The 42370-nt window shown below is 38.6% G+C and carries 31 protein-coding genes and 2 tRNA genes (2 of these 33 cut by a window edge); 20 read left to right on the forward strand and 13 right to left on the reverse strand.

What is annotated here, in order from left to right:
- The 3 genes from IPZ59_RS08350 to IPZ59_RS08360 form a co-directional block, all read right to left on the reverse strand.
- Window positions 1-842, reverse strand: the 5' portion of a protein-coding gene (locus IPZ59_RS08350; protein ID WP_236139411.1) for a DUF3472 domain-containing protein. The gene continues 925 nt to the left of window position 1, outside the view; the window shows 842 of its 1767 coding nt (coding positions 1-842); the start codon lies at window positions 840-842; the stop codon falls past the left edge of the window.
- Window positions 843-903: 61 nt separating this feature from the next.
- Window positions 904-2541, reverse strand: a complete 1638-nt coding sequence (locus IPZ59_RS08355; protein ID WP_236139412.1) for a RagB/SusD family nutrient uptake outer membrane protein — start codon at window positions 2539-2541, stop codon at window positions 904-906.
- 12 nt (window positions 2542-2553) lie between these two features.
- Window positions 2554-5478 carry a SusC/RagA family TonB-linked outer membrane protein gene (locus tag IPZ59_RS08360; RefSeq protein WP_236139413.1) on the reverse strand — a complete coding sequence of 975 codons (2925 nt, stop codon included), beginning with the start codon at window positions 5476-5478 and terminating at the stop codon, window positions 2554-2556.
- Window positions 5479-5994: 516 nt separating this feature from the next.
- Between IPZ59_RS08360 and agaR the strand changes: the two genes are divergently transcribed.
- Complete coding sequence (gene agaR, locus IPZ59_RS08365) at window positions 5995-6756, forward strand: transcriptional repressor AgaR (RefSeq protein ID WP_236139414.1); 762 nt, start codon at window positions 5995-5997, stop codon at window positions 6754-6756.
- Window positions 6757-6786: 30 nt separating this feature from the next.
- On the opposite strand, the gene IPZ59_RS08370 is transcribed toward agaR, so the two are convergent.
- Window positions 6787-7659 carry a hypothetical protein gene (locus tag IPZ59_RS08370; protein ID WP_236139415.1) on the reverse strand — a complete coding sequence of 291 codons (873 nt, stop codon included), beginning with the start codon at window positions 7657-7659 and terminating at the stop codon, window positions 6787-6789.
- A gap of 527 nt (window positions 7660-8186) precedes the next feature.
- Between IPZ59_RS08370 and IPZ59_RS08375 the strand changes: the two genes are divergently transcribed.
- Entirely contained in the window at window positions 8187-8762 is a 576-nt protein-coding gene (locus IPZ59_RS08375) for a zeta toxin family protein (RefSeq protein WP_236139416.1), read from the forward strand.
- Window positions 8752-8943, forward strand: coding sequence for a hypothetical protein (locus IPZ59_RS08380; protein WP_236139417.1), 192 nt, complete (start codon window positions 8752-8754; stop codon window positions 8941-8943). The genes IPZ59_RS08375 and IPZ59_RS08380 overlap by 11 nt, the downstream gene beginning before the upstream one ends.
- Before the next feature lie 152 nt (window positions 8944-9095).
- On the opposite strand, the gene IPZ59_RS08385 is transcribed toward IPZ59_RS08380, so the two are convergent.
- From IPZ59_RS08385 to IPZ59_RS08400, 5 genes are all read right to left on the reverse strand, one after another.
- Window positions 9096-9404: a GIY-YIG nuclease family protein gene (locus tag IPZ59_RS08385; protein ID WP_236139418.1), complete on the reverse strand. Its 309-nt coding sequence runs from the start codon at window positions 9402-9404 to the stop codon at window positions 9096-9098.
- 46 nt (window positions 9405-9450) lie between these two features.
- A tRNA-OTHER gene (locus IPZ59_RS08390) sits at window positions 9451-9527 on the reverse strand.
- Window positions 9483-9791, reverse strand: a complete 309-nt coding sequence (locus IPZ59_RS20315; RefSeq protein WP_394800740.1) for a GIY-YIG nuclease family protein — start codon at window positions 9789-9791, stop codon at window positions 9483-9485. The genes IPZ59_RS08390 and IPZ59_RS20315 overlap by 45 nt, the downstream gene beginning before the upstream one ends.
- A 43-nt stretch (window positions 9792-9834) precedes the next feature.
- Window positions 9835-9908, reverse strand: a tRNA-Asn gene (locus tag IPZ59_RS08395).
- A gap of 117 nt (window positions 9909-10025) precedes the next feature.
- On the reverse strand, window positions 10026-10877 hold the full coding sequence (locus tag IPZ59_RS08400; protein ID WP_236139419.1) for a hypothetical protein: 852 nt from the start codon (window positions 10875-10877) through the stop codon (window positions 10026-10028).
- Between the two features lie 169 nt (window positions 10878-11046).
- Here IPZ59_RS08400 and IPZ59_RS08405 point away from each other — a divergent pair, with 169 nt between their 5' ends.
- Together IPZ59_RS08405 and IPZ59_RS08410 are read left to right on the forward strand one after the other, a co-directional pair.
- Window positions 11047-14178 (forward strand): AsmA family protein, encoded by a 3132-nt coding sequence (locus IPZ59_RS08405; protein ID WP_236139420.1) that lies wholly within the window; start codon window positions 11047-11049, stop codon window positions 14176-14178.
- A gap of 60 nt (window positions 14179-14238) precedes the next feature.
- The gene (locus IPZ59_RS08410) at window positions 14239-17391 is read left to right on the forward strand and encodes an AsmA-like C-terminal region-containing protein (RefSeq protein ID WP_236139421.1); all 3153 of its coding nucleotides are present in this window, start codon (window positions 14239-14241) and stop codon (window positions 17389-17391) included.
- Window positions 17392-17616: 225 nt separating this feature from the next.
- On the opposite strand, the gene IPZ59_RS08415 is transcribed toward IPZ59_RS08410, so the two are convergent.
- The 3 genes from IPZ59_RS08415 to IPZ59_RS08425 form a co-directional block, all read right to left on the reverse strand.
- Window positions 17617-18081: a hypothetical protein gene (locus IPZ59_RS08415; RefSeq protein WP_236139422.1), complete on the reverse strand. Its 465-nt coding sequence runs from the start codon at window positions 18079-18081 to the stop codon at window positions 17617-17619.
- A gap of 63 nt (window positions 18082-18144) precedes the next feature.
- Complete coding sequence (locus IPZ59_RS08420; protein ID WP_236139423.1) at window positions 18145-22947, reverse strand: carbohydrate binding domain-containing protein; 4803 nt, start codon at window positions 22945-22947, stop codon at window positions 18145-18147.
- Between the two features lie 348 nt (window positions 22948-23295).
- On the reverse strand, window positions 23296-24342 hold the full coding sequence (locus IPZ59_RS08425; protein WP_236139424.1) for a proline iminopeptidase-family hydrolase: 1047 nt from the start codon (window positions 24340-24342) through the stop codon (window positions 23296-23298).
- Window positions 24343-24624: 282 nt separating this feature from the next.
- Between IPZ59_RS08425 and IPZ59_RS08430 the strand changes: the two genes are divergently transcribed.
- The 11 genes from IPZ59_RS08430 to IPZ59_RS08480 all read left to right on the forward strand — a co-directional run bounded on the left by IPZ59_RS08430 (window position 24625) and on the right by IPZ59_RS08480 (window position 38262).
- On the forward strand, window positions 24625-25239 hold the full coding sequence (locus IPZ59_RS08430; protein ID WP_236139425.1) for a DUF4230 domain-containing protein: 615 nt from the start codon (window positions 24625-24627) through the stop codon (window positions 25237-25239).
- 7 nt (window positions 25240-25246) lie between these two features.
- Window positions 25247-25780, forward strand: coding sequence for a helix-turn-helix domain-containing protein (locus IPZ59_RS08435; RefSeq protein WP_236139426.1), 534 nt, complete (start codon window positions 25247-25249; stop codon window positions 25778-25780).
- A 307-nt stretch (window positions 25781-26087) separates the two neighbouring features.
- The gene (gene rimO, locus IPZ59_RS08440) at window positions 26088-27398 is read left to right on the forward strand and encodes a 30S ribosomal protein S12 methylthiotransferase RimO (protein ID WP_236139427.1); all 1311 of its coding nucleotides are present in this window, start codon (window positions 26088-26090) and stop codon (window positions 27396-27398) included.
- Window positions 27399-27535: 137 nt separating this feature from the next.
- On the forward strand, window positions 27536-28933 hold the full coding sequence (locus tag IPZ59_RS08445) for a toxin-antitoxin system YwqK family antitoxin (protein ID WP_236139428.1): 1398 nt from the start codon (window positions 27536-27538) through the stop codon (window positions 28931-28933).
- Between the two features lie 66 nt (window positions 28934-28999).
- Complete coding sequence (locus IPZ59_RS08450; RefSeq protein ID WP_236139429.1) at window positions 29000-29875, forward strand: glycerophosphodiester phosphodiesterase; 876 nt, start codon at window positions 29000-29002, stop codon at window positions 29873-29875.
- 119 nt (window positions 29876-29994) lie between these two features.
- Window positions 29995-31095, forward strand: coding sequence for a DUF4221 family protein (locus IPZ59_RS08455; RefSeq protein WP_236139430.1), 1101 nt, complete (start codon window positions 29995-29997; stop codon window positions 31093-31095).
- Between the two features lie 193 nt (window positions 31096-31288).
- A complete protein-coding gene (locus tag IPZ59_RS08460) occupies window positions 31289-32455 on the forward strand; it encodes a hypothetical protein (protein WP_236139431.1) in 1167 nt (388 codons plus the stop codon).
- 41 nt (window positions 32456-32496) lie between these two features.
- A complete protein-coding gene (locus tag IPZ59_RS08465) occupies window positions 32497-33492 on the forward strand; it encodes an adenosine kinase (protein ID WP_236139432.1) in 996 nt (331 codons plus the stop codon).
- Between the two features lie 579 nt (window positions 33493-34071).
- Entirely contained in the window at window positions 34072-35400 is a 1329-nt protein-coding gene (locus IPZ59_RS08470) for a M16 family metallopeptidase (RefSeq protein WP_236139433.1), read from the forward strand.
- A gap of 30 nt (window positions 35401-35430) precedes the next feature.
- Window positions 35431-37473, forward strand: coding sequence for an insulinase family protein (locus tag IPZ59_RS08475; RefSeq protein ID WP_236139434.1), 2043 nt, complete (start codon window positions 35431-35433; stop codon window positions 37471-37473).
- A 66-nt stretch (window positions 37474-37539) separates the two neighbouring features.
- Window positions 37540-38262 carry a LolA-like protein gene (locus IPZ59_RS08480; protein ID WP_236139435.1) on the forward strand — a complete coding sequence of 241 codons (723 nt, stop codon included), beginning with the start codon at window positions 37540-37542 and terminating at the stop codon, window positions 38260-38262.
- 48 nt (window positions 38263-38310) lie between these two features.
- Here the strand turns inward: IPZ59_RS08480 and IPZ59_RS08485 are convergent, their stop codons facing one another.
- Window positions 38311-39960 carry a M61 family metallopeptidase gene (locus IPZ59_RS08485; protein ID WP_236139436.1) on the reverse strand — a complete coding sequence of 550 codons (1650 nt, stop codon included), beginning with the start codon at window positions 39958-39960 and terminating at the stop codon, window positions 38311-38313.
- Between the two features lie 137 nt (window positions 39961-40097).
- On the opposite strand from IPZ59_RS08485, the gene rpmH reads away from it, so the two are divergent.
- The 4 genes in view from rpmH to tsaB are tightly spaced (at most 45 nt apart) and all read left to right on the forward strand, a layout consistent with a single transcriptional unit that may run on beyond the window.
- Complete coding sequence (rpmH, locus tag IPZ59_RS08490; RefSeq protein ID WP_189586598.1) at window positions 40098-40256, forward strand: 50S ribosomal protein L34; 159 nt, start codon at window positions 40098-40100, stop codon at window positions 40254-40256.
- Window positions 40257-40301: 45 nt separating this feature from the next.
- Complete coding sequence (rnpA, locus tag IPZ59_RS08495) at window positions 40302-40706, forward strand: ribonuclease P protein component (protein ID WP_236139437.1); 405 nt, start codon at window positions 40302-40304, stop codon at window positions 40704-40706.
- Window positions 40660-42348 carry a S41 family peptidase gene (locus tag IPZ59_RS08500; protein ID WP_394800735.1) on the forward strand — a complete coding sequence of 563 codons (1689 nt, stop codon included), beginning with the start codon at window positions 40660-40662 and terminating at the stop codon, window positions 42346-42348. The genes rnpA and IPZ59_RS08500 overlap by 47 nt, the downstream gene beginning before the upstream one ends.
- A gap of 2 nt (window positions 42349-42350) precedes the next feature.
- Window positions 42351-42370, forward strand: partial view of a tRNA (adenosine(37)-N6)-threonylcarbamoyltransferase complex dimerization subunit type 1 TsaB gene (tsaB, locus tag IPZ59_RS08505; protein ID WP_236139438.1) — the 5' portion only. Its footprint extends 673 nt past the window's final position; 20 of the gene's 693 nt are visible here — the first part of the coding sequence; its start codon is at window positions 42351-42353; the stop codon falls past the right edge of the window.

Genomic DNA, 42370 nt, shown 5'->3' on the forward strand with positions numbered 1-42370 from the left:
ACTAGGTAGCTTTGTCCTCCTGAGCCTTCATTTCCAAATTCGCCAGTGTAGACTTCAGCTCCTTTTTTAAGGACAAGGATGCGCTCATCTTCTGGGATTTCATTGGGGTTGTCTGTAACATAAGGACTCCATACGGAAAAGAGAACTCTCCGCTCAGTTGCTGAGTTGACTTGAATTCCAAAGTAGCCTTCTGCAAAGCCATTGGCCATAAAGTATGACCCAATAGGATCTTCTCCTGCTGGTATGGTCATTTCATTATAGAACCATTTAATGTTCTGATTGTCTGGAGTGGTATATCCTAAATGTACAGAAGGGCCTCTACGTCCCCAATAGAAGTTATTGTCTTCGTTGTCTTTTACATAGTGAGCATTGATCTCTCCATTATGCTCAATGTTTATGCTTCTGATCTTCGCAAAATTTGCTCCGGTTTTAGTTAGTGCATTGAGTTCTATAGCCGTATATCCTACAGGTATTTTGAAATTCCCCACTTTTACAAGTCCTGATACCCCATTGCTTAATTGTACTTTTTGCTTTTGGTCTCCTATACTAACTTCGATTTCTGAGTTTCCCTCTTGAGTCTCTATGATAAGGTTGAGATCTACATTCTCTGTACCAGAAGATTTGAAAAAAACACCCAAGACTGTTTGGTCAGAAGTCCAGCTAGATATGCCATTTTGGTCTAATCCTACCATTTCTTGCCCAGCAATCTGATAGGTGTTTCCTCCTAGAGGAATTGAAAATGAATTGGAGTAGGAAATCTCATTGGCTTTTGGTTGCTCTGGCTCGGAGCAGCTCATCAGAGAAATCAATAGTGTCAAGAAAATAATATTCATGTATTTCATCAATAGTGTGGTTAAGGTAAAAAAACAATGCCTGATTTTTCAGGCATTGTTTGGTTAAAGATTATCCTGGATTCTGTGTCAACCCTTCATGCACGAGGAGTTGGGCTTCCGGTATAAACTCAATAATTCTATTTTCATTTGCTTGGATCAAAGGTAATGGGTTATTACCTGCAAGATGGGTTCCAGGATATCTCCTGTCCAAGGTTTTTCCGTTTCGGAATACATCCATCTTTCTATGGCCTTCCCATGATAGTTCTAATTGTCTTTCTTCTATGACTACATCCAAGACCGATTTACCACCAAGGTTAGCCATGGTGTAAAGACCATTAGAAGGAATTCCTGCTCTAGTTCTGACGATGTTCACCAAGTCAAGAGCTTCAGTAGTTTGACCAAGTTTTGCTAAGGCTTCCGCTTTGTTGAGATACATTTCAGCAAGTCTTGAGACTACGGGCGACCAAAGATGTGCTTGATCATCTTGTCCAGAGCATTTTAGGATAAAGTATTTCGGGAAGTTGTTTCTTAAGTCAAGTTGCTTGTCTATCAGGATTCGTTTTTTTCCCTCATCTGTATCCAAGTGATAACTTACTCCTCCTCGCTCGTTAAATACTTTTTCTACTGTTTTTGTCATGCCAGCATGCTGGTATTCGAAGCCATCACCTGCTGGGGTTAATGGCGTCCAGCCAAATGTCAAGTTATCTCTTACATAAATTCCCCAAGTCACATTTTGATTGACGACTACTGGCTGAATAAATTTGTTTCTTTGATCTTCTGGGAATTCTCTTACGAGCTCAATATATGGTCTAGATGCATACATTTCTCCCCAACCGGCACCTTGAATATTGGCATAAAGCGATCCGATGGTAAACCACCCATTCGATTCATAATCTACATCTTTGACAAATTTTACTGCAAAAATTGTCTCAGGGTTACTTTCTGGAGTGATTTTAGGATAATCTCCAAGACGATTAGTAGGTAATAAGGAAAATCTACCTGAATTTATTACCAGATCGGAATACTCTGCTGCCTTTGCGTTATCTTCTTTGTATAAATAAAGTCTAGATAGTAGCGCCTGTGCTGCTTCTTTAGAAGCGTATACATTGGTTTTATTTTCAGAAAATAAAGCAACAGCTTTAAGTAAATCTGCTTCTACCTGATTGTACACTTCCCCTACAGAAGACCTGATAGGATGGTTGAGAGGCTCAGCATCCAATTTCAAGGGTACACCAGGGTTATTGGCTCCTTGATTATAAGGTCTACCGAATATGTTGACTAAGGAAAAATGCATCAATGCTCGGATATAATAATTTTCTGCTAGTATTTGATCATTACTGGCAGAACTTCCCTCCGTTACATTACCAATTACTTGATTGGTAGCTACTACGATTTGGTAACTACTTCTCCAAAACCCGGCCGTTCTACTAGAGTTTGGGATTCTGTTGAAGTTATAGGAAAAGAATAAAGGGTCAGAGGTCGTACCACTAAGCGAAACATTATCTCCAGGGTATTCAAATAATCTGTGCCAGTTTTCGGTCCAAGCACGCATTCTGCTGTACGTACCTAACGTTACGTTTTGAGCACTTGTTTCTGAATTGGCTAGGTCATCTGCTGTGATAGAGTCAAATGGAGACCTGTCTATGTCGCAAGAGTAAAATGTAAAAACTCCTAAGGACAGAATAAATATGAATGATAATTTTTTCATGGTGTTTTCAGATTAGAAGTTCAAGTTTAGACCGAAGTTGATTCTTCTAGGAAGTGGATACTGTGAACCAGTATCACCAAATATCGCTGCTTCGGGATCAAGTCCAGAGAAGGACGTTAAGGTGACCAAGTTATCCGCAGATACAAATACATCTATGCCGGATACTTTGAAACGTTGAGTAATAGAAGCTGGTATCCTGTATCCAGCAGTAACGTTTCTTAGTCTCACAAAACTTACATCCTCCAAGAATCTTGATGAAGGTCTGTGTGCTTCATTATTCCCACCAAAGATTGGCTGTGGATGGGTAGCATTAGGATTAGTTGGGCTCCATCTTGACCATTCTGGTCTTAGCCTCATGTAGTTATAGGTAGGATATGCACCATCACTATCAAAAGTTTCTCTAGCACTGTGATATACTTGAGCTCCTTTAGAGAATGCAATATTTGCATTCAAATAGAATCCTTTAAAGTCAAATGAAGAAGTAAGACCTCCAAAGAATAAAGGTGTAGAAGTTCCTACTTTTTGCAGTGTTGCTTGGGCATAACTACCGGTAGTGGTTATTTCCCCTGTATTAGGATCTACTCTTTCCCATAGTGGAGTACCGTTTTCTGGATTTACTCCAGCCCATCTACGCATAAACCAAGTATCAATATCCTCACCTACCTCTATAATCCTGAAACCTGAAATCTGCCTTCTGTTTTCATAAAGTTCAGTGATTTCATTTCTGTTCAAACCGATGTTGAAGTCTAGTCTCCAATTTAGGTCCTTAGCTTTCAGCACATCTGCTCCCAAAGTCAGTTCCACCCCTTTGTTGAGGACGCTCCCGATATTATCAAAATATCCATCAAATCCAGAAATATTTGGTAAAGGCACAAAGTGAAGTAAGTCAGTGGTGTTTTTGATGTAATATTCTGCCACAATGTCTAATCTATTAAACAATCCAATTTCCAACCCAAAGTTTGAGGCTGCAGTTTTTTCCCAAGTCAAGTTAGGGTTCCCTAAAGAAGTAGCAACCGCAGCTGGGTTGCCATCATACTGCGCATTCAAAGAGAATAGCTCTAAGTGAGGATATAAGCTTGATGGTGTATTACCCACTTGTCCATAAGCCACCTTTGTTCTTAAGTAATTGATAGCTGATACGTTGAAGAATGCCTCATTGTGAATATTCCATGCGCCACTGATAGAGAAGAAGTTACCATATCTATTGTTGGCTCCAAATCTTGAAGATCCGTCTCTTCTAAATGACCCTTGTGCACTATACCTATTGTCGTATGAATAGTTGACATTGAACAGGTATGATTGAAATGCGTAATCATTTTTAGTCCCACCCACTGCTTGTGGTTCAGAAGCGTTGTCGACTACTTGAGCACCAGCTGGGATACCTTTCCCTTGAGCAAATACATTACTGAATACATAATCATTAAATTCATAACCCAATAAGGCATTTACAAAGTGTTTGTCAAATGTTCTTGTATAAGACAACATTTGGTTTGTAAATCTTGTAATACGTTTATTTTGACCCGCAGAGATCCTACCGTTATCAGCAAGGCCAGAATTGGATCGTGGGTCCGTATAATTAAAGCTTGTTCCTGTGTAAAAAGTTAAGCTGTTAGTAGAGGTAAATGTTAAGTGTTCATTGATTTCATATGAAAAATCCATGTTACTCAATACATTAAAAATTTGTGAATTACCAAAATTCCACTGTAAGTCATACAAGTAGTTTCTGTTATCTCTACCGAGCCAGTTTGCTCCTGGAGCTAAAGTGTTGATAGGAGATCCATCCTCTCTGAAAGGGTTGTCCCAAGGCAGGTTTCTATACATGTCATAAATACTATGTCTAGCATTGTCATTCGTGGTATAGGTAGCAGCAAGTTTAGGTTTGAAGGTCAGTCTTGAGTTTACATCGTAATCATAATTGATACGAGCCGAAAGTCTGTCAAACTTATCTCCTTTGACCGTTCCTGTTTCGTTAAAGTAGTTGAAAGCTGTAAAAAGTCTAGCTCTTTCTGAAGTACCAGTATAGGATAAGTTGTAATCTCTAACCTGTCCAACTTGTGTCCCTACATCTAGCCAATCGGTGTCTCTTTGTCTTAGCGATTCATCAAACCACCCTGGAATGCTATTCGTATTTGGGAATTGTGTCCATAGGTCATACAGCTCGCCAGAATTCATGACCTGGAAGTCATTTCTATTAAAAATACTTACACCCGATCTTACATTTAGGGACATTTTATTGACTCCTGCTTTTGCCCCTTTGGTAGTTACAACAACGACACCATTGGCACCTCTGGATCCGTAGAGAGCCGCTGCGGCAGCATCTTTCAATACAGAGATTGATTCTACATCGTTAGGGTTTAGGATAGGAGTGTCATGCCAAATTACTCCATCTACTACCCATATCGGAGTCACAGAAGATCGGATAGAGCTTCTACCTCGGATTCGGATCGTTGGTTGTGCCCCTGGAGCACCTGTGGAAGCAATTACATCCACCCCAGCTACTTTACCTTGAAGCATGTTTCCGATATTCGGGGATGTGATGTCTACAAGCTTTTCAGCACTCACAGTTGCAATCGAACCTGTCAGATTTTCTCTTTTTTGAGTCCCGTATCCTGTAACGATTACTTCTTGGAGGTCCTTTAAGTCTGAGCTTAACTTGACTTCTAGAGACTGTTGACCTGTATAGGTGATTTCTTGATTTCCGTATCCTATAAATGTGAAAATCACAACAGCACCTGGGGCTAAGTCTAGCGAAAATTTCCCATCAAAATCTGTAACTGTACCTCTATTGGTACCTTTTACAATCACGTTGGCTCCGGGGATAGACTCATTGGTCTTTGAATCAAGTACCCTGCCGTTTACAGTAGTTGATTGAGCATAAGACTCCCAAGGGATCGAGGAAAGCACAAATGCCAACAAACACAATAGACATTTTTTCATAGATAGATTGTTTTGTTTATGGATTGATCAAAAACTTTCATTTCAATTTGGTTTTTATCAAAACGAAATGAAATAAAATTTTTTAAATCTATAAAAACATATTAATAAGTAAAAGAAAATTTAAAAATAATTTAACAGGCCATTTTTACCCTATTTACTTTTGAATTCGAAAGTTAATTTCTTTTATTTTGTTTTTTTGAGTCCAAAAACAAAAATTATTTATTGTTTAAGTTCCGTTTTTATGCACATATTTTATAACGAAAAAATTAAATAATGAGAATTTATTGTTAAAATTCATATTCATTTCAACAGATTTGAAAGTATCGAAAATATTTTTTTTCATTATCTTTCCGATATTCAAAAAAATATACAAATTCGAACTGCTTCTAAAATGCATATTTTTAATTATCTCAAGATCGATAGTAGGACTATTGCTCTGTCTGATGGAAGTGGCAAGTAGGAGAAGTTGATGAAGTTAAAAATCAACGTTGATAGAATTAATTAATCAAACTAATCATGAAAAAAACAGCTTATCGCAGATCTCAGATTCTTGAATTTCTTGATAGTAATGGACTTGTAAATGTGAATGAACTAAGCCAGATTTTTAATGTAAGTGAAGTGACGATAAGGAATGATCTTGCTAATCTTGAAAAAAACAGGTTGTTGGTAAGAGCTCATGGAGGGGCATTTAAAACTAGCACAGTTGCATTACCTGTGGAAGAAAAGAAGAAAATAAACTTGGATTGGAAAAAGGCAATTGGAAGTGTTGCTGCGCAACTAATTCAGGAAAATGACTCTATTATTCTGGATTCGGGTACTACAACATTTGAAATTGCCAATAATTTAGGGGAATTTAAAAAGTTGACGGTGATAAGTAATGCCTTAGATATTATAAATAACCTTTCAAAATTCGAAAATTTGGATGTACTGGTGCCTGGAGGGTTTTTAAAGGAGTTTTCTATGTCTTTGGTAGGTCCTCTTGCGGAAAAAAACTTCAAGCAGCTTCACTGTAATAAACTTTTCTTGGGTGTTGATGGGTTTAAGGCAGATATAGGAGTTTATACCTATCATTTAGAAGAGGCGTATCTAAATCAGCTGATGATCGAAATTGCAGACGAGGTAATTGTGGTGGCTGATTCTTCCAAATTTGAAAAAATGGGTTTTGCCTTTATCGCAGGGTTTAATAAAATTAACAAAGTGATTACTGATAAGAACATTAATTCTGAGCACCTAAAAATGCTCGAAAGAAATAACGTGGAGGTAATTGTGGCTTCTTAATAAAAAAGTTGTTGCAATAGTATGATGATTTTAGTCAGTGTAATAATCTATCGATCTCTTAACTATCTTTCGTAGTATTTTATCGACGTATTCTCCCTTCTCTATCCAGTTTCCCATATCGTCGTACAGGTATGAGTAGGTTGTTGTCTTTGAATCTCCTGTATGAAATGCGGTAATTTTCTCGCTGATAACGTTTCCCTGTTCATCTAACTCATTCTCATAAAGGCTTACTTGGTTACCTTTACCATAAGATTGTAAGCTTTTTGCAGGGGTAAGAAACTGCTGCTCATGATAGGTGTTTAGAGTCAAGCTTCGAATTCTCGTGCCATTGGAGTAATCTTCTTTCCTAGTAACCCTATTCCTGTCATCAATTTCAGAAAAAGTCTTTTGTATAAATGAACTATCAGCGTTCACACTCGTGAATTCTTCAGTGCTTTTACTCAAGTTGTAATGATAGGTTGAGGAGGGGACACCATTTCGCTTTTCAAATATGCTTGTGGAGGAATCATTCAGATAGGTATAGCTAAAGCTAGCGGTATCTATCGTACTCAAACTCTCATATAGATACACTTCTTCTACTACTCTGTCTTTTTCATCATAGGTATAGTTCCAAATCCCCCGCTGCTTTAGCTCATTGTCTTGCAATTTATAATCGATTCTTTCTGTTAAGAGTCCTCTATTATCAAATTTCAGTCGATAATTATGAAAACCGAAAAAGTCATAAGGTATCCATGTAGTACTGTCGCCTCCAATTTGCATAGGTTCAAAAGTCGTATGTAATACTTCTTTCACTGGCCCTTTCAAATTCTGTTTTTCTTTTTGGGTTGTCGCTAAAGTGCCCGATTGGGAAAATACTGTAAATGGAAAAGCGAAAGCGAAAAGTAAAGCGGTTAATTTTATCATGGTTAGTTAATTAGCTCAAGCCTTCTCTCAAATCCCGTTTATGAAGTTTCGGATTGTGTCTTTGAGTCGTTTGCTTTGCCCCCTGAATGATAACTATTTCGTTTGCTAAGGTAAGGTTTTTGAGTGGGAATCGTAGAAAGAATAGTCCATAAGTTGTCGTGAGAAATGGAGAAATCGTGGAGATTGACTCAAATGATGTACCATCAACTATTTCGTATAAGCGTGGTCAAGGTTGATTCATTGGCTTAAATTTTACTTTTTAAAAACTTATAATCGTAAAAAACCTCATCAAATTTAAAGGAAGGGGTATAAAACAAAAAAAGCCCTGCATTCCTGCAAGGCTTTTGCTCCCCCTATCAACGATAGTTGCAACCGGAGTAGGGTATTTTTGGTTTTAAAAGAAGTAATGAAGGAGTTGACTAAGTAATACTTTCACTCAGCGAGATTGTAAAAAGTAATCGCACCAATATTGTCTTCATGGATTGGGAAAAATGATGATTAAACAGTAAAGTGTATATTTGTATCGAATGAAGAAACTTTACATCATAGCAGGTTGTAATGGAGCAGGTAAAACTACTGCTTCGTATACCATCTTGCCTGAAATCCTGGACTGTAAAGAATTTGTGAATGCGGATGAAATTGCAAAAGGAATTTCTCCTTTCCAACCAGAAAAAGCTGGTATTGAAGCGGGAAGGTTCATGTTGAAAAGAATCAAAAAGTTATTAGAGTCAGGGGAAAATTTTGCTTTTGAAACCACGCTTTCTACAAGGAGTTATGTGCAATTTGTTGAAAGAGCAAAGGAATTAAATTATCAGGTAACCTGTTTGTTTTTTTGGTTAGATTCCGATGACTTGGCTGTTTCAAGGGTAGCAAGGCGAGTAAAAGAGGGTGGACATCATATACCTGAAGATGTTATCAGGAGAAGATATAAAAGCGGTCTTGAGAATTTTTTCAGATTATTTCTGCCCAAAGTGGATAACTGGTTATTTGTAAATAATTCTGGAGACACTTATGAAATAATGGCAGAAGGAGGGGTTAATGACGTCACAATTAATAACAAAGAATTGTGGGAAGGTTTAAAACAAAAATATTATGGAGACTAAAGAGCAACTAAAAGAGGAAAGAGACAAAATAGTTAAAGGGCTTGAAGAAGCTTATCGCAAGCTAGTGGAATTCAAAAAAGCGAAAAATAGTCCATTAGTTGTCGTGAGAAATGGTGAAATCGTGGAGATTGACCCAAATGATGTACCATCAACTATTTTATACAAACGTGGCCAAGACTAATTCCTTAAATTATATTTCACGTTTTTAAAAAACTTGCAATCATAAAAAACATCCTCAAATTAAAATAAGGGAAATAAAACAAAAAAGAGGTCGTCTCTGACCTCTTTTTCTCACTAGCTCCCCCTCTAGGGCTTGAACCTAGGACCCCATGATTAATCCCGCACGTGCGGGACTCTAACCAACTGAGCTAGTGATTTCTCGGGAACAAAATCAGGGTCTATTAATTTTTCTATGAGTGTTCTTGATTTTTGTTTTTTGATCAGCTTTTCAATTTTCATTGCAGATCCTCTGTCTTCTCCAACTTTAAAAACAGCTGCAAGTCTCCAAGGTCTGAAAGGAGAAGTAAACTTGTGATGTATTCCGGAATTATGTTGTTCAACTCTTCTCCAAGGATTTCCGGAGTGACCTATATAGAATTTATCAAAAGCAGCAGAATGTAAAATATAGATATAAAAGTCCATACCTTAAAAATGCAAAAAGCCCTGCATTTCTGCAAGGCTTTCGCTCCCCCTCTAGGGCTTGAACCTAGGACCCCATGATTAATCCCGCACGTGCGGGACTCTAACCAACTGAGCTAAGGAGTTCTCGGGAACAAAATCAGGGTCTATTAATTTTTCTATGAGTGTTCTTGATTTTTGTTTTTTGATCAGCTTTTCAATTTTCATTGCAGATCCTCTGTCTTCTCCAACTTTAAAAACAGCTGCAAGTCTCCAAGGTCTGAAAGGAGAAGTAAACTTGTGATGTATTCCGGAATTATGTTGTTCAACTCTTCTCCAAGGATTTTCGGAGTGACCTATATAGAATTTATCAAAAGCAGCAGAATGTAAAATATAGATATAAAAGTCCATACCTTAAAAATGCAAAAAGCCTTGCATTTCTGCAAGGCTTTCGCTCCCCCTCTAGGGCTTGAACCTAGGACCCCATGATTAACAGTCATGTGCTCTAACCAACTGAGCTAAGGAGGAGTATGGATGTGTTACCGATTAAGGTGATGCAAAAGTAATAGGCTGTAGCATTCTATGCAAGTATAAACCCTAAAAAAATGCGAATTTTAAAGGCTTTTCTTTTTTTTGAATTCACAATCAGTCACTTATTTTTTGTTTAGACAGCAGTTTATTGTAAATATAGGTCACCCCCAGCACCATCAACCCTGCGATTACTGCCAACAATACATTATAAAATGGCGGAGCAGACAAAGTCAAACGTAGAAATATGGTCGCCAATGCAAAGGAAGAATATCGAAAGAGGTTGTAATATTTGGTCGTATACCGTAAGGAAAAAAGCAAAATAAATACGTCGGTAAATATCAGTAAGGTATAAAACAATTTGATACTGTAGATAAATTGATGTGTCTGATACGCGGATACGACATCATATACACCCAATAAAATAAATGTGATGGTCAAATAAATAGAAATTAATTTTTTAATGGAAACAAAACCTACTTGTTCCTCATAGTTTTGCGTAATGCGGATATGTCGTTGTGCCCTGTAAAACAAACCAGTGATTAGAAAAATTAAGATCGCGCCAAAAGCATCGGAAATGATTGGAAGCAATTCCATGGCGAAACCTAACTCCCAATTCATTTCTCCCAAATAATGACCAAACTCTTTGAAAGCGTCACGTAATAGCAACAAGGAAATGATTTCAAACTGTTTTCCAACTGCATCGGCTACTGATTTTGGAAATAAGAAAATTAGACCTAGCACCTCAAATATCAGAAGTACATTAAATGCCAGTTCAATGGCAAAAAAAGGTGATAACTGAATAAAAGAAGGGAAAAGTTTAAGATACGAAAGTAAACCTGCGATCAAACCTGCTAAGAAAAATGCAACGACAATGTTGCTGATAATTTTGGTGACTCGGTCTGACTCCCAGTGCTCATCTAAGAGATCAAAGGCCCGAATCTGCCAGTCAAAAAACGTTCGAATCATGACTTATATACGTTGATGTTTTTAGTGTAAGCTACCAAGGAAGCAATTGTTTAAGAATTATTATCTGACTTTTCTCACATATCTATTTATTTCCTGTTAAAAATCTCAAAACCCATTCAAAATTGCATTAATTTTGAATGAAGGCTTGATTGCCAAATATAAGTAGTCCATGAAAAAACCAGTAAAAATCTTTTTAATCCTTCTTTCTATTCCTGTGGTGGTGTTGGCAATTGGGATCGCAGTAATCTCTTGGAAGCAAGAAGCCCTGACCCAACAGGCTATTCAGCAAATCAATCAATCGTTGAACGGGGAATTGGTACTTGCTCAATCCAGAATTTCTCCTTTCTCCAATTTCCCATATATCTCCATCGATCTTCAAGGACTTAAATTCTATGGTGAAAAAGATTCAAAAGAAAAACCCATGTATGAAGTGCAGGACCTGTATGTGGGATTTTCAGTATTGGATATTTTGACTGGAAACTATCAGGTGAAAAGTATTAAACTTAAAGGGGGTTTTTTACACCTCGTTAAAAATGAGCATGGAGAAATAAACTTGCTTACGGCAAAAAATATATCCAGCAGTGATGCTAGTGATGAAGAGGGGTTGGACTTTTCCTTACAATCCATCAAGTTAGACTCTTTTGATTTATCGTTTCTGGATGAACAAAATGGTCTCATGTATACAACTCATATCAAAGACATCCAAACAAATGTTCGTTCGGTCGATGGATTGTTGGATTTGAACTTGGTGGGAGAGTTGAGTTTTGATTTAGAAAACAAGGGAACCCCCACTTTTTTCGTGGATAAAGCCGTTCGGCTCAATCTTGATTTAGCCTATGATTCAGAGCGTGGCTATTTAGACCTGAGTCCATCGAGTGTTTGGTTAGAAGAGTCTCTTTTCTCCGCTTCAGGTTATGTGAGTGAAATTTTGGAGTCTCCACAGCTGGATTTAAAAATAGAAGGACAGAAACCTGACTTTAACTTGTTTGCCGCATTTTTACCCAAAGAAGTTGCAGCAGCGTTGAATGATTACCAAAATCAGGGAGAAATTTTCTTCATTGGAACGATTAGAGGGGGCATTACCGAAGGCGAAGCACCAGCTATTGCAATTGAATTTGGCTGTGATAATGCCTATTTCTTGCGAGCAGACAATCAACGGAGAGTGGAGGATTTACGATTTGTTGGTTTTTATACCAATGGATCGGAGCGTTCCTTGAAAACCTCTGAATTCCGTTTGCAGAATTTTAATGCAAAGCCTGATAAAGGATTTTTTCAAGCCGATTTATTGATTCGTGATTTTTTAGATCCCTATATCAAAGTAAAAATCAATGCTGATTTAGACCTAAAATTTGTCGGTGATTTTTTTGAGTTGGAAGATTTTGAAGGCTTAAGTGGACAAGTGTCATTGACTATGGATTTTGATGAGTTGGTAGATTTGGAGGGCTCAGCTACTGATTTTTCCCAAATGCAAAAAAGTTTGCAGTCAGAGCTTCGCTTGCAGGACCTTAAATTTGCAATCAAAGGCTATCCATATCCTGTAGAAAATGTCCAAGCACACGCCATTATGTCGGATGGCAGAGTTCAGCTAAATCAGTTAAAATTCAATATCAAAGATTCAGACTTCAGCTTCAAAGGTGCTTTGTCGGACTTTCCGGCCTTGCTGCATCAGCAGAATAAGGGAATTGAAGTTTCACTCGAAGCTCAATCTAAGGCCATTTTGTTAGGTCAATTATTGGAACAAGAGGAAAGCGAAAATCTAAGAGATGTACAGCTTAAGTTCTCTTTCTTGGCGCAGGCCAATGATTTGCTCAACTTTGACTATCTGCCGAATGGAATATTTAAAATCGAGGATTTCTATGCCAAATTAGATAATTTCCCACATACCTTTCATGATTTTGATGCCGAGGTTGAAATAGCAAAGGATGTTCTCCTCGTAAGTAAATTCAAGGGCGAAATTGATCAGACTGATTTTCTGCTATCTGGCCAAGTAGACAATTATTCCAAGTGGATGAAAGATTCCTTGGACGGGCAGTCCGTGATACAGCTTAATCTTAGCTCCAAAAGACTGAATTTGAATGATTTATTAACTTATAATGGAGTAAATTATCTGCCTGAAAGTTGGAAGGACGAGACTGTCCGGAATTTGTTGGTTGCCGGGAAAATTGTGTTAGACTTTCAAAATAATTCCTTTCAGTCCGCAGATTTTTTCTTGGATAACCTAACAGGATTGACTACCCTCCATCCATTGAAAATGGAAAATTTCAAGGGACGAGCACATTTTGAAAATGATTACTTGCTTTTGGAGGATTTTGGCGGAAAAATGGGTATTTCTTCATTTGCCGTAAACATGGGTTATAATTTGAAAGAAAATAGTAATCCTAAAAAGGACTACTTTCACCTGAGAGCACAAGCGTTGGATTTGGATGCATTGATGGGATTTCAGGGATTTGAAGAGGATACCAATCACCAAGAAGCATTCAATATTTTCCAACTACCCTTCCGCAACATGGAGTTTAAGGCAGATATTGAGCAACTCAATTACCATACATTTTGGTTGAAGGATGTAAAAGCCTCTCTTCGAAGTCAGGTAGATCATTTTTTGTATTTGGACACCTTGAGTTTAAGGTTGGCTGAGGGTTCTCTGGCAGTAAATGGTTACTTTAATGGTTCTGATCCAGAACAAATTTACTTTTTTAGTGAAATGAAGGCAGACAAACTTGATTTGGATAAGCTGTTGTTCAAGTTCGAAAACTTTGGTCAGGACTACTTGATCAACGAAAACCTTCATGGCCTCGTCAGTGGAACCATCAAAAGTAAATTTTTGGTTTATCCTGACTTGACACCGATTGTAGATAAGTCAGAAGCGACAATGGATTTGACCGTATATCAAGGGAGTTTGGTAAATTTCACACCTTTGTCAGCTTTATCGTCTTATTTTGGAGATCGTAATTTAAATCGAGTGCGATTTGATACACTTGCCAATACTTTTGAATTGAAAGGGGGTATTTTGCACATTCCTCGCATGAATATCAATTCTAGTATTGGTTTTATCGAACTTTCGGGGAGACAGAGTTTAGATTTAAACATGGATTATTTTATCCGTGTTCCGTTGGCAATGGTCACCCAAGTTGGCTTCCGCTCACTTTTCGGCGGTAAAAACCGTAATGAAATAGATCCGGATCAAGAAGACGCAATTGTTTTTCGTGACGCGAATAAACGAACCCGCTTTGTCAATATCAATATGACAGGAACTCCCGATGATTATAAAGTTGCTCTTCGCCGGGATCAAAGTCCGCAGTAACGATTAGTACCAAAACCTCTTTTCGATTTCTTGCGTTTTTTGGCTTATAAAAAGTCAACTATGCGTAAGCGGATATTAAAAGCCTTCTTCATCCTACCATTATTGATTCTGACCATTTTTGTGGTGGGGATTGCTTTGGTGTACACCAAGCAAGATATTCTTGTGCAACGAGCTATTACGTTGATGAATGAGCAGTTTGAAGGAAAGTTGGTGCTAGAGGACTCACATATTTCGGTCTTTACTAATTTTCCATATATCTCTATTGATTTAAAAGGGCTTAAATTTTATGGAGATCGAGAAAAGTCAGCTTTACCCATTTATGAGTTTGAAGACCTTTATGTAGGCTTTAGTGTTTCAGATATTCTTAGTGGAAATTACAAAGTCAAGGCAATAAAAGTCTTATCCGGACATATCCGGCTAGTAGAAGATGCGGAAGGTAGGCTCAATTTATTACAGGCCAAAAATTTGCCATCCTCCGATACTGAATCAAGTGACGCGATTGATTTTGAATTGAAGAAATTATGGATTGAAAATTTACAGGTTTCATTTTACAAAACAGGGAAAGATGAATTGATTTCCGTGGAACTCATGGAAGTAAAAACTGCGTTAAAATCCAAGAAGGAGGTTTTAGATGTCTTGTTGGAGGCTTCTTTACATCTTGCGATGGAAAAGGATGGAAAAGAGGCCTTTTTTTCAGATAAAAACCTGACATTGAATCTAGATTTTATTCTTAATCAATCATCCAAACAAATTACCTTTAAACCCTCCAAACTCAAACTTCAAGAGTCTCTTCTCAGAGTAGGTGGAGTTGCGGCTTTTCTTGAAGAAGGTTTGCATTTAGATCTGGAGTTAGAAGGTGAAAAACCTGATTTTAATCTCATTGCAGCATTTTTACCTAAGGAAACAGCAGAAGCTTTTAAGCGCTATCAAAATCAAGGAGAGGTGTTTTTTAGAGGTTCGATTCGCGGATTGGTCGCTCAAGGGAATAGTCCAGCTGTGGCTTTTGAGTTTGGTTGTGACAATGCTTTCTTTGAAAATACAGCTTTGGAAAGAAGGGTGGAAGACTTGAGGTTTCTGGCATTCTTTACAAATGGACTGGATCGTAATTTGCGTACTTCGGAGTTTCGTTTGCAAAACTTCAACGCAAAACCTGAAAGAGGTGTTTTTCAAGGTAACCTGACGGTACGTGATTTTGAAAACCCCTATGTGAAAGTAGATTTATTGGCAGATTTAGACTTGGCTTTTATCGGAGAGTTTTTTCAGATTCCAGATCTAAAAGGAGTAAGTGGAGAGGTGCTGCTGCGAATGGATTTTGATGAATTGATGGATTTGAACTTATCCAATGCGAGTATCCGGCAAGCCAAAGAAAGTTTACAGTCTGAATTACGTATTCGAAATTTGAACCTGACCTATGCCGATTTTCCGTATCCTATTCGGGATCTAAATGTCTATGCAAAAATGGTGAATGGTGCATTTTCACTGGATAGCTTTTCTTTGAAATTAGCCGATTCAGATTTTTCCATGAAAGCCCAAGTTTCTGATCTGCCCGCTATTTTCCATCAGCTAGATGTGCCGGTTAAGGTCAATTTACAAGCAAATGCAGGATTGATTGAGCTTGGGAAGTTTTTGTATAAGCAGGATAAGGATCAAAGTGAGGAATTACGTAAACTCACGTTGGATTTTGAGCTTCAAGCAAATGCTGTCGATTTGTTCAAATTTGATTACCTGCCTAAAGGTAGGATGCAGCTGAAGACATTGGATGTTGGTTTGAAAAATTACCCACATGATTTCAAAAAGTTCAGGGGAGTATTCGAAATTGACTCTCAAATGGTAGCCATTAGGAGTTTTCAGGGTAAAATTGATACTTCAGATATCTATCTGACTGGCAAGCTCGAAAATTATCCGAAGTGGTTTAAGTCAGAAGACCATGGAGTAAGTAATTTGAAGGTTCGTTTTGCTTCTGATTATTTGAAAATCAAAGATTTGATGACCTATCAGGGAGTTAATTTTCTACCAGATGCATACAAGGAGGAGTATTTCACTGACTTGCGTTTGGATGCGGACCTTCGCATGGATAAGAGGGTAGGTAAGCAGAATTTTTATTTAACTATAGCCCAACTCCAAGGTCAAACAAAAATTCATCCTCTGAAATTCGAAGCTTTCGGTGGGAAGATGAGTTGGTCTGATCAATATCTGAAAGTGGATAACTTTGGAGGAACCATGGGAGAGTCTAGTTTCCGGGTTAGTATGGGCTATAATTTAGGAGATAGTGTTAACAAATCTTCAATAGATAGACCCGATTTTCTTCAGTTAAGAGGGCAAAAATTAGATTTGGACGCTCTGATGGGTTTTGAGAGTATTGAAAAAGAGTCCAGTCATGAAGAGGCTTTTAATATTTTTAAGCTACCATTCCGTGATTTTAAAGTTGGAGTAGAGGTAGACAAGCTTCTGTATCATGGCACTTGGTTGGATAATATAAAGGCCAGGCTCCGAAGCAGCAGTGATAGTATGCTGTATATAGAGCAATTGGATTTTGCACTTGCCGATGGCAAGTTTGGTATGAGAGGATACCTGAACGGCCGCAATCCGGATAAAATCTACTTCCACAGTACTATTCGAGTAGATCAAATTCAAGTGGATCAGTTGCTCTTCAAAATGGATAATATGGGTAAGGACATCGTGTTGGCCGATAACTTGAGAGGAAAAGTGTCCGGCTCTATTGAAAGTAAATTATTGGTATATCCGGATTTGACACCCATTTTGGATCAATCAGAAGCAAAAATTAATGTCAAAATTTACAATGGAGAGTTGATTGATTTTGCTCCTATGAGAGCCATGGGTTCTTTTTTTGCTGATCGAAATATGAACCGTATCCGCTTTGATACACTTCAAAATAGTTTTGAACTGAATGGAGGAGTGATGACTATTCCATCGATGCAGATCAATTCCAGCCTTGGGTTTATGGAGTTGTCTGGTAGTCAGGGTTTGGATATGAAAATGGACTATTTGGTGCGTGTGCCTTGGAGTTTGGTGACCCAAGTAGGGGCAAGGGCCTTATTTGGAGGAAGAAATCGGGATGAAGTCGACCCTGATCAGGAGGATGCTATCATTAGCCGGAGCGCTGACCGTCGCGTCAGATTTTTAAATATTCGAATGAGCGGGACACCAGATGATTTGGATGTGGGGTTGGCTAGAAATAGAAGGGAGAGATGAGATACGAGCTAACCCACCCTTAGGTAGGAGATTAGAATAGAAAGTTTGAACTCATGAAACAAGATTGAAGACTTGAGCCTAGGTAAAAAAGAAAATTCCAGATTGGTTATTTAAGAGTGAGGGGTAGACAGAGTTAGTACTTGACAGGAGACTGTTCACTAAAAAAGCTGCCCGACCTTTCGGTCTAGACAGCTTTCTTCATTCAACTAAGTGGTTTTCCTATGCTTATCTTTCAAATACCATTACATGTGTACCTGCCAAGGAGTTTGTCCTCCCCGGTATAAATGAATTTTCGTCCACTTGCATGCTTAAACGCATCAGATTAGCATTGATTGTTTGGATAGTAACTACTTTTCCATCATTCCTAGTGAAGGCACTTGCTTCTGCACTTGTAAATGACCAAGTACCAGATGCCGGCCAAATACCCCTTCCATTCGTAGTGGTAAAGTTATTGCCAGAAAAGTTTATTGTTAAACCTGCATAGGCACTAGTACGGTTAAGACCGTCAACTGTCACCCCGCTTAACGTCCAAGTTGAGCTAGTTAGTAAGGTAGTGACAGTTTCTTCTGCCGTTGGTACTTCAGGTAGAGGATCTTCTCCACAAGCTAAAAATACTAGCGGCATGGTAAGGATAAGCAACAGATGCCTGATCCGTGCTCCTAACTGAGATATATGTTGATAATTATTCATATGATGCTATTTTGAGGTTAAATTAAGCTCCTCCAACCAATTTGCTTGGAGGAGCTTTGGATATTATTTTTTCATTACTTTGACAGCGTAGCTTCTATTCATTTCCTGAATTCTTACTACATACATACCTGGGGTCAAGTGTGACACATTCGCCCGAATTCCATCATTGGATTCTTCGAATACTACATTATTGACTCTTCCAGCCATATCGATCATTTCAATCGACCTTACCGGACCACTTACTCCTCTAATCTGCAGATAATTTTCAACTGGATTAGGGAATACTGAAAGTTCACGCGGCTGCTGAATTCTGTTGCTGTTGACAATCAAGTTGATCGCATCTGATACTTCACTCACACAATCATCAACTCGTACAGCTACTGTGTATGAGCCTTGGTTAGTAACTGTAAAGGTTTGTCCAGTTGCACCTTCTATAGCGATTCCATTTCTGAACCATTGATTACCCATACTTGCACTTGAAGTGAGTGTAGCATTGCCTGTACCTTCTCCACTTAAGGAGATGGTTGGTTTCAAAGGATTGATGCAGAAGCTTCTCGTAACAGGAGCTGCAGGGCGGAACTCATTATTACCTTCTTGAGTAGCCACGATGGTTGCTCTACCAGCAGCAAGGAGTGTTACCACATTGCCTTCAATGCTGATATTTTCTGATTCAGCGGTAAAGCTTACAGCTAATCCCGAACTAGCCGTTGCTTCCAATTCAATTGGATCACCACCTGCCAATTGTGCAGGTATGTCGACGAATGTAATGGACTGAGCGCTAAGTTCAAATACTACTTTGACCATAGATACATTATCAATGAATACAGGGTCATTACTCAAGCCCATTTCGAAACCAAGTTTCATGGCATCATAAGTGGCTCCCACCTCGAAGGTAACTTCGAAAGTCTGCATTTCAGTACCTAGTGAAACATCAGTAACTTCTATGGATCGGAATCCTCCTCCATCTTCACCAAAGTACATGCGTAGTTGTCTGCCTTCTACGGTTGATCGTGCTTGGAAACTTACTTTATAAGTCTCTCCGACTTCAAGTAAAGCAATTTGCTCTGGAGTGAAAATTTGATTCAATTGAACATGCCATATTTCACCTCCAGCACCAGTGATGTTGGTAATTGCTGCTTCACCATTGGTCACTGCTACATTTGCACTCACCCCAGCGAAATCAGCGATGAATGGCGTCCAGGAATTTAAGTCGTCTGCAAAGTCACCGTTGATGACAAGACTAGTTGGTGTTTCTGGCTCACTGGTTTCGCCTTCTTCTTTCATCATTGACACATTGTCAATAAATACAGGGTCATTACTCAAACCCATTTCGAAACCAAGCTTCATGGCATCATAAGTGGCTCCCACCTCGAAGGTAACTTCGAAAGTCTGCATTTCAGTACCTAGTGAAACATCAGTAACTTCTATGGATCGGAATCCTCCTCCATCTTCACCAAAGTACATGCGTAGTTGTCTGCCTTCTACGGTTGATCGTGCTTGGAAACTTACTTTATAAGTTTCTCCGACTTCAAGTAAAGCAATTTGCTCTTGAGTGAAAATTTGATTCAATTGAACATGCCATATTTCACCTCCAGCACCCACGATATTGGTAATAGCAGCTTCACCATTGGTTACAGCTACATTTGCACTCACCCCAGCGAAATCAGCGATGAATGGCGTCCAAGAATTTAAGCCATCAGCGAAGTTACCGTTAATGATCAGACTTGTCGGCACTTCTGGCTCTGACTCATCACCTACTTGACGAATATTATCTACAAACCATGTGAAGTTGGCAGATCCATCTCCAGGTGTCCCCAAGTCAAAAATCAAGACTACTCTATCATAATTAAATGATGGGTTAGCGCCACTCATGTCAAAAGAGACGTTAGTCCAAGCACTAGCGGTAGGAATGGTTACACTCTGCTCAAAGTTTTGATCAGGATTTGCACTGTTCTCCAATTTGAAGAGCATGGTAGTATTGGCTCTTGGCGCCCATACTTGCGCTGTGAACTCTGCACCTTGAGAAAGATTAAGAGGTGCAGCCAAATCAATAAATGCACCGCCCCAAGGCTGACCTGCATTTTTCACCATACGAGCCACTCTTGCACTTGGATTCCCATTCGTGTCAGGGTTATCGATTACAGTCAACTCACCGCCATCAAAACCAGTAATAACTGCATCCCAATCAATATCCTCTTCAAAAGTTAGAGGCAATACAGGGCCATCTGTTGGAATTCCTGGATCTTCATCTTCTCCAACTCCAAAAGCTACATCATCCCAGAAATAAGTTCTTGCTCCACCTGCTTGTGCACCAGTTCTTCCAAAGTCAAAGAAAATGGTTGCCTTATTATAAGTTCTTGCGAAATTGATGGCTTCTGTTCCAGTGGCCTGATTAGCAAAATTAAATGTCAAGGTTTGCCATCCAGACGCACGTGTTACTGTAGCTTCTGTCTCAACACTGACCGTAGGATCATTTGCAGCTTCTACTTTCAAGCGAACCTGAATACCTGCTACTGGTGACCAAACTCTTGCGTTCATGAAAGTTGCGCCAGCAGCGAAAGGAATCGGACTAACAAAACCAGCAGTTCCTCCGATGGTAGTGCCTGCAAAAGTCTCAGCATTTTCAGTTTTCGTAGTTTGCGCTACTCTATTGGCAGGGTTTGTAGGATCAACTACAATTTCTGATGCAGTCCCACCAAAATCAGTCAATGCATAATCCAATTCTTCATCGTCAAAAGTAACAGGAAGTGTTAATGTGGCAACACCTGGACCTTCACCTTCCACTTGAACTACATTATCCAAGAACCAAGTAAAGTTAGCTGAGCCATCACCTACAGTTCCTAAATCAAAGATGAAAACAATTCGATCATAAGGGAAGGCTCTATTGGCTCCGCTCATATTGATAGTTACATCTGTCCATTGATTAGCAGCAGGAATGGTTACGTTTTGTTCAAAATTTTGACCTGGATCTGCACTGTTTTCAAATTTAAACAGCATAGTAGTATTTTCCCTAGGTGCCCATACCTGTGCAGTAAATTCAGTTCCTTTAGACAAATCGATTGGTCCTGCCAGATCAATAACTGCACCTCCCCAAGGCTGTCCTGCATTTTTAACCATTTGGGCTACTTTGGCGCTAGTATTTCCATTAGTGTCAGGATTGTCAATTACCGTTAGTACTCCTCCATCGAAGTTTGTGATGACGGCTTCCCAATTGATGTCTTCTTCAAAAGTCAACGGTAATGTAGGTCGATCTGCTGGTGCCACAACTTCTTCTTCTACCTGACTGATATTATCCACAAACCAAGTAAAGTTTTCAGAACCATCACCAACAGTACCCAAGTCAAATATCAACACCACATTTCTAAAAGTAAATGCTCGGTTAGCACCTGACATATCAAAGCTAACTTCTACCCATTCGTTGGCCACAGGAATTGTTGCACTTTGTTCAAATTCTTGTGCAGGATTTAAAGGATTCTCAAATTTCAAAAGCATGGTCGTATTTGCTCTTGGAGCCCAAACAAGTGCTTTAAACTCTGTTCCTTTACTCAAATCAATGGTTTGATCAAGTCGGATAAACGAGCCACCAAAAACTTCACCTGTATTTTTTACCATTCTACCTACACGGGCACTTTCGTTTCCATTAGTATCAGGGTTATCAATGACGGTTAGTTCACCTCCAGCAAAGTTTTCTATAACAGTGGACCAATCGATATCATTTTCAAAGGTGATCGGAAGTAAAATGGAACCGCTATCTTCTCCTACTTCGCCGCCAAATTCCATATCATCCCAGAAGTAGGTTCTTGCAGCTCCCACACTTTCTCCAGATGTCAAAAAATCAAAGAATATGGACGCCATATTATATGATCTTGAAAAGTTGAGTTCAGCAGTTCCAAAAGCTTCATTTGAAAAATCAAAAACCAATGTCTGCCAAGTTTCGGCTTGGGTCACCCTTGCTTCGGTCTCCACAGTAATGGTAGGATCATTGGACGCTTCCACTTTTAAACGAACTGGGATACCCGCTACAGGTGACCATACACGAACACTCATAGTTGTAGCCCCAGGTGCGAAAGGAATAGGAGAGCTGAAGCCAGCTGTTCCTCCAACAGTTGTTCCTGCAAAATCCGCCGCATCGACAGGTTTGATAGTTTGAACAACTCTATTGTTTGCATCGGTAGGATCTGTTACAATTTCAGAAATTGCTCCTCCGAAATCTGCTAAAACATAATCAATATCTTCATCGTCAAAGGTAACTGGTAGATTAAACGCTCCTCCTGTCACAGGGGGGTCATCACTAGCTTCTGTTTTAGCCAAAGAAACGTTATCTATAAAAACAGGGTCATTGCTCAAGCCCATTTCAAAACCTAGTTTCATAGCTCCGAAAGTAGCCCCCACTACGAATGTGGCTTCAAAAGTCTGCATTTCAGTTCCTAAGGTGACATCTGTGACGTTGATGGATTGAAATCCACCTCCATCTTCACCAAAGTACATTCGCAGTTGTCTACCAGCGGCTGTTGATCGAGCTTGGAAACTTGCTTTGTAAGTCTCTCCAACTTGTAAAGAGCCTATTTGAGCGGGTGTGAGTAATTGGTTCAATTGAACATGCCACACTTCACCACCGCCTCCTGTAATATTGGTAATAGCAGCTTCACCGTCAGTTACCGCAACGGTCGCTGATACACCTGCAAAATCTGCAATAAAGGTGGACCATGAATTTAGGCCACTTGAAAAGTCACCATTAATTAAAATGTTGGGTCCATCCTCAGCGCTCTTAATCTCCAGAGCCTTTGGAGGTATTTCTAATGACCAAGCATGAAAGCTTACAAAGGCCATTAAAAAAGTTGTGAGAAATAGAGTAAAATTTTTCATAGGCACTATGAATGATTATTTTGGAATATTGATAATTGTTAAATTTCGCAATTTGCGATTTCATAAAATTACCTTAAATAATTCTGCAACACGCTGTTGAATTGTACTACAAATGTTCATCAATCCCTAAAAAATACTACATCAATAATACATCAATCGTGCCTTGGAACGTTTAAAACGTTTTAAATCACCATAAAAATGAATTTCAGTGGACACTACAGGATGATTTTTACATTTTCTTATTGAAAGTTAACTTACCTATCTTCCTGAGGGCAGCAATAAACCTTTCAGCAGTTTAAAATTATTGTTTGTGAAAAAAAATGAGCAATCAATCCAAAGGGAAATTTATTAGAACGCCCCTTGATCTACATCTTTGATAAACTTAATCAAACCCTCAAAAAATACCTGCTGATCATCATACTGACTAAGATGGCTACCGTCTGGACAAAAGAGGTAGCGCCCTTTTTGCACTTCGCCAGACATCCATTCCATATGACTAGGGTCCATGGTATCATGTCCTGCGCCAATCACGAGTGTGGGAACAGCAATGGATTTTAAGTCTTCTTTTCTATCCCAGCCTTTTAAACTTGCACCTGCTGTAATACCAAATTCGGAATGTCCTTGCATATATACATATACATTTGGATTAACATGTTTGAGGGATCGCATAACTGCCTCAGGCCACTCCGCTATAGGCTTACGCAATACATGGTACTGGTAGTGGTGTTCCAAAAGCAATTCTTCATAACGAGGATTTTCAAAGTCTTCACTTTCTTCAATCTTCATGATCTCAGCAAAAACTTCAGGTGGCATTTGTGGCCCTAGCACTTCTTTCGCATAAGCTTCGTAGTCATCTAAGCTTGCCATCATATTGGAAATCACCAGGCCTTTGAGTTTATCCTGATGCTTTAAGGCATATTCCATGGCTAATATACCTCCCCAAGATTGTCCGAAAAGGTAAAAATTGTCAGCATCCAAATCCAAAGCAATACGTACTTGCTCTACCTCGTCTACAAATCGCTCAATAGTCCATAACGATTGATCTTCTGGTTGCTCAGAATAGTAAGAGCCTAATTGATCATAGTAGATATACTCGATGCCTTCTGCTGGAAAGAACCCATCGAAGCAGGAGTACAATTCATGTGTCATGCCCGGTCCTCCATGCAAGAGGAGTACTTTCATGCTAGGATTGTTTCCCACTCGTTTGGTCCAAACCTTAAATTCGCCTGCGGGGGTCTCTATAGGGATCATTCGAATTCCTCCTTCAAATTGATCGCTTCTGCCCGAAAAATCAAGATATGAATGGGTGAAGTCAGAGCTACCTTCCTCGCCAGAAGGGCTACAGGCTACAAGTCCTCCAAAAAAGAGTGTCAGGATAAAAATAAGGTTACGCATGAGAATTATTTCGTTGATGATGCTTTAAATGTAAAAAAAAATGGTTGACCATCAAAATTATAAAATTTATACTCTTTTATGCCTTTGTGAAAGCTATCAGAGATGATACTTGTCATTGGTTGCCATAAGTTTTGCCGATCTAAGGCAATATCAGCTGTTTTTTATCCGAGCAATGATTTTTACCGTATCTTTCAGTAAACATTCGGTGTCATGATCAGTAAAATCTTGATAGAAAACTGTCAAATTATATTGATTAACCACCTGTAAAAATAAAAAACACGGATGAAACGATTTATTTTCGGCTTTGGCTTGGCAGTAATTTTATTTGTCATGCTATGGCTATTGGTAGATAAAAAAGAAAGCAAAGAGCAAATTCAAGAGAGTTCGGCACTCATTCAGCAGCGTATCGAACAAGTAGGTAAGTTGATTGTGACAGAGGGGTATTTTTCTCAGGTTTTCACCTTTAAAAACTCTCAAAATCTCTTTTTAAATATGCTTAAGTCTGATAAAAAAGCATTGGTTGTGGCCAATGCTAAGGTGACCGTGGAGTATGACTTGAGACAACTGCAAACTGAAATAGATATGGAGAACCAAATCTTGATTCTCAAAAGTATTCCCGAACCTGTGATCAATATTTATCCTGAAATTGAATATTACGATGTAAGCCAAGACTACTTCAATAAATTTGGTGCAGCCGATTACAACAAGATCAAAAATACAGTTACCACTCGTATTCGTGAAAAGGTAAATCAATCTAATTTATTGGAAAATAGCCAAGATCGCCTAATGGCCGAACTAGTCAATATATTTATCCTTACGAAATCCCTTGGCTGGACTTTGCAATACAATGAAGTTGCCATTGAGTCAGAAGAGGAGTTGAAAAGTCTGAAAAGGTAAAGCTGTAATGGAAGAAATCAAGATCAAAAACATGGTTTGTCCACGCTGCATTATGGCAGTGGAAAATATAGTGAAAGGAATGAATCTAGCGGTACAAGAAGTTAGACTGGGAAAATTAGTTTTAAAAAATGAGCTTACTCCTGCTCAAGCGAAAAATTTAGAAACAAGCTTAAAGACCATAGGCTTTGAAATACTCAAGAGTAAAGAGGCGATCACAATTGAGGAGATTAAACGTTTTTTAAATGCATTGGTGCAAGAAGGAACTGTTCCAGCGGGTTTTAATCTCACAGAAGTCATTCAAGCGAGACAATTGGAGGATTACAGTAAATTAAGTAATCTATTTAGCAGCATGGAAGGGCAAACGATTGAGCGATATCTTATTCAATTGAAAATCGATAAGGTAAAAGAATGGCTTTTTTATGGAGAGTATCAACTGAGCGAAATGGCTTGGAAATTGGGTTACAGCTCTGTTCAGCATTTATCGTCACAGTTTAAAAAAGTGACTGGGATGACTCCATCGGCATTTAAAAAGATTCTCTAGAGCCCTTCGAAAAGTTAAAATGGCCTAAAAACAGCAAAGCGTCGATTCACATCGACGCCTAAAAATCTGCAAGGTTTTCAAAAAATGTTCGTTTGCTGTACGTGCTTCAAAAGTACTACAGCAGGATTGCTTCAAAGCCACCAAATCATTAAGGATACTTTAAGCTTATCAATTGATTCTCAACCATACTTAATAATCTCTTAATCTTTGACTCTTTAAGAGGAGATCTTTTGGGATGGGTTTTCATACGTACTCTTGGTATAAATCACTCTGAAATAACTACCTTTGCGCCAAAGATAGGAAAGTAGTGAAAGCAAGAACGCTCAAAAAAGATAAGGTAAATATCATTACCATGGGTTGCTCCAAAAACTTGGTTGATTCCGAGGTTTTACTGACCCAACTCAAAGGCAACGGCATCGACGCCAACCATGAGTCCAATAGTTCCGATAACAACATCATCATTATTAATACCTGTGGCTTTATCGATAATGCCAAGCAAGAATCCATTGATACCATCTTACAATATGTAGATGCCAAAGAAAGAGGGATAGTTGACAAAGTCTACGTAACGGGATGTCTTTCTCAACGATATAAAGATGATTTGGAAAAAGAAATCCCTCAGGTTGACGCCTATTTTGGCACCCGGGATTTACCAGCTTTATTGAAAAAGTTTAAAGCAGATTACAAACATGAACTGGTAGGCGAGCGTTTGTTGACGCACAATGCCCATTATGCTTACATGAAGATTTCGGAAGGTTGTGACCGTCCTTGTTCTTTTTGTGCCATTCCCTTGATGCGGGGAGGACATGTGTCCCGTTCCATTGAAGATTTGGTAAAAGAAGCAGAACATAAGGCTGCTAATGGTACGAAAGAGCTTTTATTAATTGCACAAGATTCGACTTATTACGGGTTGGATTTGTATAAAAAAAGAAGGTTGGCAGATTTGATGCGGGCGCTTTCAGATGTAGATGGGATTGAGTGGATTCGTCTGCATTACGCTTTCCCAACCGGCTTCCCAATGGATGTGATCGAGGTAATGAAAGAGAGATCCAATATTTGTAATTACTTGGATATCCCTTTACAGCATGGTTCTACAGATGTATTGAAAGCCATGAGGAGAGGAACTACTAGAGAAAAACAAGAAGAATTGATCCACAGCATCCGTGATTTGATTCCAGAAATTGCCATCAGGACCACACTCATTACAGGTCACCCAGGAGAAGGCGAGAAGGAATTTGAAGAGATGGTGGGGTTTGTGGAGCGTATGAAGTTTGAGCGATTAGGTGTCTTTACCTATTCTCATGAAGAAAATACCCATGCGCATACGATGGAAGACAGTACTCCTGAAGAAGTAAAGCAGGAGCGTGCTAATCATCTGATGGAAATCCAAGAGCAAATCAGTTACGATTTGAACCAAGAGAAAATTGGAAAAACTTTCAAGGTGTTAATTGATAAGAAGGAGAATGGCTATTTTGTAGGTAGAACAGAGTATGATTCCGTAGAGGTTGATAATGAAGTTTTGATCGATGCAAGCAAACATTATTGCCGCATTGGAGACTTTGTGGAAGCTACTGTTACGGATGCTACAGAATTTGACTTGTATGCGGATGTAAAATAAAATTAGAGATTTTTGATGATTTTCAACAATCCGTCAAAAGGATGTTGAATTCAACCAAAGAAAAACCCAGAGAAAAAATATTTCTCTGGGTTTTTTTAAACCTATATTTGTGTATACTCGTTAAAAATACCATGAATATGGCCTCTGTTAAAATTTTATTCGCTATTTTATTGCTTTGTTTCTTTTCAATGCCTGAGCTTTCAGCCCAAGAACAAGAAATTGTTACCGTTTATAATGGTTCAACTGAATATGTTGGGCAGGGGGTGTTGATCAATGGTCGTCGACACGGAGAATGGAAGATTTTTAGTAGAAAGCCCCAAAAACCTGCTGCAATTCCTTATGTTCCTCAATCTTCCAATCAACGAGTTTCGGATAAGCAATTGAAAAAACATTTCAATATGAATCAACCCCATCAGGTGGTTCATTATAGGAATGGGATTTTGAATGGGGAATTTCAAGAATTTTATCAATCCGGAGCAATTAAGTTTAGAGTCAATTTGGTTTCTGGAAAAGTGGATGGTAATTATGAAGCATTTTATGAGGATGGTAGCCAACAAGTAAAAGGGTTTTTTCGTCAGGACAAACCGCATCAGGAGTGGCATCGGTTTTTTGCTAATGGCGTACAAGAGTCTTTAGAGTATTACTACAATGGTTTGAAAGTAGGAGATTGGAAATGGTTTCATGAAAATGGGGAGCCAAGAGAAACCATTGCTTTTATTCAAGATGCTAAGCATGGTGCTTATCAATCATTTTTCCGCAATGGTCAATTGCAAGAACAGGGAACTTTTGATAAAAATGAAAAAGTAGGTGTTTGGCAAAGTTTTTTTGACAATGGGCAATTAGCTTCTCAAGAAAGTTTTTCTTTTGGTATGCCGGATGGAAAATGGGAATATTATACAATAGACGGTAAACTTTTAGCTGGAGGTACTTACAGTCTAGGTAAAAAGCTGGGAACCTGGATAGAAGAGACCGGCCTAGATGATGAATTATTACGAACAGGATTTTATCTGGAAGATGTCAAATCAGGTACATGGAAAGTGGTCAACCGTCAAGGCCATGTTTTTCAGGAAGAAGTGTATAGTGAAGGTAAGCTTTTGGCAGTTAGTAAATTTATGGAAATCAATGGTCAAGTAAAGGATGCGGGATCCTTAGCTAATGGTGATGGGGAACGAATTTTTTACGATGCTGAAGGTAGAGTTATCCAAAAAGGGGGATTTGAGAAGGGAATTCCTCACGGTGTTTGGCTGTACTTTGAAGGAGAAAGTAGCAATTTGGAAAAACTTGGAGGCTACTTGGAAGGAAATGCGCACGGTGAGTGGCTCACTTACAATGCTGAGGGAAAAGTAGTGAATAGAGAATATTTCGAATATGGTGAACAAATTAAGGAAGATGTTTTGAAAGATGATGGAACTGTGCGCTCAGCCCCTCTTTTGAGCCAAAGCCCTACGTTAGACTCTAATTCAGCCATGCACCGTCAAGGAGCAGGTAATTATCTTAGTAATATGTTTTACAGTTCCCGTTATGCTGGTAATTAAAAGTTAACAATTTCCTAACTGTTTTACAGTTAGGAAACTCTATTTTTCGGAAAATTAGCAAATAACATGACTAAGCAACTTTCTATTTTCGTCCTTTTCCTTTTAATTTCCATCCAAGTGAGTGCACAATTTTCGTACGATCTCCAAGGTCATAGGGGCAGCAGAGGTATTATGCCTGAAAACACGATACCTGCTATGATCAAAGCATTGGATTTGGGTTCTACCACCTTGGAACTAGATTTAGCCATTACCAAAGATGGATTTGTAATTCTTTCCCACGAGCCTTACATGAATCCAGTGATTTGCTTAGACCCTAAGGGAAATGAAATCCCTATGGAAAATAAGTCTCATAATATTTACCAACTGACCTATCAGGAGATTTTGGCATACGATTGTGGGTCCAAGTTTCATGCAGGATTTCCGGAGCAGGTGAAGTTCTTTGCTACCAAACCTAAGTTGGAAGATTTGTTTGTGGTAATAGAAAAATATGTCCATGATAATGGTCTTCAGCAACCTTTTTACAATATTGAAATTAAGAGTTCTGCGGAAGGCGATGGCGTATACCATCCAACTGTCCCAGAGTTTTCGGAAAAGGTAGTTCAGATCATAGAAAAGCATGTGGGCTGGGACAGAGTCAATATACAATCTTTCGACTTTCGAGTGTTGAAGTACCTCCGATCAACTTACCCTCAGGTTCCCTTAGCGATGTTGATTACCAATGCAGGGAATTACGAAGCATATTTGAATGAATTAGGCTTTCAACCGGAGATTTACTCTCCCTATTTTACAGGCTTGACGGCTACCATTGTCCAATCTCTGCAAGCAAAAGGCATGAAAGTCATCCCTTGGACAGTCAATACAACCGAGCAAATGGAGGCATTGCTGGAAATGGGGGTAGATGGGATTATTACGGACTATCCGAATTTGGCGCCAAAGTTTTGAAGATAGTTTTTTGTCATTTTCATAAATTATTGTCTGAAGGATTAGATTGTCCTTTAACACATACTACTAGTTGTTAATGGTTTTTCAATAGGGAGAGATTTCTCTCCCGACTTTATTTTATGCGAATTTTACTGTCTTTTTATTGTGTCTTATGGTTGGTTTCTTGTCAATCCAGCGTAAAAAGTGATTTTGATTTAACCCTTGAGGTGTCGAGTTATCCTTTAGACGGAGCTGCTTACATGATTTTTGATATGCCTAATCATGTTCACATTGATACGTTAGTCAGTTTTGATCCCAATCAAAGAAAAGTTGTAAAAATCCCTCTTTTGGGCGGAACTCCCACTGAAAGAAGTCTTTTATTTGATTTCGATATGTATCCAAATACTTTTTACTATATCAATTCCGATTCTCTATTGTTCTCAACTGGAGATATTTTATTCCTTACTGACCAAAGTGGTAACCAATTCCATAGTGTCAGGTTATTTAAAAATCTTGATGCAATAAAAGCGGAGGTTTACACCGAATTTCCCTACGATGGATTCTCAGACCATTTATTTTATGATGAGAGTTCACAATCTGTTTTGTATTATTTCGCAAAGAGAAGCCAAGTAGAAAAAAGAAAGGTATTTGGTAAAATAGATGTAAGATCAGGTGATTGGGAGAGCCTTCCCATTTATCATCCAAAGGAATATACAGGTGTTCCATTGAATTATACCACGTTTCCAAGTGTAACAGGGACTTCGAATGGGTTGGCTTATATATATTCCATTTCCTCTACAATTGTCAGTTATGATGCTCCTTCCAAAAGTCAAAAGGAAATCCTGATAAAAAGCTTTGAAGGTAAGCAGCATGCAGAACCACAGACCAACAGAGATACTTGGCCAACAAGTTACTTTGAAGATTGGGTTCTTTCGTCTCCTAATTACTTGAAGCTTATTTATGACCCTTACAGGAAAGTTTACTATCGCTTTTCTCAATCTGCATTGAACAGGTCAGCTGATGGGGAGGATTACTACACTTTTTTAGTGAAGAACAGAGAAGTGTATTTGTCTATTTTGGATGAGGAGTTTAATCTAATGTACAATAAAATGCTTCCCAAAGGGAAGTATGATCCGACAAAGAGTTTTGTTTTTTCAAAAGGATTATGGATACCTTTAGAATTGACCACTTTGGAAGAGGAAGATGGGCTTTATGGGGATTTATTTCAAATTGTTAAATAGGTTTTTTTCAACCAGTACCAGTAGCTAATCGTAAATCAATAGTGGATATAACATCATTTGTGCAACTGTTCAAATGTGCATGGACTATCCAAGTTTGCTACTTCTTCAGGTGATTTTCCATTGACTTCACATTTCAACCTTCGGACTATCGGATTATATGCTTATTTTTGGCCTTCTTAACCAAAAGTAATGCATGAAAATTGTTGAAGTAAGCAATCCAGGTCAACAAAAAGAGTTTTTGGAAATGGCTGTAAGGCTATACAAGCATGAGAAAAACTGGATACGTCCCCTCGATAAGGATATTGAAGGCTTGTTTCATACAGAAACCAATAAGTTGTTTCGATTAGGTGGAAAGGCCAAGCGTTGGTTGTTACTCAATGATAAGAATGAAACGATTGGCAGGGTTGCCGCTTTTCTTCATCCAAAGTGGATAGAAGAGCAACCTACCGGAGGGCTGGGTTTTTTTGAATGCATCAATCATCAGGAAGCAGCTTTTCTTTTATTTGATACGGCTAAAGCTTGGTTGGAGTCTGAGGGGATGGAAGCGATGGATGGTCCTGTCAACTTTGGTGAGCGTGACAAGTGGTGGGGCTTGCTAGTGGAGGGTTTTTCTCCTCCTAACTACAATATGCCTTGGAATTTCCCTTACTACAAAGACTTTTTTGAAGCCTATGGATTTCAGATTTACTTCAAGCAATTCACCTATATGCGTCCGGTGCAGGGAGTGGGGTTTGATGAGAAAATGGTGGCTCGAGCCAATGAAATCTTGAAAGAACCTGATTTCCAGTTTAGACATCTAGAAGGGAAGGAGTTGAAGGAAAAGGCACCACAGTATTTTATGGATGTCTATAATAAGGCATGGTCTCGACACATGGGCAAAACCTTGACGCTTAAGGAAACACAATTGATGTTTGGTAAAATGAAGCCTATCATGGACCCAAGGTTGATTTATTTCGGATTTTATAAAGGTGAACCAATTTCATTTTTCATCAATATTCCGGAAATCAACCAAATCTTCAAGTATGTAGATGGGAAATTGGACCTTTGGGGGAAAATTAAATTTCTCTATAACAAGACCTTCAATCCACCCAATAAAATGTTGGGGTTGGTTTTTGGTGTAATTCCAGATTTTCAAGGCAAAGGGATTGATTCTGCTATGATTATGGCATACAACGAGAAATTTGCACGGCATGATTGGTTTACTTATAAGACCATAGAGATGAACTGGATTGGAGATTTCAATCCCAAAATGATGCGGGTCTGCGAGCAATTGAATGCGACCATCTATAAAACCCATCACACTTACAGGTTCTTATTTGATAGGTCAAAACCATTCAAGCGCCATAAGATATTTGAATAATCGGAGGGCTTACCTCTTTTGAAAGTGAATAACAAATGAATATGAAAAAATACGATGTAGTAGGTGTGGGTAACGCCTTAGTGGACATAGAATTTAAAGTAAGCGATAAATTCTTTGAGGATAATCAGGTAGAAAAAGGTTTGATGACCTTGGTAGATGAGGAGCGTCAGAATTCTTTGATGAGTGTCATCAATACCGAACAGGCAAAAAAGCAATGCGGTGGATCGGCTGCCAATACAGTAATTGCCGTAAGTCAGTTTGGAGGAAAGTCTTACTATTGCTGTAAGGTTGCTAATGATGAATTAGGACACTTTTATTTGCAGGATTTGGCTGATTCAGGTGTTGATAATAATCTTCAAGTAGATAAGTTGCAGGATGGAATCACAGGCAAGTGCTTGGTAATGGTGACGGATGACTCCGAACGCACGATGAACACGTTCTTGGGGATTACTCAAAATTTCTCAGTTGCTGAGGTCAATGAAGCAGCTATCAAAGATTCCAAATATTTATTTATCGAAGGATACTTGGTGACTTCCCCCAATGGTAAAGAGGCCATGATGCATGCGAAAAAAATCGCTGAGGAAGCTGGTACAAAAGTAGCGTTGACATTCTCTGACCCTGCTATGGTGAAGTATTTCAAGAATGCGTTTGAAGACGTGATTGGACCGAGTGTAGATTTATTGTTTGCCAACGAGGAAGAAGCTTTGTTGTTTACAGGGAAAGAAACCTTGGCCGAAGCAAGAGAAGAGATGAAAAAGGCAGCAAAGCACTTTGTCATTACCCAAGGGAAAAATGGAGCGATGATTTTTGATGGTGATACGTTCATTGATATCGAGCCTTACAAAACTGTCGCTGTGGATAGTAATGGGGCAGGAGATATGTTTGCCGGTGCATTTATGTATGGCATTACCAATGGTCATAGTTATGCATCAAGTGGTAAGCTAGCTTCCATGGCAAGTTCAAGAATTGTAAGCCAGTTTGGTCCCCGATTAAAATGGCATGAAGCAAAGGAAATTCTTACACGATTGAATCCGTAAAGCAGCTAAAAAATCCGAGGTACACACTTCGGATTTTTTTTAAAACATATAATTATTCGAAGACAAATAATATTTTTTAAGTATTTGAATAGTTGTTTTTTGCTATTTAGGCACATTAAACGTTTAATTTCTTTTGCAGATAGTTTTTTTTAAATTCCATTTTATATTTTAGAAGCCTGAAAAATATTGGGATCTAGCCTTAGATGAATAAAACATTCGATTTGTCTCAGAACTTTAAACTATATCGATCATGAAAACTGAAAGAACATCATTTAAAAATCTCCTTCTTATCGGGGCCTTTCTTTTGTTTTGCACTTTGATTTATTTTAGTGGAGCATTTGGAAACTTTATGGAAGGCTGGAATTCGGTCACTTGTTGCGAATGATTGTTTAATGCGAGCAATGCAATAGTCTTAATTGATGTTAATATTTCATTAGCCAATTAATCTTGGTATAATTTTGACTATGAATAAGAAAAAGTGTCAGCCGCAGGTTTTTATGTGTAGATGTTCGCATCCGAACGATTAAACAAAATTTTATTTCAAGTAGTAATACTAATATAACCCTAATTTATAAATATATGAGAAAGTTTACCTTCTTTTTCTCTCTGGTCTTTTTGGTGAGTTCACTCAGCTGGGCACAGACAAAAATCGAATTCAAGGAAATGACCTTGGAGAATGGTTTACATGTGATTATGCATCAAGATAACAGTACGCCTATTGTGGCAGTATCTGTATTGTATCATGTTGGTTCTAAAAATGAGCGTCCTGACCGAACAGGTTTTGCACACTTCTTTGAGCACTTATTATTTGAGGGAACTGAAAATATTCCTCGTGGTGAGTACATGAATAAGATACAAGCAATCGGTGGTACCTTGAATGCTTTTACCTCCAATGATATTACCTATTATTATGAAATTGTACCATCCAATCAATTGGAAACAGCTCTTTACATGGAGTCAGAGCGTATGCTCCATCCTAAAATTGATCAGATTGGGGTAGATACGCAACGTGAAGTTATCAAGGAAGAAAAAAGACAATCTTATGATAACCGTCCATACGGTACCATTCTTCCTGAAACTATGAAGCGTGCGTTTTTAGAGCATCCCTATCAGTGGCCTGTCATTGGGTCAATGGATCATTTGGACGCTGCGCAGTTGCAAGAATTCATGGATTTTCACAAATCATATTATGTACCTAACAATGCAGTATTGACCATTGCAGGTGATATTGACTTTGCTCAAACAGAGGCTTGGGTAAAGGCATACTTTGCAGAAGTTCCAAAAGGCCCTGCAGACTTTTACAGACCTGCAATAAAAGAACCTAAGAAAACTACTGAAACAAGGGATATCGTTTATGATAATATTCAAATTCCAGCGATTATTCAGGCTTACAATTTACCTAAAAAGAATCATCCAGATTCTTATGCAATGTCGATGTTATCCACTTATCTGACAGGGGGTAATTCTTCTTTAATGACCAAAGAGTTGGTAGACAAGCAACAGAAAGCATTGGCAGTGGCAGCCATTCCATTGGACTTGGAAGATGGCGGGGTGTTTTTGATGTATGCTATTACCAACATGGGAATCGAACCTAAGGATTTGGAAAATGAAATGGATGGTTTGCTAGCTCAGGTGCAAAAAAATGGCATTTCCGAGGAGGATTTTTTGAAATTGCAAAACATCATTGAAAATAATGTGGTCAGTCAAAATGCTTCTATGGCAGGTATTGCTCAGAATTTGGCAGAGGCTAAAGTGTTTTTTGGGAATACCAATTATATCAATCAGACGCTAGACCAATATAGAAAGGTGACTCGGGAAGATATTCAGCGAGTAGCGAATGAGTATCTGACGTTGGATGGAAGAGTAGTATTGTACTACTTGCCTAAATCAGCTCAAGTAGAAGAATAATTGAATGCGGATTTTTAATTACAAGAAAATATGAAAAAACTACTAATATTCGTTTTAATGGCTGCGTTTGCCAATATGGCCGTAGCACAGATAGACCGTTCTCGCTATCCAGACCCTGCTCCAGCAAGGGAAATCAAATTAGGAAATGCGGATTCCTTTACACTTCCCAATGGACTAAAGGTATTTGTCGTTGAAAACAATAAATTACCTAGAGTTGCATTCTCGTTAGTTTTAGATAGAGATCCTATTTTAGAAGGAGAAAAATCCGGAATGTTGGGAATGTATGGAGAGATGGTCATGGGGGGCACAAAAACACGTACCAAAGATCAATTGGATGAAGAAATTGATTTCATTGGTGCTAGTATCTCTGCAAGTGCTTCTTCCATCTTTGGTTCTTCCCTAAAAAAACATCAGGATAAATTATTGGAACTGATGGCTGATGTGATGTACAATCCTACTTTTCCTGAAGAAGAATTAGACAAGTTGAGAAAGCAAGCAATCACAGGTTTAGCTGCCAGCAAAGATGATCCCAATGCAATTTCAGGAAGATTGGCTTCCAAATTAAATTTTGGTAATGAGCATCCATACGGCGAAGATGAAAGTGAATCAACACTAAACAACATCACGGTGGATGATTTTAAATCCTATTATGCAACTTATTTCAAGCCAAATATAGCTTATCTAGCAATTGTTGGAAATATTAATAAGTCGGAAGCAGAGCAATTGGTTAACAAGTATTTCAGTAAGTGGGGAAAAGGTACTGTACCTTCCAAAACTTATGCAAAGCCTGCAGCGCCTGAGCAATCTTTTGTTGCATTTGTAGATAGAGCAGCATCTGTTCAGTCGGTAGTAAACATTACCTATCCCATGGAGATGCACCTGACCAATCCTGATTATATTGCCTCTAGAGTTTTAAATTATATTTTGGGTGGAGGTTCATCCTCACGTTTATTTATGAACTTAAGAGAGGATAAAGGATATACATACGGTGCTTATTCTTCTATTGGTTCGGATAAATTGATCACAAGTTTCCGAGCAAATGCCAGTGTAAAACAAACAGCTACTGATTCTGCGATCTATGAAATGGTCTATGAAATCAGAAACTTACGTGATAATGGAATTACCGAAGAAGAACTTGTAGCTGCAAAGGCGAATTTGAGTGGTTCCTTTGGCCGTTCTTTAGAATCACCTTCCACGATTGCCAACTTTGCAATCAATACAGAGCGTTATAAGTTACCTAAAGATTTTTACAGTACGTATTTACAACAGTTGAATGCTTTGACTGTGGCTGATATCAATGCCGCTGCTAAAAAATATCTGAAACCGGATAACTTGTACATCACGGTGGTGGGGAATGGTTCAGAAATTGAAAGTTCCTTGATGGCTTTTGGTGAAGTGAAGCGATTCAATAATGTTGGAGAACCTGAAAGACAAATTGCCATGTCTGCTGATGTTAGTGCTCAAGATGTGATTGATGCGTATATAGCTGCTATTGGCGGTGCTGCCAATGTGCGGAATATCAAAACTTCAAGAATAGAATCTGTTGCCGAAATCCAAGGAATGAAGCTGCAAATCAACTCTGTTTTTGATCAGCCTAACATGTCTTTCAGCCAAAAAACCATCGTAATGGGAAATGTGGCATCCAATACATCTGTGGTTAATGGAAAAGCTTCTGTTGTTGCAAATGGTCAGTCTATCCCATTGAATGATGAGGCTGAGGAAGCGATCAAAATGGGTATGTATCTTATCCCAGAAATCCATTTCGATGATTTGGGTTATACAGTTGAATTGGACGGTATCAAGGATGTCGAAGGTCAGGATGCGTACAAGTTAATTGTCTCCAATCCCATGGGAACCAAGCAAACGCATTACTTCAGCGTTGAGACAGGTTTGAAGATCAAAACTGAATCAGCAGAGGCTGGAGAAATGATGTATGGAGACTATAAGGAAGTGGATGGTGTGAAATATCCTATGTTAATGGTGATGAAATCCCCAATGTTGCCAATGGCCTTGGAAACAAGAGTGGAAAAAATCGAATTCAATGCGGCCGTTTCTGCTGAGGATTTTAAATAATTGAATAGAAGGGAGCATGATGCTCCCTTTTTTATAGTTTTAAACTCTAGCCTTTATTAATCATACATGAAAAAACTTCTATCACTTTGGGTAATGGTAGCTTTCTTAGCTGCACAAAGTTTTGCTTCTATTGGGGAGTCAACCGAAGCAAATACAGGAATAGTTGAAAATGATCCAGCATCTATTATTTCTAAGTACATTCAAGCGGTTGGTGGTGCAGAAAATGTTGCAAAAATTAAAAACTCTACCATGATTATGGAAGCTTCTGTACAAGGGGCTACATTAGTCATGACAACAGTTTCTGATAGTGAAAATAGCCGAATGATGCAGCAAACTGCCTTCATGGGCAATGTAGCCTCAAAAACCATTTACAAAGATGGAAAGGCTAAGGCAATGGCTATGGGCCAAGAGCAAGCTATTCCTGATGAAATGGCAGAAATGTTAAAAATTCAAACCTATGCTTTCCCTGAAGCCCAATACGAAGCCATGGGTTATAAAATGGAGGTGCAGGGAATAAAGAAAGTAAAAAAGGAAGATGCCTATAAATTGGTATTGACTGCTCCCAACGGCATGAAGACCACAGAATTTTACTCTGTTGAATCCGGACTAAAACTAAGGGTAAGTTCGGATGCTACTGGGGAAATCACCTATCAGGATTATCAAGAGAAAGATGGGGTATTGGTCCCAATGAAGTTAACTATCGTTAGTCCAATGCTTCCTATGGAATTAGAAGCAAAAGTGATTCAAGTGACCTTTAATTCTAATTTAAGCGATTCTGATTTCAATTAAATCTGATTTCAATTAAAGAAGAGAGGCCTCGTACAAGGCCTCTCTTTTTTAGTTTATTTGCTTCCAGGATTCTCTTAAAGGGGTAGTGGCATTCACTGTCATCGCCCAATGCGGGAAGTACAAATTTTCTTCCAAGAGAATCTCAATAGTTAGTTTTCTCCCATGGCGGTTAAGGTTTACAACCATTTTTTTAGTGGTTTCATCCAATTCCCAGCCCATTAGTTGATCTTTCAACATACAAACATGACTTCCTGGTGAATCTGGATGTATATTGACGATGGTATTAGAGGAATCCACAATAATTCCTGCTTGATGCCTTAGCGGGCTTACCTGATAGCTCTCCGTTAGCTCTACTCCAATTTCTCTTAAAGCTCTTTGAATAGAAGGAAGGATATTGTTTTTCCCAAGAATTAATTCTTGGATAATTTCTTCCAAGTCATTAGAGGCTTTCCCACAATGTCTCAGAATCTTTAGAAATTCTTTCCAATCATATCCCTTACCTGTTTTTCCGAATTTTTCCCAAAGAACTCGCATGAATGCTTGTAGGCTGCTATCCTGTTCAAGTAAACATATATCTAAACAGAAACTTATTAAAGAACCTCGATTATAGATGTTGACTTTTTTATGTGGAATACCAGGTTTATATCCATCCAACCAAAGATCCCTGCTAGACTCCAAGATGGATTGGTGCCGCCATCCAAATGTTTCTGACTCTTTTTGAATTTGCCTTTTCAGTTCATGAAAATACTGCTCTAATGAAAAGTAGCCTGCCTTTAACAACATTAGGTCGCCCATGTAAGTAGTAATCCCTTCTAAAGCGATTCCTTCATCAAGGTACACTTCTTTCGAGAGATCATAAGGATTAATGCCTTTTGGTCGGATTCTGCAAACGTTCCAAAAATGATACAGTTCATGAGAGCTAACCCCGATCAGCTCTTGCATCTGTTGCGGATCTTCTAATGACTTATCAGGGCCGAATGTGATTACTGTAGAAAATCGATGTTCTACTCCATGATAATGCCGGTAGGGTAGGATTTGGTATAGGAAATGATAGGTTTGTGCTGGGAAATCCCCAAAGCTTTCGATTTGAGTTTGGCTAAATTCTTTCAAGACTTGCAGAAAATCTTCAATTGCAAAATAGATAGCGCCTTGAATCCAAACTTTGAAACTTTTTTCACCTATTAGATAAGAAAACTCTTGGATACTTGCAGATGCCATCAAAGGACTGTCCATCAATTCCTGATAATCGTTTGCAATGAATGATGTACCTTCCTGAGGCAATGCACAAGCTATTCGGTAATCCGCGGGCAATTCAATTGCTAAACGAATGGATTCATTGGTCCTCTCTGGTACATAAAAAGTGCAATTACTAAAATTTAAATACAGTTGCTCATCATCAGACCAGCATCCTCCTGCATCCATTTGACTGCAGAAATATTCATAGTGAATGAGGAGCTGTCCAGATTCCAATGGAGTAACCTCCCAGCAATCTTTGGATATTTTTTTGGAAGGAATACATACGCTTTCTTGTGAAGCATTGAAAAAACGAATGTTTTGCGCGTAATTTGCCAATTCATACCGCCCAGGCCTCCATGCGGCCAATTGAAAATGTAAGGATTTTCCCTTCTCAACATCTAGGGTTAATTGTATTTCGATAAACTGGCTAGAAATAACCCTCCTTTGAATAAGATAATGCATGACTTTTGGCTCTGATTCAAACAAAAGTAATTCACAGGTTTGTAAATAAAAAAAAGCTATCTATCTTTGCAGTCCTTTTGTGGGAATACACAATTGGAAAGACTCAGAACAGAAAAATTCTATAAAATCATAGCGTCATGAAAAGAACATTTCAACCTTCTCGTAGAAAAAGAAGAAACAAGCACGGATTCAGACAGAGAATGTCTACTGGTAACGGTCAGCGAGTGATCAGATCTAGAAGAGCAAAAGGAAGACACAAGTTAACTGTATCTGACGAAAAAACGTTGAAGAAGTAATTCTAGCCTGACTTTTCGTACCTTAGATACGTGAACGTTGATGCTATGAATACTAAGCTTCCCAAGTCAGAGAGGTTACATGCTCAAAAGTCAATAAAGGAACTTTTTGATAAAGGTTCCTCTTTTTTTTTATATCCATTCAAGGTTTTGGTGCTTCAAATTCCTGCATCCGAACCTCAAGCTCCCCAAGTGTTGTTTTCAGTTTCAAAAAAGAAGTTAAAGAAAGCAGTACAACGCAACCTCATCAAGCGAAGAATTAGGGAGAGTTATAGACTCAATAAACATATTTTAACAGCATCCGCTGGGACAAATCAACTAATTGGCCTAATTTTCGTTTCCTCTGAAGAGATGTCCTTTGATACCATTCAAGGGAAAATTATCAAAGTCCTTCAAAAAATTAATCATGAACAACCGCCTGCAATCCAATCCAAAGAGCATGTTGACGACTAAAAAAATTATTATAGGTCTGCTGATATTGACAACGGCAGTTTTCACTTTTTCATTTGTTGTTAAAAATGACAGGTTATTTACTATTGCTAAAAATCTCGATATTTTCGCTGCTTTAATACGGGAGCTAGACTCTTATTATGTAGATGAAATAGATGTTGAGGAGTTGGTGACTATAGGCATCAGTGCCATGTTGGAGGAATTAGATCCTTATACTGAATATATACCAGAAGAAAATTCTGATGATTTTCGTCTTTTAACAACAGGAGAATACGGAGGAGTAGGTGCTTTGATTGGGAATCGAACTGGGGTTAATATGATTTTAATGCCCTACAAAGGCTTTCCAGCCCAAGCAGGAGGCTTGAGAATTGGAGATGCTATATTGCGGGTGGACACAGTGGATGTAGTGGATAAAAGCACAGCTGATATCTCTCGGTTGTTGAAAGGTCCTGCTAATACGGAAGTTTTTGTGAAGGTAAAGCGTGGTGATGATACCCTTGGAGTAAATTTAATGCGGAGAAAAATTGTTATCAGTAATGTGCCTTATTATGGGAAGTTGGATGACAAAACAGGATACATTAAGTTAACCGACTTCACAACGAATGCAGCATCAGATGTCCGAAATGCATTTATTGATCTAAAAGCTCAAGGAATAGAGCGTTTAGTATTAGATGTACGAGATAACCCTGGAGGAATATTAAAAGAGGCTGTGGAAATTGTAAATCTATTTATTCCAAAGGGCAAAGAAGTTGTACGTACCGTTGGTAAGATCCAAAATGTAAACGCTGTTTATAAAACCACCAAGAGTCCCTTAGATAAAGATATCCCTTTGGTAGTACTAATTAACGAACGTTCAGCTTCAGCCGCAGAGATTGTTGCAGGAGCATTACAGGATTATGACAGAGCTGTTTTGGTGGGAAGGAAAACATTTGGAAAAGGATTGGTGCAGACGACCGTACCGCTATCATACAATTCACAAATCAAAGTAACTACGGCTAAGTATTATATACCAAGCGGTCGATGCATTCAAGCCATTGATTATAGTAAGCGTGATGAGAATGGCAATAGTAATTCCATTCCAGATTCCTTGAGACAAGAGTTTACTACCAAAAATGGCCGGATTGTTCGTGACGGGGCGGGGATTGAACCGGACAAGTTTAATGATACCAAAACGTACGCACCAATCACATTCAGTTTAGTAGCAAGAAATCTTGTTTTTGATTATGGCACTGTATTCTATTTACAAAATCCAAGCATTGATGAGCCTTCTAAATTTGATATTGATGAGGATCTTTATTCGGATTTTGTAAAATGGTTGGAGGATAAGGAATATGATTATACCACCTTTTTGGAAAAGTCTATCGAGGATTTAGAGCGGTATGCCAAAAGAGAGCGTGCCTACGATAAGATTCAAGAAGAAATTGAACAGTTGAAAATTAAAATCAACCATAGCAAAGAGCAGGATTTAATTACCTTCAAGGATGAAATAAAGAGTGCGCTTCGGGAAGAAATTGTGTCACGTTATTTTTATCAGCAAGGAGTAGTTGAATCATCCTTACGTTGGGATGAGGATGTCAAAATCGCAAAACAAATTCTAAATACCCCAAAAGATTTATCTGATTTATTGACTGTCAGGACAAACTGATTATGGCTGTGATTCTATCAAT

Origin of the sequence: Mongoliitalea daihaiensis, assembly GCF_021596945.1 — a bacterium.
In the GTDB taxonomy this organism is placed as follows: domain Bacteria; phylum Bacteroidota; class Bacteroidia; order Cytophagales; family Cyclobacteriaceae; genus Mongoliitalea; species Mongoliitalea daihaiensis.

What these genes read in the sequence shown, in the direction of transcription:
- IPZ59_RS08355 (WP_236139412.1), bottom strand. Translation starts at nt 2,541, where the DNA reads ATGAAAAAATTATCATTCATATTTATTCTGTCCTTAGGAGTTTTTACA.
- IPZ59_RS08360 (WP_236139413.1), bottom strand. Translation starts at nt 5,478, where the DNA reads ATGAAAAAATGTCTATTGTGTTTGTTGGCATTTGTGCTTTCCTCGATC.
- agaR (WP_236139414.1), top strand. Translation starts at nt 5,995, where the DNA reads ATGAAAAAAACAGCTTATCGCAGATCTCAGATTCTTGAATTTCTTGAT.
- IPZ59_RS08370 (WP_236139415.1), bottom strand. Translation starts at nt 7,659, where the DNA reads ATGATAAAATTAACCGCTTTACTTTTCGCTTTCGCTTTTCCATTTACA.
- IPZ59_RS08375 (WP_236139416.1), top strand. Translation starts at nt 8,187, where the DNA reads ATGAAGAAACTTTACATCATAGCAGGTTGTAATGGAGCAGGTAAAACT.
- IPZ59_RS08380 (WP_236139417.1), top strand. Translation starts at nt 8,752, where the DNA reads ATGGAGACTAAAGAGCAACTAAAAGAGGAAAGAGACAAAATAGTTAAA.
- IPZ59_RS08385 (WP_236139418.1), bottom strand. Translation starts at nt 9,404, where the DNA reads ATGGACTTTTATATCTATATTTTACATTCTGCTGCTTTTGATAAATTC.
- IPZ59_RS20315 (WP_394800740.1), bottom strand. Translation starts at nt 9,791, where the DNA reads ATGGACTTTTATATCTATATTTTACATTCTGCTGCTTTTGATAAATTC.
- IPZ59_RS08400 (WP_236139419.1), bottom strand. Translation starts at nt 10,877, where the DNA reads ATGATTCGAACGTTTTTTGACTGGCAGATTCGGGCCTTTGATCTCTTA.
- IPZ59_RS08405 (WP_236139420.1), top strand. Translation starts at nt 11,047, where the DNA reads ATGAAAAAACCAGTAAAAATCTTTTTAATCCTTCTTTCTATTCCTGTG.
- IPZ59_RS08410 (WP_236139421.1), top strand. Translation starts at nt 14,239, where the DNA reads ATGCGTAAGCGGATATTAAAAGCCTTCTTCATCCTACCATTATTGATT.
- IPZ59_RS08415 (WP_236139422.1), bottom strand. Translation starts at nt 18,081, where the DNA reads ATGAATAATTATCAACATATATCTCAGTTAGGAGCACGGATCAGGCAT.
- IPZ59_RS08420 (WP_236139423.1), bottom strand. Translation starts at nt 22,947, where the DNA reads ATGAAAAATTTTACTCTATTTCTCACAACTTTTTTAATGGCCTTTGTA.
- IPZ59_RS08425 (WP_236139424.1), bottom strand. Translation starts at nt 24,342, where the DNA reads ATGCGTAACCTTATTTTTATCCTGACACTCTTTTTTGGAGGACTTGTA.
- IPZ59_RS08430 (WP_236139425.1), top strand. Translation starts at nt 24,625, where the DNA reads ATGAAACGATTTATTTTCGGCTTTGGCTTGGCAGTAATTTTATTTGTC.
- IPZ59_RS08435 (WP_236139426.1), top strand. Translation starts at nt 25,247, where the DNA reads ATGGAAGAAATCAAGATCAAAAACATGGTTTGTCCACGCTGCATTATG.
- IPZ59_RS08445 (WP_236139428.1), top strand. Translation starts at nt 27,536, where the DNA reads ATGGCCTCTGTTAAAATTTTATTCGCTATTTTATTGCTTTGTTTCTTT.
- IPZ59_RS08450 (WP_236139429.1), top strand. Translation starts at nt 29,000, where the DNA reads ATGACTAAGCAACTTTCTATTTTCGTCCTTTTCCTTTTAATTTCCATC.
- IPZ59_RS08455 (WP_236139430.1), top strand. Translation starts at nt 29,995, where the DNA reads ATGCGAATTTTACTGTCTTTTTATTGTGTCTTATGGTTGGTTTCTTGT.
- IPZ59_RS08460 (WP_236139431.1), top strand. Translation starts at nt 31,289, where the DNA reads ATGAAAATTGTTGAAGTAAGCAATCCAGGTCAACAAAAAGAGTTTTTG.
- IPZ59_RS08465 (WP_236139432.1), top strand. Translation starts at nt 32,497, where the DNA reads ATGAAAAAATACGATGTAGTAGGTGTGGGTAACGCCTTAGTGGACATA.
- IPZ59_RS08470 (WP_236139433.1), top strand. Translation starts at nt 34,072, where the DNA reads ATGAGAAAGTTTACCTTCTTTTTCTCTCTGGTCTTTTTGGTGAGTTCA.
- IPZ59_RS08475 (WP_236139434.1), top strand. Translation starts at nt 35,431, where the DNA reads ATGAAAAAACTACTAATATTCGTTTTAATGGCTGCGTTTGCCAATATG.
- IPZ59_RS08480 (WP_236139435.1), top strand. Translation starts at nt 37,540, where the DNA reads ATGAAAAAACTTCTATCACTTTGGGTAATGGTAGCTTTCTTAGCTGCA.
- IPZ59_RS08485 (WP_236139436.1), bottom strand. Translation starts at nt 39,960, where the DNA reads ATGCATTATCTTATTCAAAGGAGGGTTATTTCTAGCCAGTTTATCGAA.
- rpmH (WP_189586598.1), top strand. Translation starts at nt 40,098, where the DNA reads ATGAAAAGAACATTTCAACCTTCTCGTAGAAAAAGAAGAAACAAGCAC.
- rnpA (WP_236139437.1), top strand. Translation starts at nt 40,302, where the DNA reads ATGAATACTAAGCTTCCCAAGTCAGAGAGGTTACATGCTCAAAAGTCA.
- IPZ59_RS08500 (WP_394800735.1), top strand. Translation starts at nt 40,660, where the DNA reads ATGAACAACCGCCTGCAATCCAATCCAAAGAGCATGTTGACGACTAAA.